This window comes from Janibacter sp. CoH_79_TC_3 (genome assembly GCF_058197955.1).
Genome location: NZ_JBXWIV010000004.1, coordinates 230,687 through 281,619 on the forward strand (window position 1 = coordinate 230,687; position 50,933 = coordinate 281,619).

The 50,933-nt window shown below is 43.2% G+C and carries 40 protein-coding genes; 29 read left to right on the forward strand and 11 right to left on the reverse strand.

The window, feature by feature from the left end; all coding sequences use genetic code 11:
- Nucleotides 1-18: 18 nt before the first annotated feature.
- The 11 genes from sdhA to AC2FA3_RS06230 all read left to right on the forward strand — a co-directional run bounded on the left by sdhA (nucleotide 19) and on the right by AC2FA3_RS06230 (nucleotide 17,219).
- Entirely contained in the window at nucleotides 19-1,869 is a 1,851-nt protein-coding gene (gene sdhA / locus AC2FA3_RS06180) for a succinate dehydrogenase flavoprotein subunit (RefSeq protein ID WP_490508812.1), read from the forward strand.
- Nucleotides 1,870-2,060: 191 nt separating this feature from the next.
- Complete coding sequence (locus AC2FA3_RS06185; protein WP_490508814.1) at nucleotides 2,061-2,771, forward strand: succinate dehydrogenase iron-sulfur subunit; 711 nt, start codon at nucleotides 2,061-2,063, stop codon at nucleotides 2,769-2,771.
- Nucleotides 2,772-3,629: 858 nt separating this feature from the next.
- The gene (locus AC2FA3_RS06190) at nucleotides 3,630-6,515 is read left to right on the forward strand and encodes a 2-oxoglutarate dehydrogenase E1 component (RefSeq protein ID WP_490508815.1); all 2,886 of its coding nucleotides are present in this window, start codon (nucleotides 3,630-3,632) and stop codon (nucleotides 6,513-6,515) included.
- A gap of 162 nt (nucleotides 6,516-6,677) precedes the next feature.
- On the forward strand, nucleotides 6,678-7,925 hold the full coding sequence (gene odhB / locus AC2FA3_RS06195) for a 2-oxoglutarate dehydrogenase complex dihydrolipoyllysine-residue succinyltransferase (RefSeq protein ID WP_490508816.1): 1,248 nt from the start codon (nucleotides 6,678-6,680) through the stop codon (nucleotides 7,923-7,925).
- Between the two features lie 199 nt (nucleotides 7,926-8,124).
- Entirely contained in the window at nucleotides 8,125-9,576 is a 1,452-nt protein-coding gene (lpdA, locus tag AC2FA3_RS06200; protein WP_490508817.1) for a dihydrolipoyl dehydrogenase, read from the forward strand.
- Nucleotides 9,577-9,770: 194 nt separating this feature from the next.
- The gene (sucC, locus tag AC2FA3_RS06205) at nucleotides 9,771-10,937 is read left to right on the forward strand and encodes an ADP-forming succinate--CoA ligase subunit beta (protein WP_490508819.1); all 1,167 of its coding nucleotides are present in this window, start codon (nucleotides 9,771-9,773) and stop codon (nucleotides 10,935-10,937) included.
- Nucleotides 10,938-11,118: 181 nt separating this feature from the next.
- Nucleotides 11,119-11,994, forward strand: coding sequence for a succinate--CoA ligase subunit alpha (gene sucD / locus AC2FA3_RS06210; RefSeq protein WP_149490377.1), 876 nt, complete (start codon nucleotides 11,119-11,121; stop codon nucleotides 11,992-11,994).
- Between the two features lie 121 nt (nucleotides 11,995-12,115).
- The gene (gene galE, locus AC2FA3_RS06215; RefSeq protein ID WP_490508821.1) at nucleotides 12,116-13,162 is read left to right on the forward strand and encodes a UDP-glucose 4-epimerase GalE; all 1,047 of its coding nucleotides are present in this window, start codon (nucleotides 12,116-12,118) and stop codon (nucleotides 13,160-13,162) included.
- Between the two features lie 64 nt (nucleotides 13,163-13,226).
- Complete coding sequence (locus AC2FA3_RS06220) at nucleotides 13,227-14,111, forward strand: UTP--glucose-1-phosphate uridylyltransferase (RefSeq protein ID WP_490508822.1); 885 nt, start codon at nucleotides 13,227-13,229, stop codon at nucleotides 14,109-14,111.
- A 3-nt stretch (nucleotides 14,112-14,114) separates the two neighbouring features.
- Nucleotides 14,115-15,782, forward strand: coding sequence for a glucose-6-phosphate isomerase (gene pgi, locus AC2FA3_RS06225; protein WP_490508823.1), 1,668 nt, complete (start codon nucleotides 14,115-14,117; stop codon nucleotides 15,780-15,782).
- A gap of 57 nt (nucleotides 15,783-15,839) precedes the next feature.
- Complete coding sequence (locus tag AC2FA3_RS06230; RefSeq protein WP_490508825.1) at nucleotides 15,840-17,219, forward strand: hypothetical protein; 1,380 nt, start codon at nucleotides 15,840-15,842, stop codon at nucleotides 17,217-17,219.
- 145 nt (nucleotides 17,220-17,364) lie between these two features.
- Here AC2FA3_RS06230 and AC2FA3_RS06235 read toward each other — a convergent pair whose 3' ends face one another.
- On the reverse strand, nucleotides 17,365-18,861 hold the full coding sequence (locus AC2FA3_RS06235; RefSeq protein WP_490508826.1) for a phosphohexomutase domain-containing protein: 1,497 nt from the start codon (nucleotides 18,859-18,861) through the stop codon (nucleotides 17,365-17,367).
- A 155-nt stretch (nucleotides 18,862-19,016) separates the two neighbouring features.
- Here AC2FA3_RS06235 and mazG point away from each other — a divergent pair, with 155 nt between their 5' ends.
- The 8 genes from mazG to yjgA all read left to right on the forward strand — a co-directional run bounded on the left by mazG (nucleotide 19,017) and on the right by yjgA (nucleotide 26,956).
- Nucleotides 19,017-19,913 carry a nucleoside triphosphate pyrophosphohydrolase gene (gene mazG / locus AC2FA3_RS06240; protein ID WP_490508827.1) on the forward strand — a complete coding sequence of 299 codons (897 nt, stop codon included), beginning with the start codon at nucleotides 19,017-19,019 and terminating at the stop codon, nucleotides 19,911-19,913.
- A 76-nt stretch (nucleotides 19,914-19,989) separates the two neighbouring features.
- On the forward strand, nucleotides 19,990-20,292 hold the full coding sequence (locus tag AC2FA3_RS06245) for a ComEA family DNA-binding protein (RefSeq protein ID WP_490508828.1): 303 nt from the start codon (nucleotides 19,990-19,992) through the stop codon (nucleotides 20,290-20,292).
- 177 nt (nucleotides 20,293-20,469) lie between these two features.
- Nucleotides 20,470-22,758 carry a polynucleotide adenylyltransferase PcnB gene (gene pcnB, locus AC2FA3_RS06250; RefSeq protein ID WP_490508829.1) on the forward strand — a complete coding sequence of 763 codons (2,289 nt, stop codon included), beginning with the start codon at nucleotides 20,470-20,472 and terminating at the stop codon, nucleotides 22,756-22,758.
- Nucleotides 22,759-22,792: 34 nt separating this feature from the next.
- A complete protein-coding gene (folK, locus tag AC2FA3_RS06255) occupies nucleotides 22,793-23,341 on the forward strand; it encodes a 2-amino-4-hydroxy-6-hydroxymethyldihydropteridine diphosphokinase (RefSeq protein WP_490508830.1) in 549 nt (182 codons plus the stop codon).
- Nucleotides 23,342-23,447: 106 nt separating this feature from the next.
- Nucleotides 23,448-24,248 (forward strand): 3-methyl-2-oxobutanoate hydroxymethyltransferase, encoded by an 801-nt coding sequence (gene panB / locus AC2FA3_RS06260; RefSeq protein ID WP_490508832.1) that lies wholly within the window; start codon nucleotides 23,448-23,450, stop codon nucleotides 24,246-24,248.
- Nucleotides 24,249-24,369: 121 nt separating this feature from the next.
- Entirely contained in the window at nucleotides 24,370-25,269 is a 900-nt protein-coding gene (panC, locus tag AC2FA3_RS06265; RefSeq protein ID WP_490508834.1) for a pantoate--beta-alanine ligase, read from the forward strand.
- A gap of 43 nt (nucleotides 25,270-25,312) precedes the next feature.
- Nucleotides 25,313-26,332 carry an RNase adapter RapZ gene (rapZ, locus tag AC2FA3_RS06270; RefSeq protein WP_490508836.1) on the forward strand — a complete coding sequence of 340 codons (1,020 nt, stop codon included), beginning with the start codon at nucleotides 25,313-25,315 and terminating at the stop codon, nucleotides 26,330-26,332.
- Nucleotides 26,333-26,443: 111 nt separating this feature from the next.
- Nucleotides 26,444-26,956, forward strand: a complete 513-nt coding sequence (yjgA, locus tag AC2FA3_RS06275) for a ribosome biogenesis factor YjgA (RefSeq protein ID WP_201545263.1) — start codon at nucleotides 26,444-26,446, stop codon at nucleotides 26,954-26,956.
- A 167-nt stretch (nucleotides 26,957-27,123) separates the two neighbouring features.
- On the opposite strand, the gene AC2FA3_RS06280 is transcribed toward yjgA, so the two are convergent.
- Nucleotides 27,124-27,744, reverse strand: coding sequence for a thiol:disulfide interchange protein DsbA/DsbL (locus AC2FA3_RS06280; protein WP_490508838.1), 621 nt, complete (start codon nucleotides 27,742-27,744; stop codon nucleotides 27,124-27,126).
- A 540-nt stretch (nucleotides 27,745-28,284) separates the two neighbouring features.
- Between AC2FA3_RS06280 and ubiG the strand changes: the two genes are divergently transcribed.
- From ubiG to AC2FA3_RS06300, 4 genes are all read left to right on the forward strand, one after another.
- Nucleotides 28,285-29,172 carry a bifunctional 2-polyprenyl-6-hydroxyphenol methylase/3-demethylubiquinol 3-O-methyltransferase UbiG gene (ubiG, locus tag AC2FA3_RS06285; RefSeq protein WP_490508839.1) on the forward strand — a complete coding sequence of 296 codons (888 nt, stop codon included), beginning with the start codon at nucleotides 28,285-28,287 and terminating at the stop codon, nucleotides 29,170-29,172.
- A gap of 61 nt (nucleotides 29,173-29,233) precedes the next feature.
- Complete coding sequence (locus AC2FA3_RS06290) at nucleotides 29,234-29,944, forward strand: HAD family hydrolase (protein WP_490508841.1); 711 nt, start codon at nucleotides 29,234-29,236, stop codon at nucleotides 29,942-29,944.
- Nucleotides 29,945-30,033: 89 nt separating this feature from the next.
- Nucleotides 30,034-30,870, forward strand: a complete 837-nt coding sequence (locus tag AC2FA3_RS06295) for a YciK family oxidoreductase (protein ID WP_490508842.1) — start codon at nucleotides 30,034-30,036, stop codon at nucleotides 30,868-30,870.
- Nucleotides 30,871-31,027: 157 nt separating this feature from the next.
- Nucleotides 31,028-31,294 (forward strand): DksA/TraR family C4-type zinc finger protein, encoded by a 267-nt coding sequence (locus AC2FA3_RS06300; protein WP_490508843.1) that lies wholly within the window; start codon nucleotides 31,028-31,030, stop codon nucleotides 31,292-31,294.
- Nucleotides 31,295-31,385: 91 nt separating this feature from the next.
- On the opposite strand, the gene ompR is transcribed toward AC2FA3_RS06300, so the two are convergent.
- Nucleotides 31,386-32,144 carry an osmolarity response regulator transcription factor OmpR gene (gene ompR, locus AC2FA3_RS06305; RefSeq protein ID WP_149490397.1) on the reverse strand — a complete coding sequence of 253 codons (759 nt, stop codon included), beginning with the start codon at nucleotides 32,142-32,144 and terminating at the stop codon, nucleotides 31,386-31,388.
- A 459-nt stretch (nucleotides 32,145-32,603) separates the two neighbouring features.
- Here ompR and AC2FA3_RS06310 point away from each other — a divergent pair, with 459 nt between their 5' ends.
- Entirely contained in the window at nucleotides 32,604-35,150 is a 2,547-nt protein-coding gene (locus tag AC2FA3_RS06310) for a Tex family protein (RefSeq protein WP_490508845.1), read from the forward strand.
- A 131-nt stretch (nucleotides 35,151-35,281) separates the two neighbouring features.
- Here the strand turns inward: AC2FA3_RS06310 and AC2FA3_RS06315 are convergent, their stop codons facing one another.
- The 3 genes from AC2FA3_RS06315 to AC2FA3_RS06325 all read right to left on the reverse strand — a co-directional run bounded on the left by AC2FA3_RS06315 (nucleotide 35,282) and on the right by AC2FA3_RS06325 (nucleotide 38,665).
- Nucleotides 35,282-35,689: a hypothetical protein gene (locus AC2FA3_RS06315; RefSeq protein ID WP_490508846.1), complete on the reverse strand. Its 408-nt coding sequence runs from the start codon at nucleotides 35,687-35,689 to the stop codon at nucleotides 35,282-35,284.
- 476 nt (nucleotides 35,690-36,165) lie between these two features.
- A complete protein-coding gene (locus AC2FA3_RS06320; protein ID WP_490508848.1) occupies nucleotides 36,166-37,002 on the reverse strand; it encodes a hypothetical protein in 837 nt (278 codons plus the stop codon).
- A 364-nt stretch (nucleotides 37,003-37,366) separates the two neighbouring features.
- Nucleotides 37,367-38,665 (reverse strand): saccharopine dehydrogenase family protein, encoded by a 1,299-nt coding sequence (locus tag AC2FA3_RS06325; RefSeq protein WP_490508849.1) that lies wholly within the window; start codon nucleotides 38,663-38,665, stop codon nucleotides 37,367-37,369.
- A 565-nt stretch (nucleotides 38,666-39,230) separates the two neighbouring features.
- On the opposite strand from AC2FA3_RS06325, the gene AC2FA3_RS06330 reads away from it, so the two are divergent.
- Nucleotides 39,231-39,386: a DUF1328 domain-containing protein gene (locus tag AC2FA3_RS06330; RefSeq protein WP_068407724.1), complete on the forward strand. Its 156-nt coding sequence runs from the start codon at nucleotides 39,231-39,233 to the stop codon at nucleotides 39,384-39,386.
- Between the two features lie 133 nt (nucleotides 39,387-39,519).
- On the opposite strand, the gene AC2FA3_RS06335 is transcribed toward AC2FA3_RS06330, so the two are convergent.
- Together AC2FA3_RS06335 and AC2FA3_RS06340 are read right to left on the reverse strand one after the other, a co-directional pair.
- Nucleotides 39,520-39,813, reverse strand: coding sequence for a 4a-hydroxytetrahydrobiopterin dehydratase (locus AC2FA3_RS06335; protein ID WP_201545286.1), 294 nt, complete (start codon nucleotides 39,811-39,813; stop codon nucleotides 39,520-39,522).
- Nucleotides 39,814-40,123: 310 nt separating this feature from the next.
- Nucleotides 40,124-40,414: a GNAT family N-acetyltransferase gene (locus AC2FA3_RS06340; RefSeq protein WP_201545292.1), complete on the reverse strand. Its 291-nt coding sequence runs from the start codon at nucleotides 40,412-40,414 to the stop codon at nucleotides 40,124-40,126.
- A 492-nt stretch (nucleotides 40,415-40,906) separates the two neighbouring features.
- On the opposite strand from AC2FA3_RS06340, the gene ettA reads away from it, so the two are divergent.
- Nucleotides 40,907-42,568, forward strand: coding sequence for an energy-dependent translational throttle protein EttA (gene ettA / locus AC2FA3_RS06345; RefSeq protein WP_490508850.1), 1,662 nt, complete (start codon nucleotides 40,907-40,909; stop codon nucleotides 42,566-42,568).
- A gap of 94 nt (nucleotides 42,569-42,662) precedes the next feature.
- Here ettA and plsB read toward each other — a convergent pair whose 3' ends face one another.
- On the reverse strand, nucleotides 42,663-45,509 hold the full coding sequence (plsB, locus tag AC2FA3_RS06350) for a glycerol-3-phosphate 1-O-acyltransferase PlsB (protein ID WP_490508851.1): 2,847 nt from the start codon (nucleotides 45,507-45,509) through the stop codon (nucleotides 42,663-42,665).
- A 276-nt stretch (nucleotides 45,510-45,785) separates the two neighbouring features.
- Here plsB and ybaK point away from each other — a divergent pair, with 276 nt between their 5' ends.
- Entirely contained in the window at nucleotides 45,786-46,274 is a 489-nt protein-coding gene (ybaK, locus tag AC2FA3_RS06355) for a Cys-tRNA(Pro) deacylase (protein WP_490508853.1), read from the forward strand.
- 37 nt (nucleotides 46,275-46,311) lie between these two features.
- Complete coding sequence (locus AC2FA3_RS06360; RefSeq protein ID WP_490508855.1) at nucleotides 46,312-46,686, forward strand: 5-carboxymethyl-2-hydroxymuconate Delta-isomerase; 375 nt, start codon at nucleotides 46,312-46,314, stop codon at nucleotides 46,684-46,686.
- 112 nt (nucleotides 46,687-46,798) lie between these two features.
- Here the strand turns inward: AC2FA3_RS06360 and AC2FA3_RS06365 are convergent, their stop codons facing one another.
- On the reverse strand, nucleotides 46,799-47,278 hold the full coding sequence (locus AC2FA3_RS06365; RefSeq protein ID WP_490508856.1) for a hypothetical protein: 480 nt from the start codon (nucleotides 47,276-47,278) through the stop codon (nucleotides 46,799-46,801).
- Nucleotides 47,279-47,398: 120 nt separating this feature from the next.
- Nucleotides 47,399-49,219: an acyl-CoA dehydrogenase C-terminal domain-containing protein gene (locus AC2FA3_RS06370; RefSeq protein WP_490508857.1), complete on the reverse strand. Its 1,821-nt coding sequence runs from the start codon at nucleotides 49,217-49,219 to the stop codon at nucleotides 47,399-47,401.
- A gap of 436 nt (nucleotides 49,220-49,655) precedes the next feature.
- Here AC2FA3_RS06370 and AC2FA3_RS06375 point away from each other — a divergent pair, with 436 nt between their 5' ends.
- Nucleotides 49,656-50,807, forward strand: a complete 1,152-nt coding sequence (locus tag AC2FA3_RS06375) for an FUSC family protein (RefSeq protein ID WP_490508858.1) — start codon at nucleotides 49,656-49,658, stop codon at nucleotides 50,805-50,807.
- Nucleotides 50,808-50,933 lie beyond the last annotated feature (126 nt).

Sequence of the window (50,933 nt, forward strand, 5' to 3'; positions counted from 1 at the left end):
GGCATTAGGAAAACCGTAATGGCAACTAGACAAGATAATACTATTAGTAATATTAAAACCCTGAACTACGACGCGGTCATCGTTGGTGGCGGCGGCTCAGGTATGCGTGCTTCATTGCATTTAGCGGAAGCGGGTATGAAGGTTGCAGTCTTGACCAAAGTATTCCCAACCCGTTCGCACACCGTTGCTGCTCAAGGTGGTATTGGCGCAAGTTTGGGTAATATGAGCAATGACAACTGGCACTTTCACTTTTATGACACCGTTAAAGGGTCAGATTGGTTAGGTGACCAAGACGCCATTGAGTACATGTGCCGTGAAGCGCCAAAAGTGGTGTATGAGCTTGAGCATATGGGTATGCCGTTTGACCGTAACGAAGATGGCACGATTTATCAGCGCCCATTCGGTGGTCATACGTCAAACTATGGCGAAAAAGCCGTACAGCGTGCTTGTGCTGCTGCTGACCGTACTGGTCATGCACTACTGCATACGCTATATCAGAAGAACCTACAGCAAGGTACTGAGTTCTTTATCGAGTGGATTGCCCTTGATTTGATCAAAGACGACGCCGGTAATATCAATGGCGTCATCGCGATTGAGCAAGAAACTGGCACCGTTGCGGTATTCCAATCGCCAATCACTGTCTTAGCGACAGGTGGTGCAGGTCGTATCTTTGCGGCATCTACCAACGCTTATATCAATACTGGTGACGGTATTGGCATGGCGGTTCGCGCAGGTATTCCATTGCAAGATATGGAATTCTGGCAGTTCCACCCAACCGGCGTTCATGGTGCCGGTGTACTATTAACCGAAGGTTGCCGCGGTGAAGGCGCTATCTTACGTAATAAAGATGGTGAAGCGTTCATGGAGCGTTATGCGCCAACGGTTAAAGACTTAGCACCACGTGATTTGGTTTCTCGTTCTATGGACCAAGAAATCAAAGAAGGCCGTGGTTGTGGTCCAAATGCTGACCATATAGTGATGGATATGACGCATTTAGGTGTTGAAACCATCATGAAGCGTTTGCCATCAGTATTTGAGATTGGTAAAAACTTCGCTAACGTTGATATCACAAAAGAGCCAATTCCCGTTATCCCAACCATTCACTATATGATGGGCGGTATTCCAACGACGATTCATGGTCAAGTGATTGTACCGGATCTAGAAGCGGGTACCGATGAAGAAGGCTTATATGCAAAAGGCAACGTGGTTAAAGGTCTTTATGCAATCGGTGAGTGTGCTTGCGTCAGTGTGCACGGTGCCAACCGTTTAGGTACCAACTCATTGCTTGATTTATTGGTCTTTGGTCGCGCAGCTGGTAAGCATATCGTTGATGAATTCCATCATGCTGACCACAACTATAAGCCATTAGATCCTCGTGTTCTTGACTATACGGTTGGTCGTTTAGACAAACTGCAACAATCGACTTCAGGCTATAATGCACAGGACGTCGCTGACGAGATTCGTGCAACCATGCAAACGCATGCCAGTGTATTCCGTACGCAAGCGATGATGGACGAGGGCGTTGAGAAAATCCTAGCGCTCGGTGAAAAAATTGACCAAATTCATTTGGCTGATAAATCACAAGTCTTTAACACCGCACGTATCGAAGCGTTTGAAGTAGGCAATCTTTATGAAGTGGCAAAAGCGACGATGATTTCAGCGGCTAAGCGTCACGAAAGTCGCGGCGCGCACAGTGTTTCTGACTATGATCGCCCAGAAGATGATGAATACGCACCAAACGGCCGTAACGATAGAGAATGGATGAAGCATACCTTATGGTATTCTGAAGGTAATAAAATTATCTATAAACCCGTTCGTAAAGTACCATTGACCGTCGATTATATCGAGCCAAAAGTCCGCGTCTATTAATTTTAGATGATGTGCGCTTGATTTTTACGCACAGTACAAACGTTTTATCCTTTATTAATCTATTAAAAAGGTGACCGCCAGCGACAGACCACTATCAGCGCTGAGATTTAAAATCGCAGTGCTGATAGTTTACAATCCTTAGATTGCATGGTTTGTCAGCCCGCCATCATCTACGTGTGGAGTTTAGCATTATGAGCCGAGGTACTCGCACCATCGAAATCTATCGCTACGATCCTGATGTGGACGCAGCGCCGCGCATGCAGATCTATACGGTTGAGTTGTTAGACTCAGATCGTATGTTGCTTGACGTGTTATTACGCTTAAAAAAGGAAGATGAAACCCTCACCTTCCGTCGCTCTTGCCGCGAAGGTATTTGCGGTTCTGACGGCATGAATATTAATGGTAAAAATGGTCTTGCATGTCTAATTAACATGAATACCTTGCCTGAAAAAGTAACGGTTCGTCCGTTACCAGGTTTGCCAGTGGTTCGTGATTTGGTCGTCGATATGAACCAATTCTACGAGCAATACGAAAAAGTTCATCCGTTCCTAATCAATGACCAACCAGCGCCAGCAACAGAGCGCTTGCAGTCACCTGAACAGCGTGACAAGCTTAATGGTTTGTATGAATGTATTTTATGTGCCTGCTGTTCAACCAGCTGCCCATCTTTTTGGTGGAATCCTGATAAATTCTTAGGTCCAGCAGCACTATTGAATGCCAACCGTTTCGTTTCTGACAGCCGTGATACCGATACGCGTGCGCGTTTAGCACGTTTAGATGATCCGTTTAGCTTATTCCGTTGCCGCGGCATCATGAACTGTGTTTCAGTATGTCCAAAAGGCTTGAATCCAACCAAGGCTATTGGTCATCTACGCAATTTACTTATCGATCAAGCAGGTTAGTCTACCTTTTATCGTTAATTAGCTTTATAATAGCGCCATAAAAAACACCACCTATCATTAGGTGGTGTTTTTTATTAAAAAAATTGAGTAGTTAGCTGCTTTTTAAGTAACTAGCTCTTATTTTTTAAGCAATTAGCTCTTGTTTTTCTTATTAAGACGACAATATCAGCATCTTAAGCCATATTGTTGAGGAGCAGTGGCAAATCCGTCAGGGTAAGTAAGGCTCTATTAACAATACGTTGCTTGTATGTAAGAAGACATGCTATATCGCGCGTCTCCCTATATAATTGAACATGGTAATATTGTTTAGTATTGCAAAGACTTATTGTTGTAAATCTGCTTCTTGTGAAGTAATAGATTTACAAAGATTTATTCTTCTAAAGGTAAAGTTGCGATAAATGATAGTAGATATTCATTACGTAAATACCTAGTATTGAACAAACAAACTATGGCGCCTAGGCTGGGCATGTTATTCTATACGGCAATGTATGTTTGGCGAAATAGACGCCATACTTTTACCATAGGAAGACATTTCAGTGAAAATAGCCAATTGATAGGCTAACTGAAAGAAAAGATGCTTGCTTAAAAACCTTATTATTAACAATTTGGTTATAGCTGATAGCATTATATATAAATTAATGTTGTGAAACGATGCGATTCAGAAAACTGACCGTTCACAAATAATTAGAATAGTAAGATTGGTATTGCCATCACGCTTTTTACCGTTATATAGCTTTAGCATACAATTGCGAAATAGCTTCTAATAGCAAAAAACGATGAACAACATACCTAATGTACAACGAATAACACAATAATAAGCACGATTCCATTCATTTATCTATCAAATAGACGATTATTATGAATAGTATAACTAAAGAAGCAGCGAGCGTAGATCATACCGAACTGGCCGCTGATAATGCCAGTTACATCGAAGCGCTCTATGAGCAATATCTAGACGATCCTAGTAGTGTTGATAGCGATTGGCAAGCGTATTTTCAACAATACAAATCACCAAACGATGCCGCGCATAATGCCATTAAGGATCAGTTCTTGTTGCTAGCGCGTAATCAGACCGCTAACAAAGTCAACACTGAAACGTCTGGCGCTACTGCTGACAATTCAGGTAACTGTGCCGACCCAAAACAAATGGGCGTCCAGCAACTGATTTCAGCATACCGTCGCCGTGGTCATCGCCGTGCTAAGCTTGATCCTTTAGATCTACATCCACGTGCAGAAGTGGAAGATTTGACCCTTGCTTATCACAACCTTTCAGAAGCTGACCTTGATACGGTATTCCCGACCAATGATTTAAATATTGGTAAGGATGAAGCGCCGCTACGTGAAATTATCGAAATCATGGAGCGCGTATACTGCCGTTTTATCGGTACTGAATATATGCACGTAACCACCAGCACTGAAAAACGCTGGATGGAAAAATATCTCGAGAGCAATCTAGGGTATATTAAATTTGATACAGAAAAACGTTTATCTATTCTTGAGCGTTTAACCGCCGCCGAAGGCTTAGAGAAATATCTGGCTCGTAAATATACCGGCGTTAAGCGTTTCGGTTTAGAAGGCGGTGAGAGCTTTATTCCTGCTATCAATGAAATCATCCAACGTGCTGGCGGTTATGGCACCAAAGAGATGGTCATTGGTATGGCTCACCGTGGGCGTTTGAATTTATTGGTCAATATCTTGGGTAAAAACCCTGCCGATTTGTTCGATGAGTTTGATGGTAAGGTTCAGCCAGAAAAAGGCTCAGGCGACGTTAAATATCACAATGGCTTTTCATCGAACGTGATGACACCAGGTGGTGAGGCGCATTTAGCCTTGGCGTTTAACCCATCGCACCTTGAGATTGTTGCCCCTGTATTGCAAGGGTCGGTACGCGCGCGTCAAGTTCGTCGTAACGATCAGCCATTACAAGACAACAAAACTGGTAATTCCGTATTGCCAATCGTTATTCATGGTGATGCCGCTTTTGCTGGCCAAGGTGTGGTACAAGAAACCTTCCAGATGTCACAAACTCGTGCTTATACCACGGGCGGTACGGTACATATTGTTATCAATAACCAAGTTGGCTTTACCACCAGCCGTCAAGAAGATGCACGCTCGACTGAGTATTGTACTGACGTGGCAAAAATGGTGCATGCACCTATTCTGCATGTAAACGGTGATGACCCTGAGTCCGTAGTATTTGCTGCTCAGTTAGCGCTTGATTATCGTCATGAATTTGATAAAGACATCATTATTGATTTGTTCTGCTATCGCCGTAACGGTCATAATGAAGCCGATGAGCCATCAGCGACTCAGCCATTGATGTACGCGGTGATTAAAAAATTACCAACGACCCGTACTATTTATGCGCAAAAGCTGATTGAAGAGGGTCTGCTGAGTAAAGAAGATGAAACTCGCTTAGAAGACGAATACCGTGAGTCTTTAGACCGCGGCGAATATGTTGCCAACTCTTTAGTCAGTCAGCCTAACGAAGAGCTGTTTGTCGATTGGAAACCTTATCTAGGTCATGACTTGGTCGATGATTGGGATACCAGCGTCGATATCGAAATCCTAAAAGGTTATGGCCGCCGTATGGCGGAGATGCCAGAAGGCTATAAGTTACAACGTCAAGTACAAAAAGTGGTCGAACAACGCTTAGCGATGCAAACGGGTGAAGAGCCTTTAAACTGGGGTGCTGCCGAGACCCTAGCATATGCCTCACTGGTTGATAACGATAAAGTGTTGGTACGTATTACGGGTGAAGATGTCGGTCGTGGTACCTTCTCGCATCGCCATAGTGAACTGTATAATATTGAAGATGGCAGCATGTATGTGCCACTTGCTCACCTGAGTGAAGAGCAAGCGCGCTTTGCCACTTATAACTCGTTGCTATCAGAAGAAGCAGTATTAGCATTTGAGTATGGTTATGCGACCACAGTTCCAAATGCACTTGTCGTTTGGGAAGCGCAGTTCGGTGATTTCGTCAACGGCGCGCAAGTGGTGATTGACCAGTTCATCTCTAGTGGTGAAACCAAGTGGCAGCGTGTTTGCGGTCTAACCATGCTGTTACCACATGGCTTTGAAGGTCAAGGCCCTGAGCATTCATCTGCTCGCCTTGAGCGCTTCTTGCAATTATGTGCTGAAGACAATATGCAAGTGATTACCCCAACGACGCCAGCACAGATTTATCATGCGCTACGTCGCCAAGCTGTACGTCCGATTCGTAAACCATTAATCGTTATGTCGCCGAAAAGCTTGCTACGTCATAAATTGGCGACTTCAAACCTCGAAGAGTTAGCGAACGGTAAGTTTGAAACGGTACTGCCAGAGATGGATCAGCAAAATCCGGACAACGTGACGCGTATGGTGCTATGTGGCGGTAAAGTCTATTATGACTTGCTAGAGCAGCGCCGTGCATTAGGCCTTGACCATGTTGCTATCGTGCGTATTGAGCAGCTTTATCCATTACCAGAAAAACGTTTGATTGCTGAAATTGAAAAATATAGCAATTTAAAAGAAATCGTTTGGACACAAGAAGAGCCGCTTAACCAAGGTGCTTGGTACTATTTAGCGCCGCATATGTTCCGCATTGTCGTGCCGCACCCAACCAAGGCGAAAGTCATGGAGCCAGTGGCGCGTCCTGCTAGTGCGGCACCAGCAACAGGTTCGGCAAAACTGCATGTCAAGCAGCAGCAAGATTTAATCGCTGGCGGTCTTGGAATTAGTGTAGATGAGCTGTCCAAGTAACGAATCGTTTACTTAACAGATTATATTTATATAAGATACATGAATCAGGCGATGACAGTCCGTACCGCGTATTACCATTGAAGTAAGACAATTCAAAATGGTACTGACCGCTCATCACGACTTAATAATAAATAGTAATATCAATATCTAAGGAGTATATCGATGGCTGAAATTAAAGCCCCCGTGTTTCCAGAATCGGTTGCCGATGGCACCATCGTGGAATGGCATGTCACTGAAGGTCAAGAAGTTAGCCGTGATGACTTATTGGCTGAAATCGAAACTGATAAAGTGGTATTAGAAGTTGTGGCACCTGATAATGGTGTCGTGACCAGAATCGTTAAGAAAGTTGACGATACTGTTTTGTCTGACGAATTGATCGCAGAATTTGAAGCAGGTGCTAGCGGTAGTACTGATAAAGGTGATGCTCCTGCAGTCGATCCAGATCAGCCAGCTGCGCCAGTACAACCAAAGCAAGGTAGTGATGGCGGTGAGTCAGTCCAAGCAACAGATAAAAAAGATGAAGCGGATCATAAAGATCAAAGCCCTGCAGTCCGTAAAGCAGCGAAAGAGTCTGGCGTTGATCCTAAAGACGTCGAAGGCAGTGGTCGTGATGGCCGTGTGACCAAATCTGATATGGCAAACCCGACGCTAAAAGCGGACAGCTCTATCAAATCTGATAGCGGTCGTCCAGTCGCTGAATCAACAGGTGAGCGCACTGAAAAACGCGTACCAATGACGCGTCTACGTAAGACAGTCGCCAATCGTCTGCTAGCCGCTTCTCAAGAAACAGCGATGCTAACCACGTTTAACGAAGTCAACATGAAACCGTTGATGGACATGCGTGCTAAGTATAAAGAGCAGTTTGAAAAGCGTCATGGCGTACGTTTAGGCTTTATGTCGTTATTTGTAAAAGCGGCGACCGAAGCGCTTAAACGTTTCCCAGCGGTCAACGCCTCACTAGATGGTGATGATATTGTTTATCATGGCTATTATGATATCGGTGTTGCCGTATCTTCAGATCGTGGCTTAGTGGTTCCTGTATTGCGTGATACCGATCGCATGAGCATGGCAGATGTTGAAGCCAAGATTCGTGAGCTGGGTGGTAAAGCACAAAAAGGTAAGCTTGGTCTAGATGAGATGACTGGTGGTACATTCACTATCTCAAACGGTGGCGTATTTGGTTCACTCATGTCAACGCCAATCTTGAATCCACCGCAAACTGCTATCTTGGGTATGCATGCTATCAACGATCGTCCGATGGCAGTCGATGGTAAAGTTGAAATTCTACCAATGATGTATCTAGCACTTTCTTATGACCACCGTATGATTGATGGTAAAGAGGCAGTACAGTTCTTAGTAACTATCAAAGAGTTGGTTGAAGATCCAGCCATGTTACTACTAGACCTTTAAGCCTATGAGCTTGTATCGGTAACCGCCGATACAAGCTTTTTAACTTTGGACTAGATGATTGTGGTTTATCGATAAATAACGGATGTCTTTCTTAACGTGTATTAACGATGGGATAAAATGTTCAGTTATTTGTTAATAGCTTAACTAATCATTTAAATGTTAAATAAAATTAGAAAGAAATTAGAAATAGGAACGTACTATGAAAGACAATTATGATCTAGTCGTCATCGGCGGCGGTCCTGGTGGTTATGAAGCCGCTATTCGTGCAGGCCAACTGGGTATGAGCGTTGCTTGTATCGAGAAACGTGTTTATAAAGGTGAGCCAGCGCTTGGCGGTACTTGCTTAAACGTCGGTTGTATTCCATCAAAAGCCTTGCTTGATTCATCACACCGTTATGAAGCGACTAAGCATGACCTTGCTGAACATGGTATCAGCACCGGCGACGTTGCTATCGATATCGAGCAAATGATTGCTCGTAAAGAAGGCATCGTTAAGCAATTGACCGGCGGCGTTGCGGCATTGTTAAAAGGTAATGGCGTTGACTGGCTACAAGGCTGGGGCACGTTGGAAGATGGTAAAGGCGCGGACAAAAAAGTTAAATTTACCGCCCTTGCTGACGAAGCAGAAACTATTATCACCGCTAAAAACGTGATTCTTGCAGCAGGTTCGATTCCTATCGATATTCCTGTGGCAAAAACTGATGGCGATCGCATCGTTGATTCTACCGGCGCGCTTGATTTCACCTCAGTTCCTAAGCGTTTAGGCGTGATTGGTGCCGGTGTTATTGGTCTAGAGCTAGGTTCTGTATGGCGTCGTTTGGGTGCAGAAGTGGTTGTTTATGAAGCCCTACCAAGTTTCTTAGCCGCCGCTGACAAAGATATCGCTAAAGAAGCGGGGAAAATGCTGAAGAAGCAAGGTCTCGATATCCGTGTCGATACCAAAGTGACCAATGCTGAAGTGAAAGGCGACCGAGTGGTTGTGACTAGCGAAGCTAAAGGTGAGTCATCAGAAGAGAGCTTTGATAAATTAATCGTTTGTGTCGGTCGCCGTGCATATTCTGAAAAACTGCTTGGCGCTGACAGTGGCATTCAGTTGACTGAACGTGGTCTGATTGATGTGAATGATCAGTGTAAAACCAACCTTGATGGCGTTTATGCCATCGGTGACTTGGTCCGTGGTCCTATGCTCGCGCATAAAGCCATGGAAGAAGGCATGATGGCAGTTGAGCGCATTCATGGCGAAAAAGCACAAGTTAACTATGACACGATCATCAACGTCATTTATACCCATCCAGAAATCGCATGGGTTGGTTTGACCGAGCAAGAAGCAGAAGCTGCCGGTTATGAAGTTAAAACAGGTTCATTTAACCTAGCGGCGAACGGTCGTGCGCTTGCTCAAAGTGAAGCACAGGGCTCTATCAAAGTTGTTGCTGATGCCAAAACAGACCGTCTATTAGGTATGCATGCCATCTCTGCGGGTGCTGGTGATATCGTCCATCAAGGTATGATTGCGATGGAATTTGTTTCTAGTATCGAAGACTTGCAGTTGATGACGTTTGCGCATCCAACCATTTCTGAAGCGGTTCATGAAGCTGCTCTTTCTGCAGATGGTCGCGCGATTCACGCCATTCAGCGTAAAAAGCGTAAGTAGTTCTTACAGATAAAATGATTCAAGTTCGTGCAATTAAAATTAAGACAATTTAAATAAATATCAAGTTTAACCGGATGGCGCGACCGCTATCACTATTGAGATAAAGGTCGCCACCATCATAAGTGCTCAGATATATTCTTCTACGCACTTGATTTCACTTTTTATTAATTGTAAAAAAATAAAGGATACAATCAATGAATTTACATGAGTATCAAGCAAAAGAGCTATTGAAAAGCTACGGTTTGCCCATTCAAGAAGGCATCATCGCCCATAACGGCGACGAAGCTGCTGCTGCTTTTGATAAAACACCTACAGATATTGCGGTTATTAAAGCGCAAGTACATGCTGGCGGCCGTGGTAAAGCGGGCGGTGTTAAGTTAGTTAAGACTCGCGAAGAAGCTAAGGAAGTTGCTGATGCGCTTATCGGTACCAATCTGGTTACGTTCCAGACTGACGCTGATGGACAACCAGTAAACTTTGTATTAGTTGCAGAAGATATGTACCCAGTACAAACTGAGCTATATCTTGGCGCAGTTGTTGACCGCTCTACGCGTCGCGTGACTTTCATGGCATCAACTGAAGGTGGCGTCGATATTGAAGAGGTGGCCAACGAAACGCCAGAAAAAATCTTTAAAGTAAGCGTCGATCCATTAGTCGGTTTAATGCCTTATCAAGCACGTGAAGTGGCATTTAAACTGGGTCTTGAAGGCAAACAAATCAACCAGTTTGTAAAATTAATGAGCGGTGCTTATAAAGCATTCATTGAAAACGATATTGATTTGCTTGAGATTAACCCATTAGCGGTTCGCGAAAATGGCGAAATCGTTTGTGTCGATGGTAAAATTGGTATCGACTCAAACGCCCTATATCGTTTGCCTAAAATTGCTGCACTACAAGACAAAACGCAAGAAAATGAGCGTGAACTAAAAGCGGCTGAATTTGACCTAAACTATGTTGCCCTCGAAGGTAACATCGGTTGTATGGTGAACGGTGCTGGTCTTGCGATGGCGACCATGGACATCATCAAACTGTATGGCGGCAAACCTGCTAACTTCTTGGACGTTGGCGGCGGTGCAACCAAAGATCGCGTTGTTGAAGCGTTCAAAATCATTCTAGAAGACAGCAGCGTTGAAGGTGTGCTAATTAACATCTTTGGCGGTATCGTACGTTGTGACATGATTGCAGAAGCTATTATCGCTGCGGTTAAAGAAGTCGATGTAAAAGTACCGGTAGTTGTACGTCTAGAAGGTAATAACGCTGAATTAGGCTTACAGATTCTAGAAGAATCTGGTCTGAAATTGACTTCAGCCCAAGGCTTAGCAGACGCGGCGCAAAAAATTGTCGATGCGGTTAAAGCCTAAGTCTTTAATATAAGTCGTTAACATAAGCGCGATGCTATTAATCAGTACGCGCTTAAACAAACGCTTAAGCATTATAGTCAAAGCGTGATGGCAGTTTTTAGTATGAGCATTAATCGTTAACATTTAACGACAGATGAGCTAGCAAACTGCTATTGCAAGACAACCGAATAAGGAAAACATAATGAGTGTATTAATTGATAAAGATACCAAAGTATTGGTACAAGGTTTTACCGGTAAGAACGGTACATTCCACTCTGAACAAGCGATCGAATACGGCACTAAAGTTGTTGGCGGCGTAACCCCGGGTAAAGGCGGTCAAACTCACCTAGGTTTGCCAGTATTTAACACCATGGCGGAAGCGATGGAAGCGACTCAAGCTGACGCATCAGTTATCTACGTACCGGCACCATTTGTACTAGATTCTATCGTTGAAGCAGTCGATGCCGGCGTGAAATTGATCGTTGTGATCACTGAAGGCGTACCGACTATCGATATGCTAAAAGCCAAGCGTTATATCGAAGAAGCAGACGGCGTCCGTATGGTTGGTCCAAACTGCCCAGGCGTTATCACTCCAGGTCAGTGCAAAATCGGTATCATGCCAGGTCATATCCATTTGCCAGGTAAAGTGGGTATCATCTCACGCTCTGGTACCTTGACTTATGAAGCCGTTGCACAGACCACTAAACTTGGTTTTGGTCAATCAACCTGTATCGGTATCGGTGGTGATCCGATTCCTGGTATGAATCAGATCGATGCGCTTAAATTGTTCCAAGAGGATCCACAAACCGAAGCTATCATCTTAATCGGTGAAATCGGCGGTACTGCTGAAGAAGAAGCGGCTGCTTATATCAAAGAGCACGTGACTAAGCCAGTGGTTGGTTATATCGCTGGTGTGACTGCGCCTGCCGGTAAGCGTATGGGTCACGCTGGTGCGATCATCTCTGGTGGTCAAGGTACTGCTGAAGAGAAATTTAAAGCCTTTGAAGACGCTGGTATTGCTTATACTCGCGATCCATCAAAAATCGGTGATAAGTTAAAAGAAGTTACCGGTTGGTAATTTAGGTATTAATCGATAATCTAATACCGAAACGTCGTTGAAAAAAAACCAAGGCACCCCTACAATGGGGTGTCTTTTTTTATTCTTAAAATACCTTTTCTTTGACTAAAATGTAGAAATTATGAAAAACAAGATATTGGTTACCGGCGGCGCTGGATATATCGGCTCACATACTTGTATAGCACTGCATCAGGCAGGCTATGATGTTGTGGTATATGACAATTTATCCAACAGTAGCATTGAGGCTATTAACCGTGCCTCCAAATTAGCAGGGCAGCCTATCGAATTTATCGAAGGCGATATTAGAGATGCTAAGTTACTCAGACAAGTATTTGCCAAACATGATTTCTTTGGCGTGATTCATTTCGCTGGGTTAAAGGCCGTTGGCGAATCCGTTGCCAAGCCACTGCTGTATTATAATAATAATGTCAGTGGTACCATCATTTTATTAGAAGTCATGGCTGAAGCAAACGTTAAAAACCTCGTTTTTTCATCTTCTGCGACTGTTTACGGTGACCCTGAAGTACTGCCTATTGATGAGACATCGCCACGTTCTTGCACCAATCCTTATGGGCAAAGCAAGCTTACGGTCGAGCATATTTTACAAGACCTAGCTGCAACTAATGATGGCTGGAATCTTATTCCTCTTAGGTACTTTAATCCCGTAGGCGCTCATCCATCTGGACAAATTGGCGAAGATCCTAATGACATACCCAATAATTTAATGCCTTATATCTCGCAAGTCGCCGTTGGTAAGCTTGAAAAGCTCAGCATCTTTGGTAATGATTACCCTACCGTAGATGGTACGGGTGTACGCGACTTTATCCATGTCACTGACCTTGCGCAAGGTCATGTAGCAGCGCTTAATTATCTACAGCAACAGGTAAGCTTAAGTCAAACAAACTCAGTAGGGTTCTTACCTATTAACCTAGGAACAGGCAAAGGTACTTCAGTGTTAGAGTTAGTCACTGCTTTTTCTGAAGTATCCGGCCAAGATATTCCTTATCAATTTTCTGCTCGTCGCGCCGGTGATATTGCCAGCTGCTATGCCAGTGCTGATAAAGCAAACGAGCTATTAGGTTGGGAAGCGAAACTCTCTATCACTGAAATGTGTCAAGATACGTGGCGTTGGCAGAGTATAAATCCGAACGGGTATAACATCGCTTAGATTGCATAAAGACTATCTTTGAAGCTACCTTTTATCTCAAACCTTTTAATACAGTTTAAAAACTATGAAAAAAATCACCCATGCTGTTATTCCCGTTGCAGGCTTTGGCACTCGAATGTTGCCATTGTCTAAATCAGTGCCGAAAGAACTGCTACCACTTGGCAATCGTCCGGCCATTCATTATGTCGTTGAAGAGGCAATTGCTGCTGGTATTAAGCATATTGTATTGGTTGGTCATGCACAAAAAAGTGCCATTGAAAATTACTTCGATATCAATGCTGAGCTAGATAACCAATTGCGTGCTAAAGGTAAAGATGAGCTAGCCGATAGCTTAAATTGGCTACCAGATGATGTGACGATATCGATGATACGCCAAGGTAAACCGTTAGGTTTGGGGCATGCAGTGCTTGCTGCGCGTCCAATCATAGGAATGAATGATTTTGCAGTATTGCTTCCAGATGTGGTACTTGATCCGTTTACTACAGATATGACTACTGATAATTTAGCCTTTATGATTGATGCCTTTGCGAAAGACAAGCATTCACAGATATTAGTGGATAAAGTCGCCGATGAAGATGTGCATAAATACGGTATTGCTCAATTAAGCGAATCTGATAACAATGTGCATGATATAGATAATAAAGCAGAGGCAAATACCAGCTTTAAAGTCGTGGGATTTGTAGAAAAGCCAAACTTAGCCGATGCACCTTCTAGATTGGCAGTGGTTGGGCGTTATGTATTTAGCAACCATATTTTTGATTATCTAGCAAATACCAAAGCCTCGGTCGGCGGTGAGATTCAACTGACCGATGCTATCGATGCCTTGATTAGTCAATATGGCGTTGATGTCACGACTATGCGCGGCGCCAGTTATGATGCCGGCGATATGCGCTCTTATATGCAGGCGTTTATTTATTTCGCTCAGCAGCAATTAGCAGATGAAGAGTAGTGCATGAACGATATAAAAGAAAATAATCGCTATAGCAGTGCGCGCCATTCTAAGTACTGGCAGCAGTTACAGGAGTTGGCGGCACAGCCATGGTCGCTTGATAGACTATTTACCCAAGATGCTGAACGTACGAGCCGTTTTAGCTCGCAAGCTGGCGCGCTATATATGGATTATAGCAAGCAGTGTATTAATGATGCTGTGCTAGAAAATTTATTAAATTTGGCGAATAGTTGCAAGTTATCAGGTCGCATTAAATCCTTATTACAAGGCGCGATGGTTAATACCAGTGAAGAACGCGCAGCGTTGCATACGGCGCTGCGTTTACCAGCTACCGCGAAACTACAAGTTGGTACGCAAGATGTCGTTAAAGATGTACATCAGAGCTTGGCGCGAGTTGCCAGATTGTCCGAGCGTGTACGTAGTGGTACGTGGCGTGGCTTTTCCGGAAAGGCGATTACCGATGTGGTTAATATCGGTGTCGGTGGTTCTGATCTAGGTCCACTGATGGCGACCACGGCACTTGATGAGTGGGCAGATACCGATATCGAAGTGCATTTTGTCTCCAATATGGACGGCACGCAGCTCGATAATTTACTAAAACACTTAAATCCTGAAACCACCTTATTTATTATATCCTCTAAATCTTTCGGTACCGTTGATACGCTATCCAATGCAAAGACAGCTCTGTCATGGCTGCTTGCAACTGCAAAACTGCGTGCGGGTACAGAGGACAGCGTATTACGTCGTCATTTTATCGGCATCTCCGCTAACAGCGAGAAAATGAGCGCGTGGGGTATTCATCCTGAGCATCAATTGCAGCTTTGGGAATGGGTTGGCGGCCGTTTTTCTTTATGGTCAGCGATTGGATTGGCTATTGCCATTCGTATCGGTATCGATGGCTTTAAATCGTTATTGGCCGGCGCTCATAGTATGGATGAGCACTTCGCGCAAGCGGATTTTGTAGAAAATTTACCAGTATTATTAGGTCTACTTGCCGTTTGGAATAGTACCTTTTTACAAGTAAATGCTCATACGGTATTACCTTATGATGGGCGTTTAGAGTATTTACCCAGCTACTTGACCCAGCTTGAAATGGAAAGTAATGGTAAGTCGGTGACGCTGCATGGCGAGCGCCTAGACTACGATACTTGTCCGATTTTGTGGGGTGAGATTGGTTCAAACGCCCAGCATGCTTTTTATCAGCTCTTGCATCAAGGGACGCAGCAAGTTTCTTGTGATTTTATCGCCTGTGTGCGGCGTTATAGTGATAAAGCCACCAATGCGTCATTACAGCAGCAACATGAACTGTCTTTAGCCAATTGTCTAGCACAAAGTCGGGTCTTAGCTTTTGGCAATGCGGCTATAGCTGATACTGATGGTCAAATCGCTTCTGACGCTGATAAATATAAATATTACCGTGGCAATCAGCCGTCAACGACTTTACTAATTGACGAGCTGACCCCGCATAGTTTGGGGGCATTAATCGCGCTTTATGAGCATAAGGTTTATGTGATGGCCAGCATTTGGGATATCAATCCGTTTGACCAATGGGGCGTCGAGATGGGTAAGCAGATGGCAGAGTCAGTGCATACCGCCATGCAGCAAGAGGGCGGTGAGCAGTTCGACAGCTCTACCAATCAGCTGTTACAACATATTAAGCGGTTCTCTTAATGGTTATATGGTTAAGTTATTAACACTGCTAATCTCCCAATAATGAAAGGTAAACTCATGAGCGCTGATGCCATAGATAAATATAAGCATGAACCTGCACCCAAGCCATTTAGTAATGCTGCCATAAATGCTAGCGTCTGCGTCCTTGTTGGTCATAGTATTGAAGCCATTACCAGTGCCGTGGTGCTGGCAAGTCTCGGTCATGTGGTTCATCTTTATGCCGATAAAGACGTATTGTCGCAGCAGTTACAACAGTATGGCTTTGAGCATCACCTGCAAGCGCTTTGGCAAATGTATGACCAGCAGCAACAGATTATGAGCTATGCGTTACCAAAGAGTGCTGATGAGTTAATACAGCGTTATGAAGTGGCGAGCGATAATGGCCAGAAAAAACCAGTAGCGCTATATTGGTTATTTTTAGACAGTATTAGCTCAGTATGGCTAGAAGACAGCTGGATTACTGCTTTTAATCATAGTCATCAGCAAGCATTACCAATCATAATGAGCGGTATTAAACAGTTAGGGTCGGTTGCCTCATTATCCAAGCGTTTGCAGCGCGCTTGGGTATATTATTTACCCTTCATATTTTTAAAAGACGGTGATGCTTATAGCTCGATGTTAAACCCGTCGTTATGGTTGCTTGGTGAAAAAACGCCAAACAGTAGCCATCATCTAAATCTGCTACAACCATTGATGCAGCATGCGCGTGCAACGTATCATGCCGATATTGCCACAATAGAGTTTGCTCGTAGTAGTATCATGGCGATGCTCGCAACGCGGGTCAGCTTTATGAATGAGATGTCGCGCTTGGCCGACAGTCATCAGGTTGATATCCAGCAGGTCAGCCATATAATGGGGCTCGATGAGCGTGTAGGTAGTAGCTATTTGCAAGCTGGTTGGGGATTTGGCGGTAATACGCTACCGACGGAATTGGTTCAGCTGCAGCAGTCAAGTCAAGCGCAGAGTTTGGCCATGCCGCTATTGCAATCGGTTATCCATATTAATGAAGACCAAAAAGAGCTGATATTCCGCAAATTTTGGCAATATTTTGACGGATTTATCGATAATAAAACCGTCATGATTTGGGGCGGTAGTTATAAGGCAGGCTCGGGACGAACGGCAGAATCAGCGATTCATCCTTTATTGGCATTATTATGGTCTTATAATATTCGAACGTTGGTTTATAGCGATAAAGCGCAAACAGAGCTTGCAGCCCTTTATAAGAAGCAGCCATTACTTGAACTGATAAACAGTCCGTATCAACAGCTTAATGAGGCGCAGGCAATCTTTATTATCAGCTGGTTGCCAGAGAATCGACTAGATATTGCCAAGCTTAATGAGCAAGCGATGCCCGTATTCGATGCGCAAAATGCCTTGTCACGAACGCAGATTGCTGGTTTGGTCGGCGACTATATGGGGATTGGTCGCGCCAAGTAAGGGTTTCTATCAAGTGTAAAATAAGCTCAGTATATAAACAGTTATTAGGCTAAAGCTAAATAAAAGCGCCGGTTAATTTTTATATTAATCGGCGCTTTTTTTATTCTTATAAGTTCAGAATGTCTTTATTTAGCATTGTAGCTATTTAAGCAGATACAGCACCTTGACGGGCAAGCCATTGTTGAATCTCTTGGGTTTTGGTCTGTAGTAAATCCTTATCCCCGCGACTTTCAATATTTAACCGAATTAACGGTTCTGTATTGGAAGCACGTAAGTTAAAACGCCATTCGCCAAAGTTCAAACTCAAACCATCAAGCATCGATTTAGTTGGATTTTCGATGCTAAACTTGGCTTCAATCGCTTTGATAATCGTCGGTGCCTCATGAGTGGTCAGATGAAAATTCAGCTCACCTGAGCTTGGATAGGCTGCAATATAACCGCTGACCAATGCTGATAACGTCTTGCCAGTAATCGATAATAATTCAATGGTTAGCAGCCAAGGAATCATACCGCTATCGCAGTAGAAAAAATCGCGGAAATAATGATGTGCTGACATTTCGCCACCATAAACCGCGCCAGAATCACGCATGACCTGCTTGATAAAGGAATGCCCAGACTTGCTGATGACCGCCTTACCGTTATGCTCAGTAATCACCGCTTCGGTGTTATAAATTACCCGTGGATCATAAACAATCGACTCGCCTGCATACTTGTTTAAAAATGCTTGCGCCAGCATTCCGACGACATAGCTACCATCGATAAATTCACCGTATTCATCAAATAAAAAGCAGCGATCAAAATCGCCATCAAAGGCAATCCCAAGGTCGGCTTTATGTGCTAACACAGCTTGCTGAGTGGCGACTCTATTGGCTTCAATCATCGGATTGGGAATGCCATTTGGAAAGCTGCCATCTGGCGTATGATGCAGTTTAATGACTTCAATTGGCGCGCCAGCTTGTGCTAACTTATCGATTAATAAATCAACTACCGGACCTGCGCTACCATTACCTGAATTAATCACCAGCTTTAGTGGCTTTAATTTATCAATATCAACGAAAGTTATCACATGATTGATATAGGCGCTTTTATCGGTCAAAAGCTGCAATTTGCCAGATACGTTATCAGTAGTAAATTGCCCAGACTCTGCTAACGCTTGAATCTCTGCCAAACCATCATCGGCGCTAATCGGTTTTGAGTGCTCTTTGACCAGTTTTAAGCCATTATAATTAATCGGATTATGGCTTGCCGTGACTTCAAGACCACCTAATGCTTGATAATGACTGGTGGCAAAATAAACCTCTTCCGTACCTGTCATACCCAAATCGATAACGTCGACGCCGGCATCTAGCATACCGGTGATAGTCGCTTGTTTTAATTGCTCACTTGAATGGCGAATATCGCTACCGATGACAATAGCTGGTTTTAAGTTTTTTAGTTCAGTGGCGGCATCACTATCTGCAATGTTATAACGCTGGAATAAAATTTGCGCAAAAGCACGGCCGATACGGTAGGCGATATCTTCGTCTAGATTGACCCCAAGCTCGCCGCGAATATCATAGGCTTTAAATGAATCAATTTTAATCGGCGAAAAATGAGTTTGAGTTGCCTTATAGCTGGCATTATTGGTATCGGATATGGGCATAACGATAAAATCCTCGCGTTTGAGCAGTGAGATGATAATTAAGTAGGTGAGCCAATTATAAGCCAATCAGTGTTCAATGCTACACTAACGACAAAATCGTTATAAACTTAATATGGTTCTATTTAATCACCAATAAAAGTATAAGAGTGTTTTTTATGAGTAGCCTAGAAAATATGAATAGCTTAGAAAGTAAAGTTAAAGTACCAACACCGGTACAAGGAACGCCAGTTGCTAATGGTGAATTAGCGGATTTATTGTCCTTAATGGCCCGGCTGCGAGCAGATTGTCCGTGGGATAAAAAGCAAAGCAATCATAGTCTCATTCCTTATGCTATTGAAGAAGCCTATGAGCTCGGCGAGGCGGTACAAGGTGATGATGATGAAGACATCAAAGGTGAGCTTGGCGATGTACTGCTGCAAGTAGTTTTTCATTGTCAAATATACGCTGAACAAGGGCGCTTTGATATGAATGATGTGATCACCACTTTACAAGAAAAGTTGATTCGCCGGCATCCGCATGTGTTTGAAACAGAAACGCTACAAGATGAAGCCGCGGTAAAAGAACGCTGGGATGAGATTAAAGCGGAGGAGCAACAAGAACGCGCCGCACGAGGTAAACCAAAACGTCGTTTGGATAATACCAAAGCGGGTAGCGCACTTATGCAAGCGCAGGATCTACAAAAACAAGCATCAAAATTGGGTTTTGATTGGGAAGGGGTGAGCGGAGCATTTGATAAACTTGATGAAGAAATTGCCGAGCTAAAAAATGAGCTGACCGATAAATCGAAAACTGCTGCTAAATATAACATAAGCAAGGCCAACATCAGAGACATTGAAAAAGAGCTTGGCGATTGCATGTTTGCATTGGTCAACGTCGCCCGTAAATTGAACCTCGATGCAGAAACCGCAACCTTAACTTGTGTGCATAAATTTAAATCACGCTTTGGCTATATTGAAGACCAGTTAGCTGCTGCTGGCAAGCGTTTAGAAGACAGTGATATTCATGAGATGGATGCGTTATGGGAAGCGGCGAAACAGCATGAACGCATCTAATAAGAGCCTTTTTATTAAATGGCAGCATGCTAATTTGTTTAAAAATGCAGTCATTTCTTTAGTAGGCATATTTTTTATGCTATCTCATCCTGTCTTTGCAGCGCCGTGTTTTGATAATGCCCAAAGCGCTTATAATTATCTATTGACGCAAGAAGCAGCGCAAAGCCAAGCGCGTACGCAGACCAGCATTAACATCAATCGAGCGACAGAAGCTGAGCTGGTATCATTAGATGGTGTTGGTAGCAGTAAAGCACAGGCAATTATTTTATATCGTGAGATGTTTGGTGGCTTTAAGACGGTTGATGAATTAACCAAGGTAAAAGGTATCGGTGCAAAAACCGTTGCGAAGAATCGCAGACGTTTAAGCGTGCAGGATTAATCACGGTATTAATCACAATATTTTGTATTAATTAACCCCAATATTAAAAAAATAGCATGTAAGTAAATGTCATAACACACCCACCATGGCCAAAATTTGTTAAACTAGCAGGTACATCCGCCTGATAGACGCTGTGTTCGTCAAAGGTGGTTAAGAATAAAGGCGAGGAGTAGATGCATGGCCGAGCGTGCCGCCAAGCAGTTAGAACTGAATAAATCTGAATTACCAAATTCCATTACCGAAGTGATTGCAACCCTAACCCGAGCTGGGTTTGATGCCTATATCGTCGGTGGCGGCGTGCGCGACACCTTGCTAGGCCTGCGTCCAAAAGACTTTGATGCGGTCACTGATGCCAAGCCCCATGAGATTAAAGACGTCTTTGGCAAGCGCTGCCGTATTATCGGTCGCCGTTTTCAATTGGCGCATGTCTACTCTGGGCGCGAGCTTATCGAAGTGGCTACCTTCCGTGGACCACCACTTAACGATTCTAATACCAATCAAGATGGTATGATTCTGCGCGACAATGTCTGGGGCGATATAAAACAAGACTTTGCCCGTCGTGACTTTTCTATCAATGCCCTTTATTATCAACCACTTAAAGGCGTAGTGCATGATTTTTGCGGTGCACTTGAAGATATCGATAATAAAATCATTCGTTTATTAGGCAATGCGCCGACTCGTATCGAAGAAGATCCGGTCAGATTGCTGCGTGCCTTGCGTTTTAAAGCCAAGCTTGGCTTTGATTTTGATAGCGAATTGGCCGCACAGTTCCATGATGGTAATTGGGCGCTACTTGAACAGATCTCTCCGCATCGTCTGTATGATGAAACGCAAAAGATGTTTACGGGTGGCTATTTAGTGCCATTATTGCCGTTATTGTTTGAGTCTGGCGCGATTGATAGTTTAATCATTTATCCGCCTGCTGAACCAAGTGCCTTAGTTAAACAAGTCGCTATTAATACCGACAAACGTATCGGCGCTGGCAAAAGTATCAACCCTGCCTTCTTTTACGCCGCGTTACTGTGGGAAAACTACCTACATCAATTAGAAAAAGCCAAAAAACGTAATATGCCTTTTGCGGATGCACAAATGCATGCAGCGGGCAAAGTTATTGACCGTCAGCGTATTAAAACTGCCATTCCAAAATTTGCCGAACAGTTTATTCGTGATATTTGGATATTGCAGCCAAAATTGGCCGCGCCACGTAGTAAACAAATTGTCCAGCTCTCTGAGCACCCACGTTTCCGCGCTGGTTTTGATTTCTTGTTATTGCGTGAGCAGTGCGGCGATGCCGAACATCCGCTATCAGAATCGACCAATGGTATGGGCGAGTGGTGGCACAACTATCAAACCTTGACCGAACAGCAGCAGGATCAAGCGATTGATGACTTTGATGAAAACATTCGCCGCGGTGCTTATAAGCAGGCGCAGCGTGGTCGTGGGCGTAATCGTCAAAAACCGCAAACCTCGAACGATAATGGCAAGGTGAATCACATAGAAAACGATCAGCAAAATAAAGTAAACGGCAATGGTCATACCAAGCAAGTGGTTAATGATGCCTCAAACGTGCCATCACGTCGCCGCCGCGCTGCCAGCCAGTCTGCTGTTCAGCATGTTAATAACAGTGTCAATAATCATAGTCGTAATAATAGCTATGATAAGCAGCAAGCAACACAAGATAATAATGAGCTTGCGCAGTTGCAACAGTTATCCCTTGCGAATACTGGTCATCAAGCGGCAAATAGACGCCACCATGCTAAGCCTGCACCGTTATTTGTCATAGAGCATGAGAGTGTTGTTCCGCCATTACGCAAGCAATTGCCAAGTGATGCACAGTCGCAATCGTCATCTAAGTCGCCTTCTAAATCTAAACTGGCTAGCCAAGCGTTTGTAGAAAAAAACACCGTTACTGACAACGCAGCGCCTAAAGAGCAGTCTGATAATCAAGCAGCAAAGCATCATACAAAGTCAAAGCAAGCTGATGTCAATGTTAGTACTGACTCAGCTTCTGCTAAAGCGCATACGACAGAGTATGCTACGCGCACGGTAGCCAGAACGCCGGCGCTTGTCAGTATGAATAACGAGCCGATACCGCATAAGCGTCGCCGTCGTCAGCCTACTGTTGTAGAAAATGACAATGGAAATAGCTCAGCTGATAGCAATAGCGTAGTAGAGGCTAAAGCAGTCGATAACAAAGCGCAGAAAGCGGCGAGATACGCAAAAAAAGCGCCGAAGTTAGCGACTGACGCTGTTAGTAAAACTGAAACTAGTGACGTTGAAAGTAAAGCTAAGAAGGCAACTAAAGCTTCAGCAGCCAAACCTACTAAAACCAGTCAAGATACGAAGAGCCAGACCAGTCAAAGTCAGTCAGCTAAGCATCAAACAGCTGCTAGTAAAATGAATGAGCAAAAAGGCCCTGTACCATCGAAGCGTCGCCGTCGTCAGCCAAGCGTTAATAACGTTTAAGTTTATGAGCGGACAATAGAATAAAGTGATAACTATGAATACGCACTTTGATGTTAGCGCTGACAATGAGAGCTATGCTGACGCGACTTGGGTTACTTGCTATGTAGGCTTAGGCAGCAATCTGAAAAATGAGCTGGGTAAGCCTGTAGAGCACCTGCAGCAAGCCATTGCCGCTATGCAAGGAAATGAGCAGATACGCGCGGTACGGGTGTCTTCTTTCTACGCTTCCGCGCCGATGGGGCCTCAGGACCAACCAGATTTCATAAATGCGGTCGCAGGTTTTGAGACTATTCTCACTGCATTTGAGCTGCTTAATTTTTGCCAAGCGTTAGAGCTACAAGCTAAACGTGAAAGAGTTCGACGTTGGGGTGAACGTAGCCTTGATGTCGATATTTTATTATATGGTGACGTGCAAATATCAGAGACGCAATTAACGGTACCGCATGCTGGATTATCTGAACGCAATTTTGTTTTGGTACCGCTGCGAGAGTTAGCGCCAGAGTTGATTATTGCAGGTAAACCAATTACGGATTATCCGCTGAGTAACGATTGGACAGGATTAAAATTGCTATCAAATGATTGATGCATTGTTGATTAAAAAGTAGCAGTAAATTGGCATTTAGCAGCATTACCAGTCATTGACTTTTAAACGTATTAATGATTGAAAGCATTGAGGATGATATAGCGATATGACGACGTTATCGACTTTAAATAAATTTAAAAAAGACGGCACTAAATTTACCTGTCTGACCTGTTATGACGCGATGTTCGCGCGCATGATGGATAAAGCACAAATCGATACGATTTTGATTGGTGATAGTTTGGGCATGGTGGTGCAAGGTCATGATTCAACCCTGCCTGTCAGCGTCGATGATATGGCTTATCATACGGCCAATATTGCCCGTAGTAATAAGCATGCACTGATTTTAGCCGATTTGCCGTTTATGAGTTATGTGACGCTGCCAGAAGCCGTAGCTAATAGCCGTAAATTGATGCAGGCTGGCGCGCATGTAATTAAAATTGAAGGCGGCAGTGAGCTTTGCGAGCTAGTCACGACTTTGGCGCAAGCAGGTACGCCCACTTGTGTACATTTAGGACTGACACCGCAATCAGTCAATGTCTTTGGCGGTTATAAAATCCAAGGACGTGGTGACGAGGCGGCCCATAAGCTACTTGCTGATGCCAAAGCGGTGGTTGCTGCTGGTGCGGCACTTTTGGTATTGGAATGCGTACCTGCTGAGCTTGCTAAAGCCGTGACCGAAGCGGTTGCCGTGCCGGTCATTGGTATTGGTGCTGGTGCTGATACTGATGGTCAAGTCTTAGTCATGCATGACATGCTGGGTATGGTGCATGGTCGTGTACCGCGCTTTGTCCATGACTTTTTGACCGATGAGCGTAATAGCAAGCGTAGTATTGAAGGCGCTTTTGCTCTGTATCAGCAAGCGGTACGCGACGGTAGCTTCCCGACTGAGCAGCATCAATTTAGCTAGTTGTCTTTAATTTAAAACTTTGAATTTTGTACTTAGTATTTAGCGCTTTGAATTTAATGCTTTAAATTTAATATTTTGAAGATTATCAGTAGAAAAGACTATCAAGATAAGAGTATTTACCATGCCAAGTATTCATCATCAAATCGCAACCCTGCGCGCCGCCTTAAACCCTTATCGTGGTCAGCAAGATAGCAAGCAGCGTATTGCGTTAGTGCCAACCATGGGCAATCTGCATGATGGTCATCTTGAACTGGTAAAGCTTGCCAAGCAATATGCCGATATTGTAGTGGTGAGTATCTTTGTCAATCCTACTCAATTTGGTATCGGCGAAGATTTTGATAGTTATCCACGCACTTTAGATGCAGATGTCGCCAAGCTTGCTACTGTTGATGCCGACTATGTATTTGCCCCAAGCATTGATGAGATGTATCCGGTATTACCGCCACCAACGTCGGTGCGAGCGGGAGAAATCACCACCCAGCTATGTGGTCGATCGCGCCCTAATCACTTTGATGGTGTCGGCATCGTTGTATCTAAGCTCTTTAACATCGTCCAGCCTGAAGTAGCCGTATTTGGCCAAAAAGACTATCAGCAGTTGGCTATTATCCAGCAAATCGTGCGTGATTTAAGCTATCCGATTGAAATTATAGGCGCGCCTATCGTACGCGCTGCTGATGGTCTAGCATTGTCTTCGCGCAATCAATATCTAACTGAAGCTGAGCGCAATACTGCTCCAGTGCTACACCAAAAATTACAACGTTTAGCTGAGCAGCTGATGCATGGTCAGCATCTCGAACAAGGGCTTGAGCCTTTATTAATAGAGACGCGGACAAGCATCACTAATGCGGGCTTTAAGATTGATTATTTAGAAGTGAAAACGGCTCAGCTAGATTCTTTAAATGCAACCGGATTGCATGCAAGTTCAGATAAAGATCAACAGGATTTGGTGATTTTAGTGGCTGCTTGGTTGGGCCGTGCACGTTTATTAGACAATCAGTTAGTGACGGTAAAGCTGCCGTAATAATAGAGTAATTCGCCAGACGCAATTATTAGGATGACGGATCATGAGTGCAAGTAAGGACGACAAACAAGCTAAAGCAAGTAATGATAAAGCACAGCCGCATAATGAGAAAGCTAAACTAAATGGTAATTTAATAAAGCCTATGATCGCTAACGCAGAAAATAAAGATAGGTTAAGTATCTTGGTGGTGTCAGGGCGCTCAGGTTCGGGTAAAACCTCAGTACTTAATATTTTAGAAGATTTGGGTTATTATTCTATCGATAATCTGCCCTTGTCATTGGTTCCTGACGCGGCGCAGAAACTGGTTTGTGATAGTGGGATTAAACGCATCGCCTTGGGTGTCGATATTCGCACCCCGCGTGCGGACTTGTCCAATTTCGATGAAACACATGAAGCGTTAAAGCAGAGATATGGCGAAGACGTGGTCACCGTGGTATATGTGACGGCGCAAGAAGAAACCTTGGTGGCGCGCTTTAACGCCACCCGCCGCATTCATCCGCTTATGGTGCAAGATACCAAAGGCGTAGAAAATACCGCTTATAATTTACCAGCGGCGATCGAAAGAGAGATTCAGCTTTTGCAGCCGATATTTAAGCAAGCGGATGTCAAAATTGATACCACTATGCTGAATATTCATCAGTTGAAAGAGCGCTTGCGTGATTATGTTGGGGTCGATAATCAAATAGTGATTAACTTACTATCGTTTGGCTTTAAATACGGCAGCCCAATCGATGCAGACTTTGTATTTGATGTGCGTATTTTGCCCAATCCGCATTGGAACCCAACGTTACGAGCCGCAACCGGTCTTGACGCTGAGGTTGCTGATTTTTTTGCTGACTATCCAGAAGTATCTGAGATGACCGAAGATATTGCAAAATTTCTCAATCGTTGGTTGCCCGATTTTTTACATAATAATCGCCATACGGTCACGGTCGCTATTGGCTGTACCGGTGGTAAACATCGCTCGGTATTTATTACTAAGCATTTACAAGATAAGCTGACCGCCAGCTTGCCCAAAGGGTTGACCGTAGCAGCCAAGCACCGCGAAAAGCATCGTTGGTAGTGCTTTCTTTGTAGCTAAAATTCATAAGCTACAACGTATAAATGGCAAAAATGCTATTAAATTTATGATTTACTATCTATTATTTATTATCTCGAAACATGGAAAGCTTTTATGATTGACTGGTCAGAACAAGATATGCGCGTCTCGCGCACAGAGCTCAAAAAAGCTCATGAGCGCCTGCAACAGTTGTCGATACCGCTTGCCAGCTTATCGAAAAAACAACTTAAAGCCTTACCCGCTAGCGATTATTTTATGGCGGAATTAATGGCGCTTGCCGATATCACGAGCGCTAATGCTCGCAATCGCCAGACCAAACGTGTTGGCAAGCTTATGATTGAAGAAAATCGCCATGAACTGATAAAAGCATTATTTGATGCATATTTTCCTAAAGAGCAAGTTTCTAAAATAGAGAGCTGGTCTGAGCGCTTAAATATCAACGACGAAGGTACGCTTAAGCAGTTCGTCAAACAATATAAAGCCTCTGAGCAGCATAGTATGTATCAGCTATTGCTTTGGATTGAGTACGCTAAGCATACCAACGATGAGGAGCTAATGGCAGAATCAAAAGCAGATTTGGCCAGTTATATACGTGAAGTCGCTATTTTAACGAATCTAAAAAAATAGCGATAATAGATATGGGCTAGCAAAGTTGGCTAGTGCTTACCCATAAAACACTAAAGATAGAACACTAAAATACAAAAAAGCCAATCAGTAAAGATTGGCTTTTTTAATTGATCAGAAATAGCGTTGCACTTGGTGTGTTAATCTAGGTTTTTCTAAAAATACTAACGCTATTTTTTCTCTGCGCGTACTTTATCAACCAAATAATCTACTACTTTAGGGACAGTGGCGCTTTCACCAGTGACCACATACTTACCTTGTACGACAACCGCTGGTACACCTGAGAGCTGATAACGCTTAGCGCCTGCTTGTGAGCGGCCTATTTTTGTCCCAACCGCAAATGAGTTATATAGGCTGTTAAATTTCTTTTCATTCACGCCTTTAGACGCATACCATTTGCTCAGTGACGCTTGGTCAAATAATTGCTTGCCATCTTTATGCACCGCATCAAATAGCGCATCATGGGTTTTGTTTTCATAACCTAGTAACTGAGCCGCATAGAAACCACGGGCACTGGCTTCCCAAACTGGGTTAAGCGCTGCTGGAGTTTTAAAGAAGGCTACGTCTTTATCTTTGTTTTTTGCCCATTTTTCCATATGCGGATTTAAGACGTTACAATGCGGGCAGCCATACCAGAAAAATTCACGCACAATGATAGCATCACCGCTGATTTTTTCTGGGTTGTCGAGCACGCGGTAGTCTTTTCCTGCGACATAGTTGGCGGCTTGAGCGCCCATATTGGCAAGCCCAATAGCACAAGCCAGACCAGTCAATGCGATGATACGTTTCATACTTGTTCCTTGAGGTGTCAAAATTTGGAATGTTTGGTTTAGACGTCTTGATTCAGCAGTTTTTAGCGTATTGATATAGGTTTCAACGTAAATCGGCGGCAATACGTCGCTTAAATCGATCTCGTTAAATCTACCTACAACAGAGTACTGCCTATAATAGCGTAAAATGCCCATAGTTGTGAACCCGATTCTTAACTAACGGTTGTAAAGCTGTGAGCTATTATTTAAGGTAGCTTACTTATCATTTTTAAGTTGAAGCTTATTAAGTTTTATCATGTGTAGAGTCGTTAATTGAAGCCATTAATTAAAGCCTTTCTAGAAACGTCAAAAACAGCAAAGCTATTTTTTTCTTGCTCTTATAAAATTCTGACGCTTAATAATAGTGCTACTTAAGTAGTTGATAAAACCTTGCTTATGTCTAAACGATTCACAGTCGGTGACGATGTACTGACGACAAAGTTGCCGCTCTCATGCTAATATTGAGCCTATCATCATAACTCTGCACGATAATAATTATAATACCCATAAAGGAAAAATTCTATGAGCCAATCTTCATCTTCTGCCCAGCCTGTGAATCATCAAGAAAACAATCCTATGAACAATGATATCGATGCTAATAACACCAACGATATTGGCAATGTTGACAATGCTGCTAGCCAATTTGACCAAAACACGGCTATCAACGTCGATGCCAGTGAAGTAGAAAAATTCAATAACTTGGCGAGCGAATGGTGGAATAAAACCGGTGCTTTTGCCACCTTACACGAAATCAATCCGCTACGTCTTAACTGGATAGAAGAAAACGTCAAGCGCGGCTTTATGAGTGCCGATAGCAGTAAAACGGCAGAGATGGGCTTGGCGGGTAAAAAAGTCCTTGACGTCGGTTGCGGCGGCGGTATCTTGTCAGAATCAATGGCACGCCGCGGCGCTGATGTCACTGGTATCGACCTCGGCACCAAAAACCTCAAAGCAGCGGCCTTACATGCTGAGCAAAGCAACTTAAATGACACTTTGCGTTATCAACATATTCCTATTGAGCAATTAGCTGCAACCCATGCCGGTCAGTTCGATGTCGTGACCTGTATGGAGATGCTTGAGCATGTGCCAGACCCCACTGCTATCGTTGAGGCGTGCTTTGCGCTGTTAGCGCCGGGCGGCGTTTGTGTGCTATCAACGATTAACCGCAATCCTAAATCATACCTGTTTGCCATCGTTGGGGCAGAGTATGTATTGCGCTTGCTTGATCGCGGTACTCATGATTACGCCAAATTTATCACTCCAGCTGAGTTAGATAAAATGGCGGTCAATGCAGGTTTTACCCGTCAAGACATCATCGGTCTGCATTATAATCCATTGACCAAGCGCTATTGGTTGGCACAAAACGTTGATGTTAATTATATGATGGCGGTAAAAAAACCACTGGCATAAATCGTCTTTTATAAGTATTCCTATCTGACCACTTTTTAAATTATTATTAAGAGCGCCTGTTATGAGCCAATTTGTAAAAGCTGTCTTGTTTGACCTTGATGGCACATTAATCGATACTGCCGCCGACTTCGTGCGCATTATTGGTAAAATGAGCAGTGAAAATGATTGGCGAGCGCCACCTGAAGCCGAAATTCGTGAGCAAGTTTCTGCTGGTGCCACGGCAATGGTAAAACTGATGCTGCATCATAATGACCAACTTGAGGTCAGCGAACCTGAGTTGCTTGCGTTTCGTCAGCAGTTCTTAGACGATTATGAAGCGGATATATGTGTTGATAGTTGTGTTTTTAATGAGCTTGAAGAGGTGCTGCGCGTATTAGAAGAAAAAGGCGTGCCATGGGGCATCGTCACCAATAAGCCGCGTTATCTTGCTGAGCTGCTGCTAGAAAAAATGCAATTAGATGAGCGCTGTGCGGTGCTAGTGTGTCCGGATGACGTATCGCGTTCTAAACCCGATCCAGAACCGATGTATGTAGCGCTAGAAAAACTTGCTATCCCTCGCGGTGCCGCTGAAAGCGTGCTTTATGTCGGCGATCATATACGCGATATCGAAGCGGGCAAGGCTGCGGGTATGCCGACTATCTTAGCCGCTTATGGCTATATTCCGCCTGAAGATCAAGACAACTTAAAGAAATGGGGCGCAGACTATATTACCGAAACCCCTGCAGACTTGAATAAGTTATTACTTTCTTCTGGCAAGTTCGACTATTTATAAAACAAATAAGCCTTATAAAGCGAATCAATAATTTATCGAAATAGCTATTAAGCACCCTACCTATTAAATAATAAGCAGTGAGTAATGCCATGAGTGACAATACTAATCAGCCTACTAGCCAACAACAGCTGCAATCAGCAGCGCAATCTTCTGTGCCATCTTTATCGCACGACGATATTCGTAATTTTGTGCCGCCTGATAACTGTTTAGATGGTAAGACTATCTTGGTAACGGGAGCAGGTGATGGCATCGGGCGTATCGCCGCCTTAACCTATGCACGTTATGGTGCGACCGTATTATTGTTAGGACGTACCAGTAGCAAGCTTGAATACGTTTATGATGAAATTGAGAGCTTTGGTGGCAAGCAGCCAGCCATGTTACCAATGAATTTGGAAGGCGCAACCTATGCTGAGATGCAAAAACTAGAGAATTTGATTGCTAAAGAAGTCGGTCAGCTTGATGGTATTTTGCATAATGCGGGCATGTTAGGTACCTTGACGCCACTTGAGATGTACGATGTCGATATGTTTGCTCAAGTGATGAAGGTCAATTTTACTTCCACCTTTATGCTCACGCAAGCGCTGCTGCCTTTACTTAAGGACGCCGCGCATGGTTCTATCGTCTTTACTTCTAGTAGCGTCGGCACCCATCCTCGCGCGTTTTGGGGCGCGTATGCGCTGTCCAAGCAAGCGGTAGAAGGCATGAGCGATATCTTTACCCAAGAAACGCAAAATACTACTAACTTGCGCTTTAACTGTATCAATCCCGGCGGCACTCGTACCAATATGCGCGCCCATGCTTTTCCTGGTGAAAATCCTATGAGCCTGAAAACTCCTGAGGATATTATGGGCGGTTATGTGTTTTTGATGAGTGATGAAAGCATCGGCGTACGCGGTCAAGTGGTTGAGCTCCAACCAAAAGACTAATCTTCATCTACAGTTCTATTGAGCAATAATTTCATAGCTATTTTTATCATTGATAAAACCGCTTATTTATTGAAATAAGCGGCATATAACCCCATCTATTTGTTATTAAAGACTTTTATAAAATTTTAAGTATGACTAATAAAAATAGGATGAGATTATGGCAGGTGGTTGGTCAAGAGATGGGGCAGAGCATGAGCAGATGGATGCGACTGTCAACGATGCGTTAGAGCGCGCACGGCGAGCGCTACCAACGGGTAAAAGCGCTGAGTTTTGCGATGAGTGTGGCAACCCGATTCCAGAAGCGCGGCGTATTGCCGTGCTGGGCGTGCAGCATTGTGTCAGTTGTCAAACGGAGCTTGAGCAAGAAGCAAAGGCGACTGAGCTATTTAATCGCCGTGGTAGTAAAGACAGTCAATTACGTTGATTTTATGTCTTACAATATCAGTTAGACCAATAAAAAACCCTGCACATGAGTGACAGGGTTTTTATATCGTCAAATAATTTGAAAGAATAATTTACTCGTTTCTAGCAGCTTCTACTTCTGCTTCGTCAGGGACGAATACGTAGCCTACACCCCACACGGTTTGGATATAACGCGCTTGTGAAGGGTTGTCTTCAATTAAACGCCGCAAGCGTGATACTTGCACATCGATAGAACGCTCCATCGCACCCCATTCACGACCACGGGCCAGATTCATCAATTTATCACGTGTCAACGGCTCACGTGGATGTTGCACCAAGGCTTTTAATACCGAGAATTCACCGGTCGTTAAAGTAACCACATTGCCATCACGTTTAAGGGTACGAGTCGATAAATCCAGCGTCCATGGTCCAAATTCAACCACTTCAAGTTGATGACTTGGCGCACCCGGCAACTCACGATTTTGACGGCGCAGCACCGCTTTGATACGGGCCAATAGCTCCTTTGGATTAAAGGGCTTTGGCAGATAATCATCAGCGCCTGCTTCAAGTCCAGCGATACGATCGGCGTCGCCACCTTTAGCAGTCAACATAATAATCGGAATATCACCGTTATCTTCACGCAAACGCTTACAGATACTGATACCGTCTTCGCCTGGTAACATCAAATCTAAAACCACCAATGAGAACAGCTCACGCTGTAGCAATTTGTCCATCTGATTGCCATCATGAGCCGTACGAACGACAAAACCATCGTCTTCTAGAAAGCGTTGTAATAAAGAGCGCAAGCGTGCATCGTCATCAACGACCAAAATGCGCTGGTTTAGGGTGTCAGGGCTGTTGTTATCTGTCATACAGTCATCCTCTTATAAAAATTATTATTAGTCAAAACTCTTAGTAAAATTATTGGTAAAACCCGTTTATAAAAATATCATTAAAAGACATAACTTAAAATTTTGTTATTATTTAATGATCATTCCGTTGATAAGTAAATCATGATTAGCAAAGCATTCGTTGTCATAAAAAAATATAGTTGTCTAAAAAATCTATAAAAAATAGAGACTTTTGTTCAATGTAGCAGTACTGAGCCATATTTATGCCCTTGATACTTTAGTGTATAAGATTGCAGGCGCAATTGCATCACTGATACGGATAAATGCTGTATGCGTTTGTTTAACAAGGCGCGGGAACGGACGATATGAGACGATTTTTGCCATAAAACAGGCGATAAATAACGAAAAGATAAAAAGGATTTTTATTCATGCAGCTTTTGCTATAATGCAAAACTACATTTCTCAACGATTGATACGTCTATGAGTAGCACTGATACCTTAACGCCATCTCAAACCTCGACAAATGCACAGGTTTTGGATGCAACCACACACGCGAATATTCACGACAAGCTTGCTCGCGCGCTTGGCATTAAGACTGCTCAAGTCAATGCGTTTGTGAAGCTTTACGATGAAGGCGCGACCGTTCCCTTTATTGCCCGTTACCGTAAAGAAAAGACACAGAATCTTGACGATGCGCAGCTACGAGCTTTAGAGAAGTCGCTTAATTATGAGCGCGACATGGCAACCCGTCGTCTCAAAATTACTGAACTGCTAAGCACGCAAGGCAATTTGACCGACGAGCTACAGGCGCGTATTGATAATGCGACGTCGAAACTTGAGCTTGAAGATATCTATTTGCCATACCGTCCACGTCGCCGTTCACCAGCTGCTAAAGCACGTGCCGCCGGTCTTGATGTTGCTGCTCAAGCAGTGTTGACGCAAGAAATCACGCCAACTGACGCATTAGCAGACTATCAAGTTCAATCGAGCATTACCGATGAAAGTGGTAATGAGATTGAAGTGGATTTTAGTGATATCGACAAGCAATTGGCAGGCGTACAAGCCATCATCGTTGATGAGTGGACGCAGGCATTGGGTTTACTTGATAATCTGCGTAGTGGCTTTGCTAAAACCGCCAGTATCGTCTCGGCTGTTGCCAGTGAAGAAAAACGCGAAGTTGGTGAGAAATTCAAAGATTACTTTGAGCATAGTGAAAGCTTGGCGCGTCTGCCAAATCATCGCCTATTAGCAATGCTACGCGGTCGCCAAGAAAACGTCTTGGGTCTTAAAATCGAAGGCGAAGACGCACCTTTCATTGAAAAAATTGTTAAGCATTTTGAGATTGATACCAAAGCGCCTGCAGAACGTCAAGAATTTTTGATAGAAGCAGCCACTAGCTTATGGAAAGAAAAATGGCGTCCGCATATTGAGCATCGTTTATTGACAGAAAAGCGTCTGACTGCTGAAGCCGATGCGATTGATGTCTTTGCCAATAACTTACAGCATTTACTCATGTCAGCGCCTGCTGGCCGTAAAGTGATTTTAGGTGTCGATCCTGGTATCCGTCATGGCGTTAAAATGGCGATTGTCGATGCCCAAGGCCATGTGATGTTGGATAGCGAAGACAAGCCAGTTGTCGCAACCGTTTATCCGTTTGCTCCTGATAATAAGATGGATGAAGCCAAAAAAGTCATTGATGAGCTATTAAGCACTTATAATGTCGATTTAGTGGCTATTGGTAATGGTACGGCCAGTCGCGAAACAGATGCGATGATTAAAGAGATTTTGGCTGCCAATTCTGAATTAAAAGCCAAAGCCGTTATCGTTAATGAGTCAGGCGCGTCAGTTTATTCTGCGAGTGAGCTTGCTAGTGACGAGCTTGAAAATATGGATGTCTCTGTACGCGGTGCCGTTTCTATCGCGCGTCGCTTGCAAGATCCACTATCAGAATTGGTTAAGGTTGACCCAAAAGCGATTGGCGTTGGTCAATATCAGCATGACGTTAACCAAACCCAGTTGGCTGATAGCTTGGATAAAGTCACCCAAGACAGCGTAAATGCCGTTGGTGTCGATGTGAATACGGCAAGCCCTGCTATCTTAGCGCACATTGCTGGTTTGAATAGGAACGTCGCCCAGCAAATCGTCACCTATCGTAAAGAGCATGGCGCCTTTGATAGCCGCGAGTCATTAAAAAACGTCCCGCGCTTAGGTGCTAAGACGTTTGAGCAAGCCGCAGGTTTCTTACGTGTCCATGGTGGCAGTAATCCACTTGACGCGACAGGCGTGCATCCAGAAAGCTATGCGCTGGTTAATAGCTTACTTGAGAAAACTGGTAAGACGTTGCCAGAAGTCATCGGTAACGATGGTGTGCTAAACAGTATCGATACCACTGCACTTGCTGCTAATGACGATAACATCAGTGTTAAAGCTATCATAGAAGAGCTTGTCAAGCCTGCACGCGACCCACGTCCTGAATTTAAAACTGCTAACTTCCGTGAAGACGTTAGTAGCATTAAAGACTTGAGCGAAGGCATGCAGCTTGAAGGGGTAGTGACCAACGTCACAGCCTTTGGTTGTTTCGTTGATGTTGGCGTCCATCAAGATGGTCTAGTTCATATCTCACAGATGGCCAATGACTTCGTCGCTGACCCGATGAACCGCGTTAAGCCCGGCGATATCGTCTCGGTACGTGTCATCTCTATCGATGAAAAACGTGGCCGTATTGGCTTTAGTATGAAGCCTGAGTCTGAAAAACCAGTACGCCCAGCTGCAAAGGCGTCTGAAAGTACCGGTATTGACGATAAGGCTAGCCGTCCACGTAGTAATCGTCCAGCTAGTAACCGTCCAGCTGCTGATAAGCGTCCGTCAAAACCGCGTGGCAATCGTCAAGATAAAGACAACGCTAATAACCGCGTTAAAGCGCCAAGAACTGAGAAAGCAGTAGCATCTAGTAAAGAAGCACCTAGTAAAATGGGTACGCTTGGTGCGCTATTACAAGAAGCTGGCGTCACTAAAGCTAAAAAATAATATTTATTCATGCAGATTAACTAAAAAAGGCAGCCAGATGGCTGCCTTTTTTATTGAGAATATATTGGAGGATTCTCTCTCAGACTGGTTTCGCTAATTATAATTTATAGCGCTTGCATTGGCTCGGTATCTTATTCGCTTTCTAATAATGTTTCTTCTTGTAGAGCTGCTTCTTCATCTAGCATGGCTTGTTGTAAATCTTGTTGTTGCATCGCTTCATCAGAGTTTTGCATTGCCGCTTGTTGTGCCTGCATGTTTTCTTGCATATTCTCTTGCTCTGCTTGTAGCTCAGTAGTCATTGGCTGTTGGCTAGCGATATTATTAACCTTTGCTCTTTTGATTATTTGGGTTTCGCTCACCTGAAATGGATTAGATTGATTTGCTGCTGTTACATCATTTGTATTGTTACCTTCAGCTTCTAAGGTAGCAGCAGTTTGCATATCTACTGCTGTAGTATCAGCAGGTGCCGCCATAGCCAAACTTGGAATAGTAAGCGCAGCGCCAATAAGTAGCGATAAAGATAGAGTTGTTTTTTTCATTAATAAAATCCTTAATTTACAATATTATAATGTCAGTCTAAAACATTTCAAACTTGACGCTTATTTTATGTGCTGTTGTATATAACAGCCTTTTATCACAAATCTATTTAGCATTTCGAATCTATATATTTAATATAACTAATATTAACCCTATAGATAAAATAAAATCATGATAACCAGTCAGTGATTATCATGATCGATTTGTATAAAGAGTTTTATAAGCTAACCTAAATCAGCGATAAAAATCTAAAGGGGAGAATAGCAACTAAATAAGCGTAAGTTCAGTAGCACATAGATTAAGAGTCTAACAGAGCTATGTTTGTAGGTGACTTTGTGCAATTACTGTATGGTTATTGTCAGATAGAAAAGTAGAGTTGATCCTCTACTTTTCTATCTAAATTTTTATATTAACATTGTATTAATCAATCATAAAAATGCTGACTCAATACTTTTATCATCGATTTATTATCAATGATTTATTCAATAATTACGTATTTACCAGTATTTGGATCGAGAACGCGTTGCTTATTATTATCGGGCACACGAATAACAGGGAAGGTTTGACTGATTTCGGTATCTTCAAGTATTTCAGCATCTGCTTCTTGACCAACGATGACAGCTTGATTGGCATCTGTTTCAATCGCTATAGCAGTACCATTTGCCGTATTAACGCGTTTAATTTGACCTTGTGGCGCAATGATGACTTCTTTTACACGGTACTTACCGGGGCGAATGACACGGGTAGTTTCTACAACAACAGGCTCCATGCTACGCTCTTCAGTGATAGCGATTTCAGCCTCTAGTGCGGGTGCTTCCGTTTCTTTTGCCTCACTCATGACAGGCGTTGGGAATTTTGCACTAAAATGGTTATCACACTGTTGCATGCTTAAACGTACCGGGTTACCCGCTTTATCCATATAGACGTTAACCGGCATATCAGCGGCAATAGGGACGTATTTACCTACTAAAGCGCCTGAAACGCCGTAGCGACCATTTGACTGTCCAACCCCTAAGTCGCAAGCACCGGCTGTATAGCCACTTGCTTTCAAGTTATTATTATTTACGACAGTTTTAGGAATCATCACTTCAGATAAGCGCATTTTCTTGATAGAAGCTTCACCCGTTTGCATCTTTGGTTTTTGATAAGTATAAGGGGTATAAAATTTGGCAGAGCCATCTTTGACCGCCATGACGCATTCATCGTAGCTGTCATAACCGACGTTGCCATGGTTATCAGTCGTCATGCTAGCATTGGCGGTACTCGCAAACATAGCGGCACCTGACGTCAAAATAGTGGCTGTTAATACATTCATTTTCATAATCCTTCCCTCTTAATTATTGTTAATATTTTTCTTTGGGTTTGGTATGTTTGTGCTCGGTAGATAAAACCCGTGTCATAACCTCTTTTATCCTACGTCAGTTCTAGCAATATGGCTGTGACATTAGTCCGGAAATGTGTATCTTAATGTATTAAAAAAGAGCAAATGGGCAACATCGTTTACCAAAGAAATACGCTTTTATTATTTATTAACATTTGTCTAAAAAATTTATGGCAACGATGTAAAAAACATAAGCAATAAAAAATATAGGTAATAAAAAACCGCCTCTTGTTGCCAAGAAGCGGTCATTACTATATTGGTTGAAATTACATTGCTTTGGTTTCAACCATGGCTATTATTAATCTTCGACTACTTCGAAGCTAATACCAGAGTGCGCTTCTAAACGTTCAATTAAACTATCGCCCATCGCCGAAGCAGGCGTCCAAAAACCACCACCGACATCGTCTTTACTAATATCCTGCGCGAGACACAATGCCGCTTGTGACAACATACGTGAGGTGCTGCCGTAACCTGGATCTTTATCGCCCGTTACCTTAGTATTGATGGTGTCATTATTGGCAATTTGCCCAAATAGGCGAATATCAAAATAGCCATTTTCTTGTTCTTCTTTAGAAGGACCTGAGCCTGATTTAGGTAACACGTGCTTAGATAATAGCTCTCGGCTTGGCTTAATCATCATAGCAGTAGCAAAACCTAATAAGCCTGCGCTCATTGCATAGCTCGATAGTTTGCCTTTTACGCCATCTTTCATCCACATCGCTTCGTCATATTTGAAGTCGCGACCATATTCATAGCTCAGCAGTTGGTTACTGCGATGCACAATACGGGTATTGATGCTTGCCATGACAAAAGGTGCCAACCAGCGTTTATGCTCGTCATCGTATTCTGGCTTACTCACATTGGCTTGGCGCACGTTTGGCGCGTCTTTATCATCATTGAGCAAATAAGGGTTTGCCACTTGTTTACGGCGTGATTTATCTTGGCTGACTTCTTCAAAGATTGTTGCCATCGACGCAATCGTGCCACCAGATAAACCGCCTTTTGCTGCTTTGACGCGCATATGGATAACATCACAGACATTGCCAAATTTTTCTTCCGCTTTTTGCTGAGTAAAATACACGCCCAAATCTGACGGAATAGAGTCAAAACCACAAGAGTTGACGATACGCGCGCCACTTTGTTTTGCCGTATCCTGATATTTATCCATCATATCTTTGATAAAGATGGCTTCACCGGTGAGATCGACATAATCGGTACCGTTATTCACGCAAGATTTAATCAAAGGCTCGCCATATTTTAGGTAAGGGCCAACGGTTGAAATAATAACTTGGCTTTGCTTGGTCATTTTATCGAGGCTAGCTGCATCGTCACTATTCGCAATGATAATGTCAACTTTGCTAGCAAGCTTAGATTGCAGCTCATTAAGTTTTTCCTCATCACGACCGGCTATCGCCCAAGTAACGTTAGCGCCATTTTTGTCTTTAGTGTTCGATAAAAACTCTGTTAAATAATGCGCGGTAATCTGTCCAACAAAGCTTGTTGCTCCGTATAGAACCACCGCATAAGGACGTTTTTCGCTAGAAGTTGACTGCTCATCATTTGACGTTTTTGTATTGTTTGAAGAATCCGTATTCATATTTATTTTCCTTATTGATTGGCTCTTATTAAATGGTAACTGTTAAACGAGCATTATTAAATGCTTGTTCTCAAGCGCATCGGTAAATTATTTTTACCCAATGACTTTTCTTAAATAACTTCTTTATAAGTGACTTTTGCTAAATAACCATTTGAGAGTAATGCCTGTCAGCACTCTGGGATAGGGCATAAGAAAATTGGCATTGAAAGCTATAGCAAATTTTCTCATAAAAATAAGCGAGTTTACGTAATCGTTTACTGTCTCTGCACATAAGTCCTGAAAAGCCAAGTAAAAACTTCAAAACGGTAAGATTTGCTACAAAGTTTACATAACCTATCGACATTATTACCAAAATGAACGTTTTTTAGAGGCAATCATTGCTAATCTATATTCGTAAGCAGTTATAAGTAGTATTAAAAACAAAAAGTAAAATATTAGGTAATTAAGATATTGCTAGTAAATCGAATTAGTCAATAATTGGCTTAATAAGCTAATGACTTGCTTATAAGTATTTACTGGACTTATTTTTATACCTAGTTTTCAATCATTATTTGAGGAGAATATTATGTTTCGTTGGGCTATTATTTTTGCCGTTATCGCATTGATTGCAAGTTTCCTAGGTTTTGGCGGTGTTGCTGGCCTATCTGCAAACTTTGCCTACATTCTACTAGCCATTGCTGTGATTCTATTCATTGTCGCATTTGTTAGCCGCCGTATGTAATAGAGAACAGTGACTGCTTAGATTTTAAGTATTCATTGTAGTAATAAGAAAAAGTCCTCTATAGAGGACTTTTTTTATGGCTAATATTTGTAGATTTGATTGCTATCAACGCCATCAAACCTACTATCAAATACTAAAAGGTTTTAGGTTGGATGATATGCTCCATTCGTTTTGCCAAACGAACATCATGGCTAGTAATACCGCCGGTATCACCAGTAGTCAGGCGAACTTCGACCACATTGTAGGTATTACTCCATTCAGGATGATGCTCTAATGCTTCAGCATGAAAAGCCGCTTGGTTCATAAAGCTCATGGCTTCAATAAAATCGCTAAAGTGATAGCTTTTGACAATGCTATTACCCTCACGCTGCCAGCCTGGCAATTCTTCCAACTGCAAATCAACTTGTTGATTAGATAAACTACTCATGGTGATATCCTTTATTATTATGGTGGATGGAAAAATCACTATTAACGATAAAATAGTGTGGCGATTACGATGAGCTTCAGGCGTTTTTACTCACGTGATAAGCGCGTAGACTACAAAAACTTTGGGACAAAAAACCCACCTATTACGGATATCTTATTATTTATTTGGCTGCAAATAAATAATGAAAAACATCAGAAAGATAGGAGGGCTGTGAGGCGTCAATATTTAGAGTATATAGCTCTAGTATAGCGGTTGGTAGTAAAAACTATCATTGTTATATAGCGCTAAAAACGCTCATAACTTACCTGCACTATAGCAGGTCCTGATATTCAGGGTGCTTATCGATATAAGAGGCAACAAACGAACATTGTGGTACGATTTTTTTATTATTGTCACGCGCATAGTTTAACGCATGTTTGACCAATGCCGAGCCTACGCCGCGGCCGCCTAATTCCTGCGGTACAATGGTATGGTCGTAGACCAATTTATCATCACGCTCTTGATAGCTAATATAACCAGTATGACCATCGATTGAGGTCTCAAAACGCTTCGCTTGCTCATCGTGTACGATATCTAGATTCTGTTTGTTATCATTACTCATAGAAACTCTCCATTATTAATATTTATAATTATTACTAGCTATTAATCAGACGTTTATTTTACTTCTAGTCTGAAGCATCTTTCAATGCTAAACATCTTACTCTTAAACGTCTTATTACTCTTAAACGTCTTATCTGGGTTATTGTGGGCGTTTTTAAGTTAAGTTTCTAGTCATTTACCGTAAGGCTAGATAGGACGAATGTTAATAGCCTTACTTTATGTCAAACATCGCTGCAAGAGTTTGTAATGAATGATTTTTAATAAAGTTTTTTTGATAGAAAGCTGATAAAACAGACCTCTATCAGCAAAAAGACAGCAAAAAAAGTTAAAAGGTGCGAAACGATAGCTAAAACAGCCTGTTAGCTTGCAGGGGTTGCGCCACAATGCGATAATGGCAGACAATTTATAACCCTGATTTTTGAGGCGCAGTCCGTTTGGCACTATTGCTGAATAGGATTTGTCAGCCTCGTCTATGCAGTCTATCGGAGTGTTAATGGCTCAATATATTTACACGATGAACAACGTGTCAAAACTTGTTCCACCTAAGCGTGAAATCTTAAAGAACATCAACCTATCGTTTTTCCCTGGCGCCAAAATCGGTGTACTAGGTATCAACGGTTCAGGTAAATCAACCTTGCTACGCATTATGGCGGGCGTGGATACTGAATTTAGTGGTGAAGCACGCGCGCAAACTGGCACCAAAATTGGTTACCTGCCGCAGGAACCACAGCTTGACGACAGCAAAGATGTCCGTGGTAACGTTGAAGACGGTATGCGTGAAGCCTTAGATGCACTTGCTCGTTTAGATGCCATTTATGCAGAATATGCTGAACCCGATGCAGACTTTGATAAGCTTGCTGAAGAACAAGGCAAGATGGAAGACATCATCCAAGCATGGGATGCGCATAACTTAAATACTCAGTTAGAAAAAGCGGCTGATGCCTTGCGTCTGCCACCTTGGGATGCGGATGTCAGCAAACTGTCTGGTGGTGAAAAACGCCGTGTGGCACTATGCCGCCTGCTATTATCACGCCCAGATATGCTGTTACTTGACGAACCTACTAACCATTTGGACGCTGAGTCCGTTGCATGGTTAGAGCAGTTCCTACAGAACTACAGCGGTACTATCGTTGCCATTACCCATGACCGTTATTTCTTGGACAACGTTGCTCAGTGGATTTTGGAGCTTGACCGTGGCCATGGCTATCCGTATGAAGGCAACTATACTGAGTGGCTTGAGCAAAAGAACACCCGTTTAGAGCAGCAGAATAAGCAAGAAGAATCCTTTGCTAAAGCGCTGAAAAAAGAGCTTGATTGGATTCGTAAAAACCAAAAAGGTCAGCAGGCGAAGTCTAAATCTCGTGTCCAGCGTTTTGAAGAGTTGAACTCAACAGAGTTCCAAAAGCGTAACGAGACCTCTGAGATTTATATTCCACCGGGTCCACGTTTGGGTAATAAAGTCATCGAAGTGAATGATATCTCTAAATCATTTGGTGACCGTTTACTTTATGAAAACCTTAGCTTTAACGTTCCAGCAGGCGCTATCGTCGGTATTATCGGTCCAAATGGTGCGGGTAAAACCACGCTATTCAACATGATTACCGAACGTGATACGCCAGATACCGGTTCAGTCGAATTGGGTGAAAGTGTAAAAGTCGCTTATGTTGGTCAGGTACGTGACAACTTAGATGACAGCAAAACGGTTTGGGAAGAAATCTCTGACGGGCTTGATATCATTACCGTTGGCGACTATACAACGCCAAGTCGCGCTTATATTGGTCGCTTTAATTTCAAAGGTTCAGACCAACAAAAGCATGTCGGTCAACTATCAGGTGGTGAGCGTAACCGCCTGCAACTAGCGAAAACGCTAAAGCAGGGTGCCAACGTCTTACTCCTTGATGAACCTTCAAACGATTTGGATATCGAAACCTTACGTGCGCTAGAGGATGCAATCCAAGTATTCCCAGGTACAGTCATGGTGGTCTCGCATGATCGCTGGTTCCTTGACCGTATTGCCACTCATATCTTGGCATTTGAAGAGGAAGGCCCAGTTTGGTTCGATGGTAACTATTCTGAGTTTGAAACCTATCGCAAAAAGACCATGGGTGATGATGCCAGTCCTAAGCGTATGAAGTATAAAAAGATTTCTACTTAAAGTAGCTGTTTAAAATTTTTATATAATAAAGAAGACCTCTAATTGATTAGAGGTCTTTTTTTGTGCTAAATGATTGAATGTTGCGGACTATAAGTTAACGTTTACGGCCAAATTTACGCTGCTTTTTATTACTAATCTCAGTAATCGCATGAGCAATCTCTTCTTCATTGAGGCTAGCCACTTGTTGCAAAATTTGCATCATATCAGGGCTCAATACATATTTAGCATGATGAGCAATATCATCGATGCGCTGATCAAAAGTTAATATACCGGTTTCTTCCTCTTTTTGTAGATAATCAAGACGAGTCAAAGCACCGATAAAACTGGTAAATAGCGCACGGTCGAAAAAGTCAGGAATGTCGTCAGCATATAGTACTGACAAGCGCTGACCCAATAGATGACAGAGGTCAACAACTTCGTTTTCAGTCAGATTACCCGAGCCTTGCTGCGCAAGTAGCGCAAGGGTCATAAAGTAACGCTCAAGGCTTTGTTCAACCGGTGTGGCCAGCACTTGTAGCTGCTGATAGCATTTGCTATTTGTTTCAGGGACGCTCAGCATGCCATCGCTTAATTCTATAATCAGTCCATTGGCGATGAGGCTATCGACTTTTTTGTCGAGTGTTTCCGCCAAACCATGGGCTGGATAGTATAAGAACAGCTCGCTTTGAAGAAATGGATATAATTGCTCGGCAATACTGTTCAAACGACTGCGCTCGATGCGACCATTGCGCGCTACCAATGCCGCTAGGAATGATAATAAAATAAAGACATGGAGGATATTATTACGGAAATAACTAAGTAGAGCAGCTTGCTTGCCGGCAATTTGAATAATATCGCCCAAGATATGCGGTATACGCTCGATAAGCTTGAGCTTAATACCATAATCGATGATTTGCTGCGGCGACATATCGGTGATGACGGTATCAGCTGAGTAAGGTAGCTGCTGCGCCAGACCTTGATATAGGGCAATTTGCTCACGGCAAATTTCTTCGTCAAGCGCCGATTTTGGTGCGGATAATAATACCAACGATAATAGTGATACAGGGGTAATAACCGCTGCTTTATTGATATGCTGCATCACTTTGACGCCGATATTATCGACCATAGCGCTGGTTTTATCATCGAGCGGCGTATCGGTGCGGTCAGCAGGTAAGCTGTTGGCCGGTACATCAAATTTTGTCATAAAGTCGCTAAGGTATAGCGGCGTGCCAAAGCTTAAATGTACATTGCCAAAAATACGCTCAATCTTACGCCCAACTTTGAGTAAACCTATTAACGATTCAGATTCTTTTGGTTTGCCTTTTAGCTCACCAACATAGGTACCACCTTCCATAATGCGCTCGTAACCGATATAGGTCGGTATAAATACCACTGGCTTCACAGAATGACGTAATTGACTGTGCACTGTCATTGCCAGCATACCCATCTTCGGCGGTAACAGTCGTCCTGAACGCGAACGACCACCTTCGATAAAGTACTCAATTGGCGTATTACGGGTAATCAATGTGTGCATATATTCACGCAGTACCGCGGTATACAGCGCGTTACCACGGAAGCTACGACGAATATAAAAGGCAACAGCACCGCGTAATAATGGCCCTAATACTGGCACATCTAAATTGTCACCGGCAGCAACATAAGGAATGCTCAGGCCGCGCTTGTAGATGACATAAGAGAGCAGTAGATAGTCGACATGACTACGGTGACAAGGCACATAAACCAGTTCGTGATCTGCCGCTAGCTCACGCACACGCTCAAAGTGATGTACTTCGACGCCATCATAAAGCTGGGTCCACAACCAAGTAAGGAATTTATAAAAACCACGCACAATCGAGTGCGAATAGTCATTAACCATCTCATTAGCGTAGCCTTTTGCCAACATACGCGCTTCACGTACGCTGGTACCTGACTCAGCGGCTTCAGCTTCTATAGCATGTTTAATAGCTGGCGAATATACCAGCTTATCGACCAAGTTGCGTCTGTCTGACAAATCAGGACCGAGCATACTGGCACGCTGTTTGTCTAAGTAAATATTAAGCTGTTGTTGCAACGAGCGCACAAGTTCGCGATTGCCATCAGCGGCTGCAACCATGGCATAGCTCGGCGCTTCGTCGCTATCCTTTACGATACTGCTGCTATCTTTTAAATCGTTAGCTTTTAATTCGCTATTTTCTAAAGTACTGTCTTCTAAAGTGCTGTCTTTTAATAAACTGTCTTGTGCGAAGCTATCTGTTAAATCGCTGGCCACTGAATCGAATATAGAAAATCCTTCGCCATCGCCTTTAAGACTGTCATTAATAAGCGTACGCAAGTCTTGTGGCGGATGGAATTGCACAAAGGTGTCGCGTCCCATGACGCCGATATTAAATAGCTGCTTGGTGATACTGGGGTCTTGCCAGTTATCAGCCGTCAATAGCTTAAATAACGAGTCTTCTTTTTCTGGCGCGCGTCCCCATAGGATGGAGACGGGTACCAAGCGCACTTTCAATTCTGGGTATTGCAAAACGGCAGAAACTAAGCGCGATAAGCGAGGGGATAGCTGGCTGTCTTTGGCATGTGGATGATGTAAAAATATAATCGCCGCATTTTCTTTAATGCCGTGGGCAATATCTTGTACCCCAACCAAGGCGGGTGGCAGATTGTGCTCTTGCGTTTGCAGGTCAATCAAAATACTGTTGGAGCGCGAATAGTCTTGCAGCACATAAAACCTGAGGATATTGTCGTCGTCATCAAACTCAGGCAATTCGCCCAATAGCTTTGGCTTAACGGCAACATCAAGCATCTGTCCCGATAGCTTACGATACAGCTGATTAATCGGTGCATTAGAATAGGTTTTTGGCACGACTGGGCTGATATCAGTGTCTAAATCCTTAGTCGCTGCCGTGTCGCCAGTCGTTACTGGCGCTTTAAAAATCCGTTTTTTTAAGAACTTCGGTATCATAATCAGTATCAAAATTAGTCAAATATATTGTGCTTATGATGCCATAAAAGCCATCAAAGCGATATATGGTGTCTGTATATACTGTTAATATTAACATTATCACCAGAGAATATATCAGATAAGATTGTTATTGAAAGGCGCAATTCTTTGAAGTCATAGGTAGAAAAATTAGCGATTTCACGTCATATTGTATTAAGATTAAAGCAGGATTAAGATATTGTTCTTTAAATCCTTTTTAAATTTATTCTCTAACCTTTTATCTAAGCTAAAAACATTATGACTCCTGCTATCAAACTTGCCAAACAACGTAACCTTGATTATAAGCTGCATGAATATACTCACGACAGTAATGCTGCGTCTTTTGGTTTGGAAGCTGCTGAAAAACTGGCAATTGCTGCCGAGCGTGTGTTTAAAACTTTGGTGGTTATAACCGATACTGGCGTGCTGGCAGTGGCTATTTTACCCGTGGATAAAACCTTAAATTTCAAAAAAATGGCCAAGGCGCTATCTGTTAATAAAATGCTACCCTGCAAAAAAGTACAAATGGCCGATCCTAAGCAGGTCGAACGAACTACCGGCTATGTGCTTGGCGGCGTCAGTCCGTTGGGTCAAAAAAAGCGCTTAGCGACTCTCATACATGCCTCCGCGCAAGAGCAAATCAGTATCTATGTCAGTGGCGGTCGCCGAGGTTTGGAGATTGAATTGCCGCCTAAGCAATTAGCAACCACCCTTGCTGCAAACTTTGCAGATATTGTTGATGATTAATTTCTAGCAGGCTTTGCCCTTTCTAAGGATTTTACCTATGCCACATTTAACCATTCAAGTGACGCCAAATGTCATCATTACTCATGAAGAATCATTTCTTAGAGCATTAAATCAAGCATTATGGGACAGTGGGCATTTTGGTAAGCCAACTGATATCAAAACGCGCATGATACCGATTGAGACATTCTTGGTGGGTGTTGCAGACGATGAGCAACGCAGTGGCTTTATTTATGCGCATCTCAAAATAATGAGCGGTCGTGATGAGGTCATACGGCATCAGCTCGCTGAGCTATTAACGGCTGCCATAGAAGGGGCGTTAGATGGCGAGCAATCAGGGCGAGTAGACATACAGATATGTGTTGAAGTGGAAGAGATCAGCGCGATTTATCATAAGCAAATGCTTGGCAGTTAGAATGCTCAGCGGTTAGCCTACTGAGGAGCGAAAGGCTGAGTAGTGAAAAATACTGAGAAGTTAAAAGGTTTGCTATCGCTGAAAGCTATTGGTTATAAAATGCTATGAATCGTTATAAATACTCGCATAAGGATTCACTGGCATACTTAGGTAATATCATCACCTCAACCTTATAACCCGCCATTTTACCTTGTGTCGCCATCAGATTGCGCGCGATACGTAAGCGATATTCTCCGGTTGCGGGTAGGCAACCTTGATAAACGATACCGCCTTTGGTGCCATCTTGGGTGCCGTTTGGCATATGTAGCACGCCGACATTGGCAGTCTCAGGCGTACCAGCTAGAGGCGCAATGTTAATAATGGCATATTGCCAGCTGCTCGCATCAAAGCGATACCAACGTTCATTTTCATTGGGTTTTAATTTCCCAGTCACCGTGCTACTGATAGCACCTTTCGCAAAATGAATAGGGGTGTCGCTACTTTTAGCCAATGCACTATTGGCGCTAACGCCTATCAAGGTAGCACTAAGTAACAGCGTGTTTATAGCCCGTGTGGTTAATAAGTTGCTCTTGTTATGAATGGAAAACATCATGATCTCCTCACTGAGTTTGTTATCTATTATTTCCAGCTTTATTACTTTTAGTTAAGCATAAAAAAGCGCCTAAATAATAGGCGCTTTTCTTATCAATCATTAATTAATACTTTTGCAATTCTAATCTAGGAAAGCAAAGTTGTCGATGTCCATTGCTGTCATGCTGCTGCTTGGTGCAACCATACCTTCGGCATGACCTGAAGTACGTGGCAACAACTTATCGAAATAGAACTCAGCAGTTTGGATTTTGGCTTTATAGAATTCTGGTGATTCAGTGCCGCCGTTTTCAAGCTTGTCATAAGCAACCGCTGCCATACGCGCCCAGTGATAACCCATCATCACATAACCTGAGTACATCAAGAAGTCATCTGATGCCGCTGAGATGATTTCACGGTCTTTACGTGCCATTAGCATCAAGCGGACAGTCAAAGTGTTCCACTCAGCACATAGCTTAGTCAATGCCCAAACGAATTTGCGCATGTCTTTATCTAAGGCATACTCGCCACACCATTTCATGATGCTTGAGGTGTAATCACGGATGATTTTGCCTTTAGACTGCAAGATAACTTTACGACCCAATAAATCTAGTGCTTGGATACCAGTCGTGCCTTCGTACATGGTTGCGATACGAGCATCACGAGCGATCAGCTCCATGCCCCATTCTTTGATATAACCGTGACCGCCATACACTTGCTGACCGTGTTTGGCCGCTTCAATACCAAGCTCAGTTAAGAAGCCTTTAAGGATTGGCGTGTAGAAACCAAGCTTGTCATCCCATTTCTCAAATTCTGCATCATCACCATTGGCGATGCCTTGAGACATTTTATCCGCATAGCGAGCTGAATGATAAATCATTGAGCGACCGCCTTCTGCAAAGGCTTTTTGGGTCAATAGCATACGGCGAACGTCTGCATGATGAATGATGGCATCAGCAACTTTTTCAGGCTCTTTGGTACCTGACAAGGTGCGCATAGAACGACGGTCTTTAGCGTATGGTAGGGCATTTTGGAATGACAATTCAGTATGCGCCAAACCTTGGATACCAGTACCGATACGGGCGGTGTTCATAAAGGTGAACATGGCTTTTAGACCTTTGTTTGGCTCACCAATCAGGTAACCAACCGCATCATCAAAGTTCAGGACACAAGTCGCTGATGAGCTGATGCCCATTTTGTGTTCAATTGAACCACAACCAACGCCATTACGCTCTCCGATTTCGCCTTCAGCATTTGGCAAGAATTTTGGTACGATAAATAATGAGATACCGCGTGTGCCTTCTGGTGCATCTGGTAGGCGCGCTAGTACGATGTGAATAATGTTTTCAGTTAAATCATGCTCACCGCTTGAGATGAAAATCTTAGTGCCGCTAAGCTTATAGCTGCCGTCTTCTTGCGGGATGGCTTTTGACTTAACTTGACCCAAATCCGTACCACATTGTGGTTCAGTCAGACACATGGTGCCCGCCCAAGAGCCTTCAACCAGTTTATGCAAGTAAGTTTCTTTTTGCTCATCCGTACCATATTGCATAATGGTATTGATGCAACCAGTCGATAGCCCAGGATACATTGCCCAAGGCCAGTTAGCCGTACCAATGATTTCAGCTTTAATCAAGTTGATTGACATTGGTAGGTTCATACCACCGAATTTCTCAGGGTACGAAATACCTTGCCAGCCGCCTTCAACGAACTGGTTATAAGCTTCTTTAAAGCCCTTAGGAGTCGTAACCACGCCATTCTCAAAATGACAGCCTTCTGCATCTGCTGGCTGATAAAGTGGTGCAAGGACGTTTTCGGCAAAGTCAGCCATACCTTGAAGAATCATATCAACCGTTTCAGGATCAGCGTTTTCGCCGTTGTCTAAATCTTTATAGTGGGTTTGGAAGTCAAAAACATCATTTATCAAAAACTTGATATCACGCAAAGGTGCTTTGTAAGTTAACATAGTCGCTCTCTTTGGTTATTCGCTAATATAGACTGTCAGCTTAGTAGGTAAGCTACAGTTTATGGAAGCGGTTGTTTAATTATTTGGGGTAATGGTGGACAATATCAGGCGTTGTCATGTAGTTTTATTAAGAACAGCTTATCCATTTCGATAACCGTTAAGGCGTCCTTGATAAAAAATAGCTGTTTTGGCATTGAGGTCAGTATAAATCTTCTATAGCGACAAATATACAACTAATAACTAATATTCATAATTGGATATTTAAAACAAAACATTTGGTTATAAATATAGAATATTGTTTTGAATGACCCTTTTTATTTTGAACTGTCTGTAACTCGCATAATGTGGTTTAAAGATAGACGATAGTAGCAAAAATATTTAACGATATGATTTACGTGAATTAATAAGATGAATGATGAATAAAAGAAAGCCAATTATGAGCGCATTAAAGCGCCAAACAAAACATAAGTCACAACACAAGGTAACGCCAGCATCTTGGCTAATAGCATTATTTGCGCGCTTAAAAAATCTCATCGACGGTGAGCTCCATCACTTGCTGACGGTCAATCGTAGCAAGCGCCCGTGGCATATGCCGATTATAGCCGCGATTGCGATTAGCTTTCCGGTATTTGTGGGTGCCTACTTTGACGCCTTATCGTCTGGTATCAAAGCGTCTTTGGGGGCGATGGTTATTTTAAACGTACCCTTAGTCGGTAAGCTGCCGTATCGGTTGGTGACAGTGATGGCATGGGGCTTTTCGATGTCGTTGTGCTTCGCGCTCGGTTTGATAGCACAGCAAATCCCGCCATTAAAATTGCCGATATTTACCTTGATGGCTTTTGGTATCGTAATTTTTGGGCGTTATTATCGCCAGCCGCCACCCGCAGGCTTGTTCGTGATGATGGCGGGAGCGATTGCGCTATTTATACCGCTGCCCTTAGAAGACGTCATGCCAGCTACGGGTTTGGTAATGCTCGGCAGCGGCTTTGCTTTGGTGATGGCACTGTTATATTCGCTGTTTTTATTGGCGACGCGCCCATCAACGCCGACACCTACTTATAGCTATGAGCCCGATACCATCACGGAAAGTGTGATTGTCGCCGGTTTTGTCAGTTTAGCGCTAGTTATCGCGCTTACCTTAAATTTATCAAATCCGTATTGGGCGGCGGTCAGCTGCTTTTTGATTATCCAAGGTATTCATTTGCGTACCATGTGGATTAAGCAGATACATCGCTTGCTTGGGACGATATTAGGCGTGGGGCTGGCGGGTTGGATGCTATCGTGGGGTTTGCCGATATGGGGCGTGGCGCTGGCGATATTGGCAATGATGCTGTGTATTGAAACCTTGGTTGACCGCCACTATGGGCTGGCGGTGATATTTATCACACCGCTAACGATATTTATTGCCGAATACGGCAGTGGCTTACCGTTTTCTGAGCAAGCTTATCAAGAAGTCATTTTGGCACGTTTGTTTGATACTATTATTGGTTGCTTGGTCGGTTTAAGCGGCGGCGTGGTGATGCATTCAACCAATTTACGCGTCCCGCTGCGCCGGATGGAAGATTGGTTATTGACGCGTTTTGGCTAAATAAATACCTTTATAAAAGAAGATATATATGATTAAAAAAGGCCGTATAATGAACTGACCCCCATAAGTTGGACACAACTTATGGGGTATTTTTATGCGTTACGATCTAGACTTTAAGATGCAAGT

Coding starts and splice junctions, on each gene's coding strand:
- sdhA (WP_490508812.1), top strand. CDS start 19: ATGGCAACTAGACAAGATAATACTATTAGTAATATTAAAACCCTGAAC.
- AC2FA3_RS06185 (WP_490508814.1), top strand. CDS start 2,061: ATGAGCCGAGGTACTCGCACCATCGAAATCTATCGCTACGATCCTGAT.
- AC2FA3_RS06190 (WP_490508815.1), top strand. CDS start 3,630: ATGAATAGTATAACTAAAGAAGCAGCGAGCGTAGATCATACCGAACTG.
- odhB (WP_490508816.1), top strand. CDS start 6,678: ATGGCTGAAATTAAAGCCCCCGTGTTTCCAGAATCGGTTGCCGATGGC.
- lpdA (WP_490508817.1), top strand. CDS start 8,125: ATGAAAGACAATTATGATCTAGTCGTCATCGGCGGCGGTCCTGGTGGT.
- sucC (WP_490508819.1), top strand. CDS start 9,771: ATGAATTTACATGAGTATCAAGCAAAAGAGCTATTGAAAAGCTACGGT.
- sucD (WP_149490377.1), top strand. CDS start 11,119: ATGAGTGTATTAATTGATAAAGATACCAAAGTATTGGTACAAGGTTTT.
- galE (WP_490508821.1), top strand. CDS start 12,116: ATGAAAAACAAGATATTGGTTACCGGCGGCGCTGGATATATCGGCTCA.
- AC2FA3_RS06220 (WP_490508822.1), top strand. CDS start 13,227: ATGAAAAAAATCACCCATGCTGTTATTCCCGTTGCAGGCTTTGGCACT.
- pgi (WP_490508823.1), top strand. CDS start 14,115: ATGAACGATATAAAAGAAAATAATCGCTATAGCAGTGCGCGCCATTCT.
- AC2FA3_RS06230 (WP_490508825.1), top strand. CDS start 15,840: ATGAGCGCTGATGCCATAGATAAATATAAGCATGAACCTGCACCCAAG.
- AC2FA3_RS06235 (WP_490508826.1), bottom strand. CDS start 18,861: ATGCCCATATCCGATACCAATAATGCCAGCTATAAGGCAACTCAAACT.
- mazG (WP_490508827.1), top strand. CDS start 19,017: ATGAGTAGCCTAGAAAATATGAATAGCTTAGAAAGTAAAGTTAAAGTA.
- AC2FA3_RS06245 (WP_490508828.1), top strand. CDS start 19,990: ATGCTATCTCATCCTGTCTTTGCAGCGCCGTGTTTTGATAATGCCCAA.
- pcnB (WP_490508829.1), top strand. CDS start 20,470: ATGGCCGAGCGTGCCGCCAAGCAGTTAGAACTGAATAAATCTGAATTA.
- folK (WP_490508830.1), top strand. CDS start 22,793: ATGAATACGCACTTTGATGTTAGCGCTGACAATGAGAGCTATGCTGAC.
- panB (WP_490508832.1), top strand. CDS start 23,448: ATGACGACGTTATCGACTTTAAATAAATTTAAAAAAGACGGCACTAAA.
- panC (WP_490508834.1), top strand. CDS start 24,370: ATGCCAAGTATTCATCATCAAATCGCAACCCTGCGCGCCGCCTTAAAC.
- rapZ (WP_490508836.1), top strand. CDS start 25,313: ATGAGTGCAAGTAAGGACGACAAACAAGCTAAAGCAAGTAATGATAAA.
- yjgA (WP_201545263.1), top strand. CDS start 26,444: ATGATTGACTGGTCAGAACAAGATATGCGCGTCTCGCGCACAGAGCTC.
- AC2FA3_RS06280 (WP_490508838.1), bottom strand. CDS start 27,744: ATGAAACGTATCATCGCATTGACTGGTCTGGCTTGTGCTATTGGGCTT.
- ubiG (WP_490508839.1), top strand. CDS start 28,285: ATGAGCCAATCTTCATCTTCTGCCCAGCCTGTGAATCATCAAGAAAAC.
- AC2FA3_RS06290 (WP_490508841.1), top strand. CDS start 29,234: ATGAGCCAATTTGTAAAAGCTGTCTTGTTTGACCTTGATGGCACATTA.
- AC2FA3_RS06295 (WP_490508842.1), top strand. CDS start 30,034: ATGAGTGACAATACTAATCAGCCTACTAGCCAACAACAGCTGCAATCA.
- AC2FA3_RS06300 (WP_490508843.1), top strand. CDS start 31,028: ATGGCAGGTGGTTGGTCAAGAGATGGGGCAGAGCATGAGCAGATGGAT.
- ompR (WP_149490397.1), bottom strand. CDS start 32,144: ATGACAGATAACAACAGCCCTGACACCCTAAACCAGCGCATTTTGGTC.
- AC2FA3_RS06310 (WP_490508845.1), top strand. CDS start 32,604: ATGAGTAGCACTGATACCTTAACGCCATCTCAAACCTCGACAAATGCA.
- AC2FA3_RS06315 (WP_490508846.1), bottom strand. CDS start 35,689: ATGAAAAAAACAACTCTATCTTTATCGCTACTTATTGGCGCTGCGCTT.
- AC2FA3_RS06320 (WP_490508848.1), bottom strand. CDS start 37,002: ATGAATGTATTAACAGCCACTATTTTGACGTCAGGTGCCGCTATGTTT.
- AC2FA3_RS06325 (WP_490508849.1), bottom strand. CDS start 38,665: ATGAATACGGATTCTTCAAACAATACAAAAACGTCAAATGATGAGCAG.
- AC2FA3_RS06330 (WP_068407724.1), top strand. CDS start 39,231: ATGTTTCGTTGGGCTATTATTTTTGCCGTTATCGCATTGATTGCAAGT.
- AC2FA3_RS06335 (WP_201545286.1), bottom strand. CDS start 39,813: ATGAGTAGTTTATCTAATCAACAAGTTGATTTGCAGTTGGAAGAATTG.
- AC2FA3_RS06340 (WP_201545292.1), bottom strand. CDS start 40,414: ATGAGTAATGATAACAAACAGAATCTAGATATCGTACACGATGAGCAA.
- ettA (WP_490508850.1), top strand. CDS start 40,907: ATGGCTCAATATATTTACACGATGAACAACGTGTCAAAACTTGTTCCA.
- plsB (WP_490508851.1), bottom strand. CDS start 45,509: ATGATACCGAAGTTCTTAAAAAAACGGATTTTTAAAGCGCCAGTAACG.
- ybaK (WP_490508853.1), top strand. CDS start 45,786: ATGACTCCTGCTATCAAACTTGCCAAACAACGTAACCTTGATTATAAG.
- AC2FA3_RS06360 (WP_490508855.1), top strand. CDS start 46,312: ATGCCACATTTAACCATTCAAGTGACGCCAAATGTCATCATTACTCAT.
- AC2FA3_RS06365 (WP_490508856.1), bottom strand. CDS start 47,278: ATGATGTTTTCCATTCATAACAAGAGCAACTTATTAACCACACGGGCT.
- AC2FA3_RS06370 (WP_490508857.1), bottom strand. CDS start 49,219: ATGTTAACTTACAAAGCACCTTTGCGTGATATCAAGTTTTTGATAAAT.
- AC2FA3_RS06375 (WP_490508858.1), top strand. CDS start 49,656: ATGAGCGCATTAAAGCGCCAAACAAAACATAAGTCACAACACAAGGTA.